The organism is Enterobacter sp. 2VL (genome assembly GCF_005503595.1).
Lineage (GTDB): Bacteria > Pseudomonadota > Gammaproteobacteria > Enterobacterales > Enterobacteriaceae > Enterobacter > Enterobacter cancerogenus.
Map to the genome: position 1 here is coordinate 1 of NZ_SCNE01000011.1, position 57,671 is coordinate 57,671.

The 57,671-nt window shown below is 56.2% G+C and carries 47 protein-coding genes and 1 rRNA gene (1 of these 48 running past the window's edge); 18 read left to right on the forward strand and 30 right to left on the reverse strand.

Going from position 1 to position 57,671, the window contains the following annotated elements; all coding sequences use genetic code 11:
* A 5S ribosomal RNA gene (gene rrf, locus FFS28_RS19310) occupies positions 1–108 on the forward strand; the annotation flags it as partial.
* 97 nt (positions 109–205) lie between these two features.
* On the opposite strand, the gene mobB is transcribed toward rrf, so the two are convergent.
* Together mobB and mobA are read right to left on the reverse strand one after the other, a co-directional pair.
* A complete protein-coding gene (mobB, locus tag FFS28_RS19315) occupies positions 206–709 on the reverse strand; it encodes a molybdopterin-guanine dinucleotide biosynthesis protein MobB (RefSeq protein ID WP_137903736.1) in 504 nt (167 codons plus the stop codon).
* The gene (gene mobA, locus FFS28_RS19320; RefSeq protein ID WP_137903737.1) at positions 706–1,290 is read right to left on the reverse strand and encodes a molybdenum cofactor guanylyltransferase MobA; all 585 of its coding nucleotides are present in this window, start codon (positions 1,288–1,290) and stop codon (positions 706–708) included. The genes mobB and mobA overlap by 4 nt, the downstream gene beginning before the upstream one ends.
* Before the next feature lie 68 nt (positions 1,291–1,358).
* Here mobA and FFS28_RS19325 point away from each other — a divergent pair, with 68 nt between their 5' ends.
* The 3 genes from FFS28_RS19325 (at position 1,359) to dsbA (ending at position 3,341) form a co-directional block, all read left to right on the forward strand.
* Positions 1,359–1,628, forward strand: a complete 270-nt coding sequence (locus tag FFS28_RS19325) for a YihD family protein (RefSeq protein WP_003861904.1) — start codon at positions 1,359–1,361, stop codon at positions 1,626–1,628.
* A gap of 75 nt (positions 1,629–1,703) precedes the next feature.
* The gene (locus tag FFS28_RS19330) at positions 1,704–2,690 is read left to right on the forward strand and encodes a serine/threonine protein kinase (protein WP_137903738.1); all 987 of its coding nucleotides are present in this window, start codon (positions 1,704–1,706) and stop codon (positions 2,688–2,690) included.
* A 27-nt stretch (positions 2,691–2,717) separates the two neighbouring features.
* Complete coding sequence (gene dsbA, locus FFS28_RS19335; protein ID WP_006179098.1) at positions 2,718–3,341, forward strand: thiol:disulfide interchange protein DsbA; 624 nt, start codon at positions 2,718–2,720, stop codon at positions 3,339–3,341.
* Between the two features lie 16 nt (positions 3,342–3,357).
* Here the strand turns inward: dsbA and yihG are convergent, their stop codons facing one another.
* Positions 3,358–4,266 carry a 1-acylglycerol-3-phosphate O-acyltransferase, YihG family gene (gene yihG / locus FFS28_RS19340; RefSeq protein ID WP_137903739.1) on the reverse strand — a complete coding sequence of 303 codons (909 nt, stop codon included), beginning with the start codon at positions 4,264–4,266 and terminating at the stop codon, positions 3,358–3,360.
* A gap of 437 nt (positions 4,267–4,703) precedes the next feature.
* On the opposite strand from yihG, the gene polA reads away from it, so the two are divergent.
* Positions 4,704–7,496: a DNA polymerase I gene (gene polA, locus FFS28_RS19345; RefSeq protein WP_137903740.1), complete on the forward strand. Its 2,793-nt coding sequence runs from the start codon at positions 4,704–4,706 to the stop codon at positions 7,494–7,496.
* Positions 7,497–7,662: 166 nt separating this feature from the next.
* Positions 7,663–7,710, forward strand: coding sequence for a small protein SpfP (gene spfP / locus FFS28_RS21990; RefSeq protein ID WP_071892919.1), 48 nt, complete (start codon positions 7,663–7,665; stop codon positions 7,708–7,710).
* Between the two features lie 98 nt (positions 7,711–7,808).
* On the opposite strand, the gene yihA is transcribed toward spfP, so the two are convergent.
* The gene (gene yihA, locus FFS28_RS19350) at positions 7,809–8,438 is read right to left on the reverse strand and encodes a ribosome biogenesis GTP-binding protein YihA/YsxC (RefSeq protein WP_006179101.1); all 630 of its coding nucleotides are present in this window, start codon (positions 8,436–8,438) and stop codon (positions 7,809–7,811) included.
* Positions 8,439–9,016: 578 nt separating this feature from the next.
* Between yihA and yihI the strand changes: the two genes are divergently transcribed.
* Both yihI and hemN read left to right on the forward strand, forming a co-directional pair.
* The gene (gene yihI, locus FFS28_RS19360; protein WP_137903741.1) at positions 9,017–9,532 is read left to right on the forward strand and encodes a Der GTPase-activating protein YihI; all 516 of its coding nucleotides are present in this window, start codon (positions 9,017–9,019) and stop codon (positions 9,530–9,532) included.
* Positions 9,533–9,720: 188 nt separating this feature from the next.
* Complete coding sequence (hemN, locus tag FFS28_RS19370; protein WP_137903742.1) at positions 9,721–11,094, forward strand: oxygen-independent coproporphyrinogen III oxidase; 1,374 nt, start codon at positions 9,721–9,723, stop codon at positions 11,092–11,094.
* 100 nt (positions 11,095–11,194) lie between these two features.
* Here the strand turns inward: hemN and FFS28_RS19375 are convergent, their stop codons facing one another.
* The 4 genes from FFS28_RS19375 to glnA all read right to left on the reverse strand — a co-directional run bounded on the left by FFS28_RS19375 (position 11,195) and on the right by glnA (position 15,597).
* On the reverse strand, positions 11,195–11,305 hold the full coding sequence (locus FFS28_RS19375; protein WP_137903743.1) for a YshB family small membrane protein: 111 nt from the start codon (positions 11,303–11,305) through the stop codon (positions 11,195–11,197).
* A gap of 110 nt (positions 11,306–11,415) precedes the next feature.
* Positions 11,416–12,828: a nitrogen regulation protein NR(I) gene (glnG, locus tag FFS28_RS19380; RefSeq protein WP_006179104.1), complete on the reverse strand. Its 1,413-nt coding sequence runs from the start codon at positions 12,826–12,828 to the stop codon at positions 11,416–11,418.
* 11 nt (positions 12,829–12,839) lie between these two features.
* Positions 12,840–13,889 carry a nitrogen regulation protein NR(II) gene (glnL, locus tag FFS28_RS19385; protein WP_088209358.1) on the reverse strand — a complete coding sequence of 350 codons (1,050 nt, stop codon included), beginning with the start codon at positions 13,887–13,889 and terminating at the stop codon, positions 12,840–12,842.
* 298 nt (positions 13,890–14,187) lie between these two features.
* Positions 14,188–15,597, reverse strand: coding sequence for a glutamate--ammonia ligase (glnA, locus tag FFS28_RS19390; RefSeq protein WP_137903744.1), 1,410 nt, complete (start codon positions 15,595–15,597; stop codon positions 14,188–14,190).
* Positions 15,598–15,985: 388 nt separating this feature from the next.
* Here glnA and typA point away from each other — a divergent pair, with 388 nt between their 5' ends.
* Positions 15,986–17,809: a ribosome-dependent GTPase TypA gene (gene typA / locus FFS28_RS19395; protein WP_006179110.1), complete on the forward strand. Its 1,824-nt coding sequence runs from the start codon at positions 15,986–15,988 to the stop codon at positions 17,807–17,809.
* Between the two features lie 82 nt (positions 17,810–17,891).
* Here the strand turns inward: typA and FFS28_RS19400 are convergent, their stop codons facing one another.
* From FFS28_RS19400 to yihU, 6 genes are read right to left on the reverse strand one after another with little or no spacing between them, the layout of a single operon-like run.
* Positions 17,892–19,316: an MFS transporter gene (locus FFS28_RS19400; RefSeq protein WP_101738524.1), complete on the reverse strand. Its 1,425-nt coding sequence runs from the start codon at positions 19,314–19,316 to the stop codon at positions 17,892–17,894.
* Positions 19,317–19,359: 43 nt separating this feature from the next.
* Positions 19,360–20,742, reverse strand: a complete 1,383-nt coding sequence (locus tag FFS28_RS19405) for an MFS transporter (RefSeq protein ID WP_006179112.1) — start codon at positions 20,740–20,742, stop codon at positions 19,360–19,362.
* Positions 20,743–20,787: 45 nt separating this feature from the next.
* Positions 20,788–22,812: an alpha-glucosidase gene (locus FFS28_RS19410; protein ID WP_137903745.1), complete on the reverse strand. Its 2,025-nt coding sequence runs from the start codon at positions 22,810–22,812 to the stop codon at positions 20,788–20,790.
* A 16-nt stretch (positions 22,813–22,828) separates the two neighbouring features.
* On the reverse strand, positions 22,829–24,070 hold the full coding sequence (yihS, locus tag FFS28_RS19415) for a sulfoquinovose isomerase (protein ID WP_058610705.1): 1,242 nt from the start codon (positions 24,068–24,070) through the stop codon (positions 22,829–22,831).
* Positions 24,071–24,084: 14 nt separating this feature from the next.
* Positions 24,085–24,960 carry a sulfofructosephosphate aldolase gene (gene yihT, locus FFS28_RS19420; RefSeq protein ID WP_137903746.1) on the reverse strand — a complete coding sequence of 292 codons (876 nt, stop codon included), beginning with the start codon at positions 24,958–24,960 and terminating at the stop codon, positions 24,085–24,087.
* A 17-nt stretch (positions 24,961–24,977) separates the two neighbouring features.
* A complete protein-coding gene (yihU, locus tag FFS28_RS19425; protein ID WP_137903747.1) occupies positions 24,978–25,868 on the reverse strand; it encodes a sulfolactaldehyde 3-reductase in 891 nt (296 codons plus the stop codon).
* Positions 25,869–26,022: 154 nt separating this feature from the next.
* On the opposite strand from yihU, the gene FFS28_RS19430 reads away from it, so the two are divergent.
* From FFS28_RS19430 to fabY, 6 genes are all read left to right on the forward strand, one after another.
* On the forward strand, positions 26,023–26,919 hold the full coding sequence (locus tag FFS28_RS19430; protein WP_137903748.1) for a sugar kinase: 897 nt from the start codon (positions 26,023–26,025) through the stop codon (positions 26,917–26,919).
* A gap of 34 nt (positions 26,920–26,953) precedes the next feature.
* Positions 26,954–27,745, forward strand: a complete 792-nt coding sequence (locus tag FFS28_RS19435; protein ID WP_137903749.1) for a DeoR/GlpR family DNA-binding transcription regulator — start codon at positions 26,954–26,956, stop codon at positions 27,743–27,745.
* Positions 27,746–27,864: 119 nt separating this feature from the next.
* Positions 27,865–28,464 (forward strand): glucose-1-phosphatase, encoded by a 600-nt coding sequence (gene yihX / locus FFS28_RS19440; protein WP_042322647.1) that lies wholly within the window; start codon positions 27,865–27,867, stop codon positions 28,462–28,464.
* Entirely contained in the window at positions 28,458–29,339 is an 882-nt protein-coding gene (locus tag FFS28_RS19445) for a virulence factor BrkB family protein (RefSeq protein ID WP_137903750.1), read from the forward strand. Before yihX ends, FFS28_RS19445 begins: the two co-directional genes overlap by 7 nt.
* The gene (gene dtd / locus FFS28_RS19450) at positions 29,336–29,773 is read left to right on the forward strand and encodes a D-aminoacyl-tRNA deacylase (RefSeq protein ID WP_137903751.1); all 438 of its coding nucleotides are present in this window, start codon (positions 29,336–29,338) and stop codon (positions 29,771–29,773) included. Before FFS28_RS19445 ends, dtd begins: the two co-directional genes overlap by 4 nt.
* A gap of 44 nt (positions 29,774–29,817) precedes the next feature.
* Entirely contained in the window at positions 29,818–30,759 is a 942-nt protein-coding gene (fabY, locus tag FFS28_RS19455) for a fatty acid biosynthesis protein FabY (RefSeq protein WP_042322650.1), read from the forward strand.
* Positions 30,760–30,807: 48 nt separating this feature from the next.
* On the opposite strand, the gene FFS28_RS19460 is transcribed toward fabY, so the two are convergent.
* The 9 genes from FFS28_RS19460 to fdnG form a co-directional block, all read right to left on the reverse strand.
* The gene (locus FFS28_RS19460) at positions 30,808–31,368 is read right to left on the reverse strand and encodes an Ail/Lom family outer membrane beta-barrel protein (RefSeq protein ID WP_137903752.1); all 561 of its coding nucleotides are present in this window, start codon (positions 31,366–31,368) and stop codon (positions 30,808–30,810) included.
* A gap of 828 nt (positions 31,369–32,196) precedes the next feature.
* Positions 32,197–32,739, reverse strand: coding sequence for an immunity 42 family protein (locus FFS28_RS19470; protein ID WP_171007423.1), 543 nt, complete (start codon positions 32,737–32,739; stop codon positions 32,197–32,199).
* Positions 32,740–32,741: 2 nt separating this feature from the next.
* The gene (locus tag FFS28_RS19475; RefSeq protein ID WP_171007424.1) at positions 32,742–41,552 is read right to left on the reverse strand and encodes a hemagglutinin repeat-containing protein; all 8,811 of its coding nucleotides are present in this window, start codon (positions 41,550–41,552) and stop codon (positions 32,742–32,744) included.
* 18 nt (positions 41,553–41,570) lie between these two features.
* Positions 41,571–42,083, reverse strand: coding sequence for a toxin-activating lysine-acyltransferase (locus FFS28_RS19480; RefSeq protein ID WP_137903755.1), 513 nt, complete (start codon positions 42,081–42,083; stop codon positions 41,571–41,573).
* Between the two features lie 2 nt (positions 42,084–42,085).
* Positions 42,086–43,771 carry a ShlB/FhaC/HecB family hemolysin secretion/activation protein gene (locus FFS28_RS19485; RefSeq protein WP_137903756.1) on the reverse strand — a complete coding sequence of 562 codons (1,686 nt, stop codon included), beginning with the start codon at positions 43,769–43,771 and terminating at the stop codon, positions 42,086–42,088.
* Between the two features lie 174 nt (positions 43,772–43,945).
* On the reverse strand, positions 43,946–44,875 hold the full coding sequence (gene fdhE / locus FFS28_RS19490; protein ID WP_137903757.1) for a formate dehydrogenase accessory protein FdhE: 930 nt from the start codon (positions 44,873–44,875) through the stop codon (positions 43,946–43,948).
* Complete coding sequence (gene fdoI, locus FFS28_RS19495; RefSeq protein WP_006179126.1) at positions 44,872–45,507, reverse strand: formate dehydrogenase cytochrome b556 subunit; 636 nt, start codon at positions 45,505–45,507, stop codon at positions 44,872–44,874. The genes fdhE and fdoI overlap by 4 nt, the downstream gene beginning before the upstream one ends.
* On the reverse strand, positions 45,504–46,406 hold the full coding sequence (gene fdxH / locus FFS28_RS19500; protein WP_006179127.1) for a formate dehydrogenase subunit beta: 903 nt from the start codon (positions 46,404–46,406) through the stop codon (positions 45,504–45,506). Before fdxH ends, fdoI begins: the two co-directional genes overlap by 4 nt.
* A gap of 12 nt (positions 46,407–46,418) precedes the next feature.
* Positions 46,419–49,469 carry a formate dehydrogenase-N subunit alpha gene (fdnG, locus tag FFS28_RS19505; RefSeq protein WP_088209362.1) on the reverse strand — a complete coding sequence of 1,017 codons (3,051 nt, stop codon included), beginning with the start codon at positions 49,467–49,469 and terminating at the stop codon, positions 46,419–46,421.
* A gap of 381 nt (positions 49,470–49,850) precedes the next feature.
* On the opposite strand from fdnG, the gene fdhD reads away from it, so the two are divergent.
* On the forward strand, positions 49,851–50,687 hold the full coding sequence (fdhD, locus tag FFS28_RS19510; RefSeq protein WP_042322655.1) for a formate dehydrogenase accessory sulfurtransferase FdhD: 837 nt from the start codon (positions 49,851–49,853) through the stop codon (positions 50,685–50,687).
* A 115-nt stretch (positions 50,688–50,802) separates the two neighbouring features.
* The gene (locus tag FFS28_RS19515) at positions 50,803–51,015 is read left to right on the forward strand and encodes a YdgH/BhsA/McbA family protein (protein WP_102892110.1); all 213 of its coding nucleotides are present in this window, start codon (positions 50,803–50,805) and stop codon (positions 51,013–51,015) included.
* A gap of 51 nt (positions 51,016–51,066) precedes the next feature.
* On the opposite strand, the gene FFS28_RS19520 is transcribed toward FFS28_RS19515, so the two are convergent.
* From FFS28_RS19520 to FFS28_RS19545, 6 genes are all read right to left on the reverse strand, one after another.
* Positions 51,067–52,809: a putative frv operon regulatory protein gene (locus tag FFS28_RS19520; RefSeq protein WP_137903758.1), complete on the reverse strand. Its 1,743-nt coding sequence runs from the start codon at positions 52,807–52,809 to the stop codon at positions 51,067–51,069.
* Positions 52,810–52,818: 9 nt separating this feature from the next.
* Positions 52,819–53,880 carry an aminopeptidase gene (locus tag FFS28_RS19525; protein WP_137903759.1) on the reverse strand — a complete coding sequence of 354 codons (1,062 nt, stop codon included), beginning with the start codon at positions 53,878–53,880 and terminating at the stop codon, positions 52,819–52,821.
* A complete protein-coding gene (locus tag FFS28_RS19530; protein ID WP_137903760.1) occupies positions 53,870–55,315 on the reverse strand; it encodes a PTS fructose-like transporter subunit IIBC in 1,446 nt (481 codons plus the stop codon). Before FFS28_RS19530 ends, FFS28_RS19525 begins: the two co-directional genes overlap by 11 nt.
* 9 nt (positions 55,316–55,324) lie before the next feature.
* Complete coding sequence (locus FFS28_RS19535) at positions 55,325–55,771, reverse strand: PTS fructose transporter subunit IIA (RefSeq protein ID WP_137903761.1); 447 nt, start codon at positions 55,769–55,771, stop codon at positions 55,325–55,327.
* A gap of 186 nt (positions 55,772–55,957) precedes the next feature.
* Positions 55,958–56,281 carry an AzlD domain-containing protein gene (locus FFS28_RS19540; protein WP_006179137.1) on the reverse strand — a complete coding sequence of 108 codons (324 nt, stop codon included), beginning with the start codon at positions 56,279–56,281 and terminating at the stop codon, positions 55,958–55,960.
* Positions 56,281–56,940 (reverse strand): AzlC family ABC transporter permease, encoded by a 660-nt coding sequence (locus tag FFS28_RS19545; RefSeq protein ID WP_006179138.1) that lies wholly within the window; start codon positions 56,938–56,940, stop codon positions 56,281–56,283. Before FFS28_RS19545 ends, FFS28_RS19540 begins: the two co-directional genes overlap by 1 nt.
* 102 nt (positions 56,941–57,042) lie before the next feature.
* On the opposite strand from FFS28_RS19545, the gene FFS28_RS19550 reads away from it, so the two are divergent.
* Positions 57,043–57,591 carry a helix-turn-helix domain-containing protein gene (locus tag FFS28_RS19550; protein WP_137903762.1) on the forward strand — a complete coding sequence of 183 codons (549 nt, stop codon included), beginning with the start codon at positions 57,043–57,045 and terminating at the stop codon, positions 57,589–57,591.
* A 79-nt stretch (positions 57,592–57,670) separates the two neighbouring features.
* Here the strand turns inward: FFS28_RS19550 and FFS28_RS19555 are convergent, their stop codons facing one another.
* Position 57,671, reverse strand: a 1-nt sliver of a protein-coding gene (locus tag FFS28_RS19555; RefSeq protein ID WP_042322658.1) for an Hcp family type VI secretion system effector. The gene runs 491 nt beyond the window's last position; just 1 of its 492 coding nucleotides falls inside the window; its start codon lies beyond the right edge, outside the window — the gene reads right to left on this strand; the stop codon is cut by the window's right edge — 1 of its three bases falls inside, at position 57,671.

Sequence of the window (57,671 nt, forward strand, 5' to 3'; positions counted from 1 at the left end):
CTTTAGCGCGGTGGTCCCACCTGACCCCATGCCGAACTCAGAAGTGAAACGCCGTAGCGCCGATGGTAGTGTGGGGTCTCCCCATGTGAGAGTAGGGAACTGCCAGGCATCAATTAAGTAAAGAGGCCATCCGGAAGGATGGCCTTTTTGCGTTTATACGATGCATAAAATTCAGTTCGGCTAAGGCAAATTCGCTATCCGGCAATCAGACCGCACACCACCCCACAATAAACGCCGCAATCTCATCGATATTGTTCAAATCCAAAACCGGCACGTCCAGCGACAACGCAATATCACTGGCCACCGCAATCACATGCTCGTCCAGCGTCAGTTCGGCAATATCATGCCCGGCATCGCGTCTGAACAGCAGGATCTTTGCAACAGCCTCATGCTTAAACCCCTCAACCAGCACCAGATCCAGCGTGGTATGGTCCATCCTGCTCACCAGATAAGCGAGATCCAGCGGCGCTTCGTCAGGGGTTTCCGACATTAACGCCCAACGTTGCTGACTCGCCACCATCGTTTGTGCTGCACCTGCCTTACGCAACTCATAACTGTCTTTCCCCGGTTTATCGACATCCATATTATGGTGCGTGTGCTTAATCAGCCCGGGGCGTAAACCTCTGGCGCACAGGGCAGGTATAAGTTGTTTCAGCAGCGTGGTTTTTCCGGTGCCGCTCCAGGCTGAGATAGCTAAAACAGGCGTCATTTTTTCTCCTGCATTGTCTGTAAATCTTCCAGCGTATTGACGTTCACAAACGCAGATTTCAGATCGCTAAAATCAACGGAATGGCCGCCTGACTGGCGCATAAAGACCATTACCCTGCGTTCGCCTGCCGCCAGATAATCCTGCAACGCTGGGATTAACGTTCTGTGTATCAACGCAATCGTCGGGTGGTCGCGCTCGCCGTCATGCGCCCAGACCACGGGGGAATCACCGCGCTGCTGAACCATCCGCTCAACCAGACACGCGGGAATAAATGGCGTATCGCATGAACAGAAGACAAACCATTCCCCCCGATCCTGCTGCATGACTGAGAGCATTCCAGCCAGCGGCCCGGGATAATCAGCTAGCGTATCCTGATAGACAGGCAGCCCGCTACGCTGATAAATATCGATATGGCGGTTAGCACTCAGTACCCTTGCAGATACCTGGCCCGCAAGCGCATCCGCAACGTGCTGCCATAAGGGTTTTCCATTAAGAAGCTGGAGGCCCTTATCTTTTCCGCCCATACGCGTCGCTCTCCCCCCGGCCAGAACGACCCCAATAATTTCCTGGCTCTGATTCACTAATATCGCCTCTTTTATTGTGGGTTTGACCCTGTTAACGTATCTCTCTAAATGAAAGGAGCACGACCATGAAATGTAAACGTCTGAATGAAGTTATTGAACTCCTTCAGCCAGCCTGGCAAAAAGAGCCGGAGCTGAATCTGATGCAATTTTTACAGAAACTGGCGAAAGAGTCAGGTTTTGACGGTGAACTGGCAGACCTTTCTGACGACATCCTGATCTACCACCTTAAAATGCGTGATTCTGCGAAAGATGCTGTTATTCCTGGTATTCAGAAAGATTATGAGGAAGATTTTAAAACCGCATTGCTGCGCGCACGTGGCGTAATTAAAGAGTAAAAGCTTGTAAGCGGCCCCACCGAAATCGCCACAAGATGATATCCTGAATCATTCGTATAATTTCCGGATGATCGGATGAACGACCAGGCTTTTACTTTCCAGACACTACACCCGGATACCATTATGGATGCCCTCTTTGAGCAGGGAATTCGGGTGGATTCTGGGCTTACTCCGTTAAATAGCTATGAAAACCGCGTTTACCAATTTCAGGACGAAGATCGTCAGCGCTTTGTCGTAAAGTTTTATCGCCCTGAGCGTTGGTCTGCAGAACAAATCCAGGAAGAACATCAGTTCGCCCACGATCTGCTGAATGACGATGTTCCCGTTGCCGCGCCGCTGATGTTCGATAATCAAACGCTGCTCACGCACCAGGGGTTTTACTACGCCGTATTTCCAAGCCTGGGTGGACGGCAGTTTGAAGCCGATAATATCGATCAGATGGAGTGGGTTGCGCGCTACCTTGGCCGCATTCATCAAACGGGACGCAAAACGCCGTTTATTGCACGCCCGACAATCGGTATTCAGGAATACCTTCTTGAACCCCGCCAGGTATTTGCTACCTCAACCCTTATTCCTAAAGCATTAAAAGATGATTTTCTTAATGCGACCGATAAACTGATTGATGCGGTGACAGCCTGCTGGCGGGATGATATTCCCACCTTGCGGCTGCATGGTGATTGCCACGCCGGGAATATCCTCTGGCGCGATGGTCCGCTGTTTGTCGATCTCGATGATGCCCGTATGGGGCCAGCGGTTCAGGATCTGTGGATGCTGCTTAACGGCGATAAAGCCGAGCAGCGAATGCAGCTTGAAACCATCATTGAAGCTTACGAAGAATTCAGCCCGTTCGATTCAGACGAAATTGCCTTGATTGAACCTTTACGTGCGATGCGTTTTGTTTATTATCTCGCATGGTTAATCAGGCGTTGGGATGACCCCGCATTTCCCCGGAATTTCCCATGGCTTACCGGGGAGGATTACTGGCGTAACCAGATATCCACATTTACTGAGCAGGTTAAGGTTTTACAGGAACCCCCTTTGCAATTAACGCCGATGTATTAATAGGACACACCCAGGAGAGAGTTGATCATGAAAAAAATTTGGCTGGCGCTGGCAGGTATGATTCTGGCATTTAGCGCTTCTGCTGCGCAGTTTACCGACGGCAAGCAGTACATCACGCTGGACAAGCCCGTTGCTGGCGAGCCTCAGGTGCTGGAGTTCTTCTCATTCTATTGCCCGCACTGCTATCAGTTCGAGGAAGTTCTTCATGTTTCTGACAACGTGAAGAAAAAGCTGCCGGAAGGCACCAAAATGACTAAATACCACGTTGAGTTCCTTGGCCCACTGGGCAAAGACCTGACTCAGGCGTGGGCGGTTGCGATTGCACTGGGTGTAGAAGATAAAGTTACTGCGCCACTGTTTGAAGCCGTACAGAAAACCCAAACCGTCCAAAACACCGCGGATATTCGCAAAGTATTCGTAGATGCGGGCGTAAAAGGTGAAGATTACGATGCGGCCTGGAACAGCTTTGTCGTGAAATCCCTGGTTGCTCAGCAGGAAAAAGCCGCTGCCGATCTGCAGCTGCAGGGCGTTCCGGCGATGTTTGTTAACGGTAAATACCAGCTGAATATGCAGGGTATGGATACCAGCAGCATGGATATCTTCGTACAGCAGTACGCCGATACCGTGAAATACCTGGTCGAGAAGAAGTAATAAAACAAAACGCCGGTCAATGACCGGCGTTTTTGTATGAATCTTTGATGTTGTCTATCTGCTCGACTTTCTCTTTCCAGAGCGTATTAAGCCACTGCTGGAAACGACGTTTGAAGTTCTTGTCATTCACGTAATCGCCGTGTAGCCCGGTATCAATGGGAACCAGGTCAACGCGAACCACAATGCGCGTCAGTTTCCCGCTGAGCATATCGTAAAACGGCGTCTTGTCATTTTCCGGATAGCAAAGCGTAACGTTAAGTAGCTTGTCGAACTGCTCACCCAGAACGTTAAGCGCCATCGCAATACCGGCAGCCTTCGGTGGCAGCAAATTTCGAAAGGGGGAACGCGTCTGCAAATGCTTCTCGTGGGTAAAACGAGAGCCTTCGACAAAATTCACAATGGTTGTCGGGTGCGCGCGAAACTTCTCGCAGGAGAGACGCGTGGTTTCCACATCCTTGCCGCGCCGCTCAGGGTGACGAATCAAATAGCTGCGTGAATAGCGTTTCATAAACGGCATATCCAGCGCCCAGCAGGCCAGGCCGATAAAAGGCACCCATGCCAGCTGCTGCTTGAGAAAATATTTATTCATGGGAATGTGATTGCGAAACAGCACGCATAAAATCACGATATCCGCCCAGCTGCGATGATTGCAGATAAGCAGGTACCAGTTCTTTTTGTTCAGGCTTTCCAGACCTTGCACATCCCATTTCAAATGCGGATTCAAACGCAGCAGGATCGCCAGCCCTTCGCACCAGCAATACATCATAAAATTGCAAAACGTAGAAACTGCTCGCCAGACCCCAGGCAGGGGGAGCAACAGTTTAATTATTCCGGCGACGATAATGGGCACAGAACAGGCGACAGTAACCAGAATAGTTAAAATGACGCTTATCAGCAGTGTTAATGCAGCGAGTAATCTCGACATGGTGAGCTTTTTCAAATAGTTAGCTTAATTTGGCAGCCGGCTACCCGGTGCTGGGCGCTGATTCTATCAGAAATTAGCCAGATAAATGGTGCTTTCACGCGGCAAGCTTGCCGCTTTTAACGGGCAGGCCCGAATTTCCAAACGCAATTCAGCGAACGGTTCTTATATCCACATAGCCTAAAAAGGCAGCAATAAGACATATTATTTAAGATCGCCGTTTATATTTATGATTTTAAAGATGAAATTTTAAATTGAGTAACGATCGTTGCGCTCGTTTTTAAAATGAATTGAAAGTATTCACAAACTTATCCACAGTTTGATCTTTGCGAGCGATCTCCACGATCGCAAAATCTTTTGCTGTATCAGGCGCTAATAACTGATGTTTTCATCCTTATGTGGCATCCTTTACCCATAAATTGATTAAAGGCACGCACACTATGGTTCAGATCCCAGAAAACCCGCTTATTCTCGTCGACGGCTCTTCATACCTGTATCGGGCGTATCATGCGTTTCCTCCTCTGACCAATAGCGCAGGGGAACCAACCGGCGCGATGTACGGCGTGCTTAACATGCTGCGCAGTTTGATTCTCCAGTATCAGCCAACCCATGCGGCCGTCGTTTTTGATGCGAAAGGCAAAACGTTCCGCGACGAGCTGTTCGAGCATTACAAATCTCATCGCCCGCCAATGCCAGACGATCTGCGTGCGCAGATCGAACCGCTGCATATCATGGTAAAAGCGATGGGCCTTCCGCTACTGGCGGTTTCAGGCGTCGAAGCGGATGACGTGATCGGCACGCTGGCGCGCGAAGCTGAAAAAATGGGCCGCCCCGTTCTGATCAGCACCGGCGATAAAGACATGGCGCAGCTGGTGACGCCGGGGATCACCCTGATTAACACCATGACCAACACCATTCTGGGGCCAGAAGAGGTGGTGGCTAAATATGGTGTGCCGCCAGAGCTGATCATCGACTTCCTCGCTCTGATGGGCGACTCGTCGGATAACATCCCTGGTGTACCGGGTGTTGGTGAAAAAACCGCTCAGGCGCTGCTGCAGGGCCTCGGTGGATTAGACACGCTATACGCTGAGTCTGACAAAATCGCCGGTCTCACCTTCCGTGGCGCAAAAACCATGGCGACGAAACTGCAAGATAACAAAGAGGTTGCCTACCTCTCCTATCAGCTGGCAACCATTAAAACAGACGTGGAGCTGGAACTGACCTGCGAGCAGCTTCATGTTCAGGAGCCTGCTGCTGAAGAGCTGCTCGGCCTGTTTAAGAAATACGAATTCAAGCGCTGGACCGCCGATGTCGAAGCCGGCAAATGGCTTCAGGCTAAAGGGTCTAAACCGGCGGCGAAGGTGAAAGAGACCATTGCGGTGGATGCCGAAGAACCAGAAGACGAAGAGGCCGTCACGCTCTCGTTTGAACACTATGAAACCATTCTCGACGAATCACAGCTGGTTGAATGGATTGAAAAGCTGAAAAAAGCGCCGGTATTTGCCTTTGATACAGAAACCGACAGCCTCGATAACATCTCTGCCAATATGGTAGGTCTCTCCTTTGCCACAGCGCCGGGCGTGGCCGCCTATGTACCTGTCGCGCACGACTACCTTGATGCACCCGATCAGATCCCGCGCGACCGCGTGCTGGAGCTGATGAAGCCTGTTCTGGAAGATGACAAGGCGCTTAAGGTGGGGCAAAACCTGAAATTTGACCGCGGCATTCTGCAAAACTACGGCATTGAGCTGCGCGGGATCGCCTTCGACACCATGCTGGAATCCTACATTCTGGACAGCGTGGCTGGCCGTCATGATATGGATTCACTCTCCGATCGCTGGCTGAAGCACAAAACCATCACCTTTGAAGAGATTGCGGGGAAAGGCAAAAATCAGCTGACCTTTAACCAGATCGCCCTCGAAGAAGCGGGCCGTTACGCGGCGGAAGATGCTGACGTAACGCTGCAGCTGCACTTGAAAATGTGGCCGAAACTGCAGAAGCACGAAGGTCCGCTGAATGTGTTCCAGCATATTGAAATGCCGCTGGTACCGGTGCTGTCTCGCATTGAGCGTAACGGCGTGAAGATCGATCCAACCGTACTGCATAACCACTCTGGCGAGCTGGCGCAGCGCCTGACCGAGCTTGAGCAAAAAGCCCATGAGCTGGCGGGCGAGCCGTTTAACCTCTCGTCACCGAAACAGCTGCAAACGATTCTGTTTGAAAAACAGGGGATCAAGCCGCTGAAGAAAACACCTGGCGGCGCGCCGTCGACCTCTGAAGAGGTGCTTGAGGAGCTGGCGCTGGATTATCCGCTGCCAAAAGTGATCCTTCAGTATCGCGGGCTGGCGAAGCTGAAATCGACCTACACCGACAAGCTGCCGCTGATGATCAACCCGAAAACGGGCCGCGTGCACACCTCTTATCATCAGGCGGTTGCGGCAACCGGGCGTCTCTCATCGACCGATCCGAACCTGCAAAATATCCCGGTGCGCAACGAGGAAGGGCGTCGTATTCGTCAGGCCTTTATTGCGCCGGACGATTATCTGATTGTTTCTGCAGACTACTCGCAAATCGAGCTGCGCATTATGGCGCATCTGTCCCGTGATAAAGGCCTGCTCACCGCCTTCGCGGAAGGTCAGGACATTCACCGGGCAACGGCTGCCGAAGTCTTTGGCCTGCCGCTGGAGAGCGTGACCAACGAACAGCGCCGTAGCGCGAAGGCGATCAACTTCGGTCTGATTTACGGGATGAGCGCCTTTGGTCTTTCTCGTCAGCTCAACATCCCGCGCAAAGAGTCGCAGAAGTATATGGATCTCTACTTCGAGCGCTACCCGGGCGTGCTTGAATATATGGAACGTACGCGCGCGCAGGCGAAAGAGAAGGGCTACGTCGAGACGCTGGACGGCCGCCGTCTCTACCTGCCGGACATCAAATCCAGCAACGCCGCACGCCGCGCGGGTGCTGAACGCGCCGCGATCAACGCCCCAATGCAGGGCACCGCAGCGGATATCATTAAACGCGCGATGATCGCCGTGGATGCCTGGCTGGAAAACGAGAAGCCGCGCGTAAAAATGATTATGCAGGTACACGATGAACTGGTGTTCGAAGTGCACAAAGACGATCTGGAAGCGGTCTCCCGGAAGATTCACGAACTGATGGAAAACAGCATGACGCTGGACGTGCCGTTGCTGGTGGAAGTTGGAAGCGGTGAAAACTGGGATCAGGCTCACTAAGCGTTCACGGAATAACGCGCGTTTTATGTAAGTAAGCAACATAATGACGCGCGTTTTGTGACGATCATTAGAATTACCTATGTAAAGAATGAAAAAAAACTACGAAAAGTGCTTTTTCTACAGATAAAAAAGGGGTAGAGTTAACGACGTAGGGTACAGAGGTAAGATGTTCTATCTTTCAGACCTTTTACTTCACGTAATCGGATTTGGCTGAATATTTTAGCCGCCCCAGTCAGTAATGACTGGGGCGTTTTTTATTGCGGCAAAGAAAATGCCGGGCAAAAAAAAGCGCGGACTGTGCCGCGCCTGAAATTACTCTTCTTCCGCTTCGGTTGCGGGTTCCAGGTCGTTAAACCAGCTGTCGAGCTTCTGACGCAGCTTATCCACGCCCTGTTTTTTCAGCGAAGAGAACGGCTCAACCTGCACGTCGCCGTTGAAAGCCAGCACCGCTTCGCGAACCATATTCACCTGCGCTTTACGCGCGCCGCTTGCCAGCTTATCTGCTTTTGTCAGCAGCACCAGTACGGCAATATCACTCTCTACCGCCCAGGCGATCATTTGCTGATCGAGATCTTTAAGCGGGTGACGAATATCCATCAGCACTACCAGACCTTTCAGGCACAGGCGTTTCTCCAGGTATTCACCCAGCGCGCGCTGCCATTTGATCTTCATCTCTTCCGGGACCTGGGCATAACCGTAGCCCGGCAAGTCGACCAGGCGTTTGCCTTCTGCCACTTCAAACAGGTTAATCAGCTGAGTACGGCCAGGTGTTTTTGAGGTACGGGCCAGGCTCTTCTGATTTGTCAGCGTATTCAGAGCGCTGGATTTCCCCGCATTGGAGCGGCCAGCAAATGCCACCTCAATACCGGTATCGGAAGGCAGGTGGCGGATATCGGGCGCACTGGTGACAAAATGCGTCTGTTGGTAGTTCCAGGTAGTCACGTGGTCGTCTCCAAAATTCGTAATCTGGGGGGATTATACCTGAATGCGGGCAAAAGGCTTTTCCCATCGTAACAAGCCTGTAAGCTAAAACCATGAGGTTTGTAAGAGATCTGCCATCCATACTATGGGAGATTTAAGAGAAATCGCAGAGCCGAAAAAAGGCAATCCATTTAAAATCAGATCGTTAGTAATTAGTAATTATCTGAAAATCCGTTTTTGTACTCTTTTGATGCTTGTTAGTTTAAGTGAACAAGGTAAAGTGTGCGTCAAGGCGAGGACGCCAACAGGATAACGACTTAAGGATAAGGGTCAGGAGCGCCAGGAGGCGAAGACTCAGGATTGTCAGGATGACCAGCGCCTGGAGGCGTTTTAACAGGAAACGGAACCGTATCACGGACGGTATCAGCCAACGGATAAACAGGGTTTGTTGTAGGCAAACACGGAATGTGTAACCCGTTAAGGGTTGTGAGTCAGGAAAAAAGGCGACAGATTGCTCTGTCGCCTTTTTTCTTTGCTTGCTTTCTGCTAGATTTCGCCGCAATTCTATACTGAATAAAACGACGTTAAGATAAAACATCATGAAAAAACCGACATCCGCAGCGGGTGCTAAGCGCCCTGCAAAAGCACGCCGCAAAACGCGCGAAGAACTCAACCTGGAAGCGCGCGATCGCAAACGCGATAAAAAACATCGTGGTCATGCAGCGGGTAGCCGTACAAGCGGTGACGGTGCAGCAGGCGCTTCTGCTAAAAACAAACAGCAGAAAGATCCGCGTATTGGCAGCAAAACGCCCATTCCTCTGGGCGTGACAGACACCCCGGTCATTAAGCAGCACAAACCAAAGAGCGAGAAACCTATGCTTTCACCGCAGGCTGAGCTGGATATGCTGGAGAACGACGAGCGCCTGGACGCGCTGCTGGAACGTCTTGAAGAAGGTGAAACCCTGACCGCAGAAGAGCAGTCCTGGGTGGATGCCAAACTGGACCGCATCGACGAGCTGATGCAGAAGCTTGGTCTGTCTTACGATGATGAAGACGACGAAGAGGAAGAAGAAAAGCAGGAAGACATGATGCGTCTCCTGAAGGGTGGAAACTAACATTTGCACCCGGCAGGTACAGTCGTCCTGCTTATAACCCTTCCGGTTATATGTTATCTGGTGTGGTTATTCGTTAAACTACGGCGGTTGTCGCGGCGACAGACGTGGCTGCGCACCCGAATGATGGCCCGCAATGGGGCCAGAACGGGCCGCCGTATACGAACGCGACACCAACGGAAGGAGTGAGCATGTCTGTACCATCAATCGACTGGGATTTGGCCCTGATCCAGAAATATAACTATTCCGGGCCTCGCTATACCTCATACCCCACGGCGCTGGAGTTTTCCGACGCCTTCGGCGAGGCTGATTTTCAGCAGGCCGTCGCGCGCTACCCCGAGCGTCCGCTGTCGCTCTACGTCCACATTCCGTTCTGCCACAAGCTCTGCTACTTCTGCGGCTGCAATAAAATCGTGACCCGCCAGCAGCATAAGGCCGACCAGTATCTCGATGCGCTTGAGCAGGAAATCCTGCATCGCGCACCGCTGTTTGCTGGCCGTCAGGTTAGCCAGCTGCACTGGGGCGGCGGCACGCCAACCTATCTCAATAAAGCACAAATCAGCCGTTTGATGACGCTGCTGCGCGGCAACTTCAGGTTTAACGACGATGCCGAAATCTCGATCGAAGTCGATCCGCGCGAAATTGAGCTGGATGTGCTGGATCACTTACGCGCAGAAGGTTTCAACCGCCTGAGCATGGGCGTGCAGGACTTCAATAAAGAGGTGCAGCGTCTGGTGAACCGTGAGCAGGACGAAGAATTTATCTTTGCCTTGCTCAACCACGCCCGCGATATCGGCTTTACCTCGACCAATATTGACCTGATCTACGGCCTGCCGAAGCAGACGCCGGAGAGCTTTGCCTTTACGCTCAGGCGCGTGGCCGAACTGAATCCGGATCGCCTGAGCGTGTTTAACTACGCGCATCTCCCGACGCTGTTTGCCGCTCAGCGCAAAATTAAAGATGCCGATCTGCCTTCTGCCCAGCATAAGCTGGATATCCTGCAGGAAACCATCGCGTCGCTGACCGAAGCCGGCTATCAGTTTATCGGTATGGACCACTTTGCCCGTCCGGATGACGAACTGGCGATCGCCCAGCGTGAAGGGGTCTTGCACCGCAATTTCCAGGGTTACACCACCCAGGGCGATACCGATCTGCTCGGGATGGGCGTTTCCGCCATCAGCATGATTGGCGACTGCTACGCGCAAAACCAGAAAGAGCTGAAGCTGTACTATCAGCAGGTGGATGACACCGGCAACGCGCTGTGGCGCGGCATCGCGTTGACGCGCGACGACTGTATTCGTCGGGATGTGATTAAAGCGCTTATCTGCAACTTCCGCCTCGATTTCAGCGAGATTGAAGCGCTGTGGGATCTGCAGTTCAGCGATTACTTTGCGGATGATCTGAAGCTGATTGCGCCGCTGGCAAAAGATGGGCTGGTGGACGTCACGGACAGCGCGATTGTGGTTACGCCAAAAGGGCGTCTGCTGATCCGTAATATCTGCATGTGCTTTGACGCCTATCTGCGGCAAAAGGCGCGTTTACAGCAGTTCTCGCGGGTGATTTAAGCGGCAATGCCGGGTGGCGCTTCGCTTACCCGGCCTACGTTTCGCGCTTTTGTAGGCCGGGTAAGGCGAAGCCGTCACCCGGCTTTTCATTGACAGATCGCTAGCTAAACAGCCCCACCAGCGCTGCACACAGCACGGCAGCAACGGCGGTTTGCGGCGTGTGGCTTTCAGCGGCTCCGCTTGAGAGCAGAGTGATTAATGATTCCAGCATGATGGTCCCCCCAAATTTCCGGGCACGATCATACAAAACTCATCGGAACAGTAAAGCGCAAAATAACGGCAATTTGCGCTCAATTAATAATCTTTACACAGCGGTAAAGATCACTCCATTCCCAGCTCTTTCAGCTTACGCGTCAGGGTATTACGGCCCCATCCCAGCAGGCGTGCCGCCTCCTGTTTATGTCCCTGCGTATGGCGCAGCGCGGTGGTTAACAGTGTGCGCTCCATCTCAGGCTGCGCCTCGGAAAGCAGGTTTTGATGACCGGAACGCAACGCGCGGTCGGCCCACTGTGCCAGAAGTGTCGCCCAGCTGTCCGAAATCGTAGAGCCGGTGTTGCTTTCTGGGGCGGTGGCCTCAAAGAGTTCTGCCGGTAAATCCTGAATCAAGACTTCCTGGCCCGCCGCCATCACCGTAAGCCAGCGGCAGGTATTTTCCAGCTGACGCACGTTACCCGGCCATGCCAGCCGGGTGAGGGCCGCATCGGTCTCCGGATGCAGCAGTTTGGCTTCCACACCGAGTTCACGCGCGGCGACCTGCAGGAAGTGACGCGCCAGGCGGGGAATATCCTCACGACGCTCACGCAGCGGCGGGAGATGAACGCGGATGACGTTCAGGCGATGGAACAAATCCTCGCGGAATTTGCCCTCCTGCACGCGCAGCTCCAGGTTCTGGTGGGTGGCGGCAATAATGCGCACGTCCACTTTTACCGGAGCGTAGCCGCCCACGCGATAAAACTGTCCGTCAGCCAGCACGCGCAGCAGGCGGGTCTGAACATCCAGCGGCATATCGCCGATTTCATCCAGGAACAGTGTTCCCCCGTCGGCCTGTTCGAAACGCCCCTGACGAATGGTATTCGCCCCGGTAAACGCCCCTTTTTCATGGCCGAACAGCTCGGATTCAATCAAATCTTTTGGAATGGCCGCCATGTTCAGGGCGATGAAAGGCGATTTTGCGCGCGGGCTATGGCGATGCAGCGCATGCGCGACCAGCTCTTTACCCGTTCCCGATTCACCGTTAATCAGAACGCTGATGGACGAACGCGACAGGCGGCCAATAATGCGAAACACATCCTGCATGGCAGGCGCTTCACCGATAATATCCGCCGTCGGGCCAAAAACGGGCGCGTTGCGGGGCTGCTGCTGCTCCTGATAGTGGCTGATGGCGCGCTCAACCAGCGCAACCGCTTCGTCAATATCAAACGGCTTAGGCAGATAATCAAATGCCCCTTGCTGGTAGGCGCTGACGGCCGCATCCAGATCGGAGTGCGCCGTCATTATGATGACCGGAAGCATAGGATGGCGCTGCTTGATCTGCTTTAACAGCGCCAGACCGTCCATACCCGGCATGCGAATATCGGAGAGCAGCACGTCCGGCGTTTTTGTGGTCAGGGCATCAAGCACGTCGCTGCCGCTTTCAAACGTCGTACAGGTTAATCCCGCCCCCGTGAGTGCGCGTTCAAGCACCCAACGGATGGAGCTATCGTCATCGACTACCCAGACTATCCCTCGTTGCATAAACGTCACCTTTATTTTTTAATCGGCAGGAAAACCGAAAACTCGGTATGTCCCGGCCAACTGGTAAATTCAATTTTGCCGGAGTGTTGGTCGATCAGATTACGGGCAATGGATAACCCTAAACCGGTGCCGCCCTCGCGGCCGCTGACCATCGGGTAGAACAGGGTGTCCTGCAAATGCGGTGGAATACCCGGCCCGTTATCTTCAACGTCGATACGCGCCGCCAGACGATAGCGTTCGCCGTGAAGCGTCAGCTGGAACGCGGTGCGGGTGCGCAGAATGATTTCGCCGCCCTCCGGGCCTAACGCCTGGAGCGCGTTGCGTACAATGTTCAGCAGAACCTGTTCAATCTGGTCCGGATCGTGCGCCAGTTCCGGCAGGCTTGGGTCGTAATCACGCACCAGCGTGACGTTCTTCGGCAGCTCCATCGAGACCAGCTTCACGACGCGCTCAGCCACTTTGTGGATGCTTTCAGAGATGTGCATGCCAGGCTGTTGCGGCCCGAGCAGGCGGTCAACCAGATTACGCAGGCGGTCTGCCTGCTCAATGATGACGTTGGTGTACTCGGCAAGCTCCGGGTCCGGCAGCGCTTTGGTTAACAGCTGCGCTGCGCCCCGTAATCCGCCCAGCGGGTTTTTGATTTCATGTGCCAGGCCGCGCACCAGATCGCGGGCGGCAATCTGCTGAGCGTGCTGGAGCTGCTCCTGACTCAGGCGTCGTTGGTTATCCATCGGGGCCATTTCCAGCAGGATAAGGCCGTCAGGCAGGCGCTGCGCCGTCAGCGAAAGAATATGCGACCGCCCGTCGATCACCAGCGTCACTTCGTTATCGGTAAACCCCTGGCCCGCCAGCAAGCTTTCCTGCATCAGTGCGATGTTCAGCGAAAAATAGCTCAGCAGTTCAGGAAGCGGGGTACCAAACAGTTTGCGCGCGCTTTGGGCGAGCAGTTGCTGCGCCGCCGGGTTGGCGTAATGCACCGCCAGCTCGTCGTCGACCAGCAAAATACTGTTAATCAAAGAATTGAGGATCTGCCCAGCATCGGGCAGCGTGCCAGTTGCCATTCAGCAGTCTCCTGGAGTTGGCTGCACTAATTTAGTGCAGTATAGCGTTTTAGACGAAAAAAGCGCGTGAGATCAGTTTGTTGGTGGAGAAAAAAGCCCATCCGAAGATGGGCTGAAAGTTTCCACGGCAACTAAAACCTGCGTCTTTCTCGCTAGAGCTGCGTTGGGCTCTTTCGTTCACCCCGATCACTTACTGATGTAAGCTCCCGGGGACTCACTCAATTGCCGCCTTGCTGTAGCAAGAAATCCATTGGTTTTTAAACTCTCACGACACATCGTGCAGAGTTTTCATTCTTCATTAAACGCTGTAGTACAGTTCGAACTCAACCGGGTGCGGCGTCATGCGTACGCGGTCGTTTTCTTCGGTGCGCAGCGCGATATAAGCGTCGATAGCTTCATCGGTGAACACGCCACCTGCGGTCAGGAACTCACGGTCTGCGTCCAGCGCCTGCAGGGCTTCTTCCAGAGAGCCAGCAACCTGTGGGATCTCTTTCGCTTCTTCTGGCGGCAGGTCATACAGGTTTTTGTCCATGGCTTCGCCAGGGTGGATTTTATTCTTGATACCGTCCAGGCCGGCCATCAGCAGCGCGGCGAAGCACAGGTACGGGTTAGCCGCTGGATCCGGGAAGCGCACTTCGATACGACGCGCTTTCGGAGACGCAACAACCGGGATACGGATAGACGCAGAACGGTTACGGGCAGAGTAGGCCAGCATGACCGGCGCTTCGTAGCCTGGGACCAGACGCTTGTAGGAGTTCGTGGTTGGGTTCGCCAGGGCGTTGATGGCTTTAGCGTGTTTGATCACACCGCCAATGTAGTGCAGCGCCTGCTCGGACAGACCGGCATACTTGTCGCCAGAGAACAGGTTGGTACCGTTCTTGGACAGAGACATGTGGCAGTGCATACCGGAACCGTTATCGCCAAACATCGGTTTTGGCATGAAGGTCGCGGTTTTACCGAAACGGTGCGCTACGTTGTGAACAACGTATTTGTAGATCTGAATCTCGTCCGCTTTTTTGGTCATGGTGTTGAAGCGGGTCGCGATTTCGTTCTGGCCAGCGGTCGCCACTTCGTGGTGATGCGCTTCAACGACCAGGCCCATCTCTTCCATGATCAGACACATGGTAGAGCGGATGTCCTGTGAAGAATCGACCGGAGGAACCGGGAAGTAACCGCCTTTCACGCCAGGACGGTGACCTTTGTTACCACCTTCGTATTTGGTGGAAGAGTTCCATGCGCCTTCGATGTCATCGATAGCCACGTGGGAACCCGAAATGGTCGCGCCGAAACGAATGTCGTCAAACAGGAAGAACTCTGGCTCTGGCCCAAACAGAACGGTGTCTGCAATACCGGTAGAACGCAGGTACTCTTCAGCACGTTTCGCGATGGAACGCGGGTCGCGGTCATAGCCCTGCAGCGTGCCTGGCTCAAGGATATCGCAACGGATGATCAGCGTAGACTCTTCGAAGAACGGGTCAATGAGCGCAGTCGTGGCATCTGGCATCAGAACCATGTCGGATTCGTTAATACCTTTCCAGCCACCAATGGAGGAGCCGTCAAACATTTTGCCTTCTTCAAAGAATTCGGCGTTTACCTGATGAGCAGGAATTGTGACGTGCTGTTCTTTACCTTTGGTATCGGTGAAGCGCAGATCAACAAACTTCACTTCATGTTCGTTCAGCATCGTCAAAACGTGTTCAGCGGACATACTTAACTCTCCAGATTGGTCATTGTCGTCGTGGTAACGAGGTCTTCAAATTCTGCTTTGGCCTGGCTGCGAGCCATTTTTTTGGCGTATTTTTGTAAAGCGAAATCTGTGCCAACTTTTAAAACACCCCCAAAAGGCGTTATCATGCGCACCATAGTGCAAAAGACCTGCACTACAATGGATTTGTTGCACCAGTATAGTGCTTCAATGTGAACATTGAGCACCATATTGGTGCAATTTACGTTAAAGTGCCCTGTTACCGCTCCGTGAAAGCGATCACAAAGCATCTCTGCAATACTTGTTTGCGGGGGATGTTTGTGATCCTGTTTTGTAGTGCGATTAATCCGTGTACAATAACGCGCTATTTCTAAATGCCTGAGGCAAAGTTGTGATCGAAAAATTGCGTAACATCGCCATCATCGCGCACGTTGACCATGGTAAAACTACCCTGGTTGATAAGCTGCTGCAGCAGTCCGGTACGTTTGATGCTCGTGCCGAAACTCAAGAGCGTGTGATGGACTCCAACGATTTGGAGAAAGAGCGTGGGATTACCATCCTCGCCAAAAACACCGCCATCAAATGGAATGACTACCGTATCAACATCGTTGATACCCCAGGCCACGCCGACTTCGGTGGTGAAGTTGAACGTGTAATGTCCATGGTAGACTCCGTTCTGCTGGTCGTTGACGCAATGGATGGCCCAATGCCGCAGACGCGCTTTGTGACCAAAAAGGCGTTTGCCCATGGTCTGAAGCCAATCGTCGTTATCAACAAAGTTGACCGTCCGGGCGCGCGTCCTGACTGGGTTGTAGACCAGGTATTCGACCTGTTCGTTAACCTCGACGCGACCGACGAGCAGCTCGACTTCCCTATCGTTTACGCGTCTGCGCTGAACGGTATCGCAGGTCTGGACCACGAAGATATGGCGGAAGACATGACCCCGCTGTATCAGACGATTGTTGACCGTGTTCCTGCACCAAACGTTGATCTCGACGGCACCCTGCAGATGCAGATCTCTCAGCTCGACTACAACAACTACGTTGGTGTAATCGGCATTGGTCGTATCAAGCGCGGTAAAGTTAAGCCTAACCAGCAGGTCACTATCATCGATAGCGAAGGCAAAACCCGTAACGGTAAAGTGGGCAAAGTGCTGACTCACCTGGGTCTTGAGCGTATCGATAGCGACATCGCTGAAGCGGGCGACATCATTGCCATCACCGGTCTGGGTGAGCTGAACATCTCCGACACGATCTGCGATCCGCAGAATGTTGAAGCGCTGCCAGCCCTGTCCGTTGATGAACCAACCGTATCCATGTTCTTCAACGTCAACACCTCTCCGTTCTGTGGTAAAGAAGGTAAGTTCGTTACCTCTCGTCAGATCCTTGACCGCCTGAACAAAGAGCTGGTGCACAACGTTGCGCTGCGCGTTGAAGAAACCCCAGATGCGGACGCTTTCCGCGTTTCCGGTCGTGGTGAGCTGCACCTGTCAGTTCTGATCGAAAACATGCGTCGTGAAGGTTTCGAGATGGCGGTTTCCCGTCCGAAAGTTATCTTCCGCGAAATCGATGGCCGTAAACAAGAGCCGTTCGAGAACGTAACGCTGGACGTTGAAGAGCAGCATCAGGGTTCTGTCATGCAGGCTCTGGGTGAGCGTAAAGGCGACCTGAAAAACATGAATCCAGATGGCAAAGGCCGCGTACGTCTCGACTACGTGATCCCAAGCCGTGGCCTGATCGGCTTCCGTTCTGAGTTCATGACCATGACCTCTGGTACCGGTCTGCTGTACTCCACCTTCAGCCACTACGACGACGTTCGTCCAGGCGAAGTTGGTCAGCGTAACAACGGCGTTCTGATCTCCAACGGTCAGGGTAAAGCGGTTGCGTTCGCCCTGTTCAGCCTGCAGGACCGCGGTAAGCTGTTCCTGGGTCACGGTGCAGAAGTTTACGAAGGCCAGATCATCGGTATTCACAGTCGTTCTAACGACCTGACTGTAAACTGCCTGACCGGTAAGAAACTGACCAACATGCGTGCGTCCGGTACTGACGAAGCGACGGTTCTGGTTCCACCGATCAAGATGACGCTGGAGCAAGCTCTGGAATTCATCGATGACGACGAACTGGTAGAAGTGACTCCACTGTCTATCCGTATCCGTAAACGTCACCTGACCGAGAACGATCGTAAACGTGCTATGCGCGGTGCGAAAGAAGAGTAATACGGTCTTCCGTAGGCCGGGTTAAGCGTACGCGCCACCCGGCAAGTAAAAAGCCGCTGATCCCTCAGCGGCTTTTTTATGGCTAAACGCTGGTGGCGGAAACCCGCTTTTCCGGACCGTACGCGGCCATAACTTCCGCTGTTTTTTTCCGTTTGCCGATCTCCTCGATAATAAACGCGAAGCGCGCTTCGTTGAGTTTATAGAAGAGTCCCATGGTCACGGCGGCGATAATCGCCAGGCCGCACGGCCAGAGGAAAATTAGCTGGCGCAAGCCGAGCAGCGTACTGGCGCTCTGCACGGCATGAGGAATATACCCAATCTGCGTCAGCATTATGCCCGGCAGGAATCCGGCGAGGGCGGCGGAGATTTTGCGCGAGAAGGTATAGCCGGTATACACCGACCCTTCGGCGCGAATGCCCGTTTTCCATTCGCCGTAATCTACCGTATCCGGCACCAGCGCCCAGTTCAGGCTGTTCACAAACGCCGTGCCGAAAAAGGCCATACAGGAAAAGAGCACGAACAGCAGCGAGCTGGTCCCCCAGAAGAAGTTCAGCACATCGCCTATCGCCCACAGCGCCAGCCCACCCAGATAGACCGGCTTCTTGCCAAAACGCTTCACCGCACCGGGCACCAGAAACACGCCAATCAGAATGCAGCCCATGCTGAAAAAACCCATCCACGACAGCAAATGCAGATCGTTGAGCACGTACTGGGTGTAATAGACCTGAATCGCCAGCTTGATGTTAAACGCCGCCAGGGTGCAGAGGTTCGCGATGCACAGCACCAGCAGCGGTGGGTTGCGGAAGATAGCGCAGAATGACTTCAGGATGCCGGGCTTATGGTGATCGGGCGAGATTTCGACATACCGCTCTTTTACGCCGCTGTAGCACCACCACATGCAGAATAAGCCGCCGGTGACAAACACCAGCGCGGCCACCAGATAGCCGAGGGAGGGCTGGCTGACGAACAGCGCCTGAATGGGCATAAAGCCGACGGTGCAGAGTAACAGCCCCACCGTCGCGCCGCCCTGACGCCAGGCCGCAAGCTGCGCCCGCTCATTCGGGTTTTTGGTGATAGCCGGCACCATCGCACCGTAAGAGCAGTTCATCAGGCTATAGCACAGGCCGAACATCATAAAGAGCACGGTGGCGAGGGCCGTTTTCACCGTCAGGCTAAAATCGTTGGCCATAAACTGCGCCGTGGCAACCAGCGCCACCGGTACGGAGGCATACAGAATGAATGGCCGGAACTTTCCCCTCGCGCCGATATGACGCCGGGAGTCCAGCAGCACCCCGGTCAGCATGTCGGTAAAGGCGGTAAAAAACTTCGCAACCAGAAAAATAATGCCGCCGTAAAAGGCGGGCATACCCAGCTCGTCGGTATAAAACTTCAGCAGATACAGCGTGCCGATACAGAGCATCAGGTTCGAGCCAAAATCGCCCATCCCATAGGCGCACTTCTCGCGCAGGCTCAGCTTCAGGGTTAACGGATCAGGAGTGTGTGTCATGGTCGATCCTCAACGCGCCCCGCAGGGCGCGCGCTCAAGTCATTCAGGCTGTACGTTTGCGCAGTTCAATTTCTTCCACGATGCGCACATACATCTTCTCGTTGAGGTTGTAGAAGCAGCCCATCGCCACGATGGTGATGACCGCCAGCAGGCTCGGGTAGATAAATATCAGCTGCCGTAGCCCTTCAACCGTTCCGTCAGACTGCACCACGTTGGGCACATAGCCGATTTGCGTCAGCATAATCCCCGGGAAAAAGCCCGCCAGCGCCTGGGAAACCTTACGGAAGAAGGTAAACCCGGTATAGACCGTCCCTTCGGAGCGTACGCCGGTGCGCCACTCGCCGTACTCCACGGTATCGGACACCAGCGCCCAGTTCAGGCTGTTCACAAACGCGGAGCCGAAGAACGCCAGGCATGAGAACGCCACAAAGCTCACCGAGCCGCCGCCGAAGAAGTAGTTGAGCAGATCGCCGGCCACCCAAATCATCAGCCCGCTGATGTAGACCTTTTTCTTACCGAAGCGACGCACCGCGCCGGGCATCATAAACACGCCGATAAAAATACAGCCCATGCTGAAAAAGCCCATGTACGACAGCAGGATCGGGTCGTTCAAAACGTACTGCGTGTAGTAGACCTGGATGGCGAGTTTGACGTTAAAGGCCCCCAGCGTGCAGAGGTTTGCAATGCAGAGGATAAACAGCGGGCGGTTGCCGGCGATGGCGCGAAACGACTGCAGCAGGCCCGGTTTTTGAGCGGGGTTAGCGGGCTGCGCCTCGACGTAGCGCTCGGTCACGCCCTTATAGCACCACCACATAAAGAACAGCCCGAACAGCGAGAACAGGGTGGCGGCAAAGATATAGCCCAGCTGATCATTGCCTTCAATCAGGTTCATCACCGGGACAAAGCCGACGGTACACAGCAGCAGGCCCAGCGTCGCGCCACCCTGACGCCAGGCCGCCAGCGCGGCGCGCTCGTCCGGGTTTTTGGTAATGGCGGGCACCATAGCGCCGTAAGAGCAGTTCATCATGCTGAAGAACAGGCCGTACAGCATGAACAGCACCGTCGCCATCACCGTTTTGCCGGTCATCTCAAACGGTGTGCCGACGAAGTTTGCAATCGCCAGCAGCGTGACCGGAAACGCCGCATACAGCACGAACGGGCGGAATTTGCCCTTCGGCCCAATCTTGCGCCGGGAATCAAGCATGATCCCGGTACCCATATCGGTAAAGGCGGTAAAGAACTTGGCGATCAGGAAGATAATGCCGCCGTAGGTGCCCGGCAGGCCCAGCACGTCGGTGTAAAATTTCAGCAGGTACAGCGTGCCGATATCCAGCAGGATGTTAGAGCCGAGATCGCCCATCCCGTAGGCGAGTTTTTCTTTAAACGGCAGGCGTAGGGTTGCCGGATCAGAAGTATGTTGACTCATTATTGTTCTCCGTCTGCCCGCAGGTCTCCCTGCGGGCGAGCCTTATCAGATATGACGTAAGGTGCTAAACAGATCTGCCCATTCGCTTTGCTGGCGATAGAACACCGGCGGTTTGCCGAGCGGGGCTTCAACGGTCACGTCACCGCCCTGACAGGTTTCTCCCGTCCAGGCATTCACCCAGGTGTCCTGTGGCAGGTACAGGGGCCAGTCGGTGCGGCCCTCTTCGTGAACGGGTGCCACCAGCAGATCGCGGCCAAACAGGTATTGATACTTCAGCGTGTAGGCGCGCGCGTCGTCTTCGTAGTGCAGGAACAGCGGGCGCATCACCGGCAGGCCCGTTTTAGCGTTCTGCGCAACCGCGGCTTTGATATACGGCTTGAGCGTGGTGAAGACCCTGGTCATCCGCGCGAAGTGGGCGATGGTTTCGGCATCGGCGTCGAACTGCCAGTTATCGCCAGGGCGGTTGCCTTCGTGGGTACGCATCATCGGCGTGAAGGCGCTGAAATCGCACCAGCGCAGCAGCAGCTCTTTGCTGCGCTTCATCCCGAACAGCGTGGTATAACCGCCGATATCGCTGTGGTGCAGGCCGTGGCCGGTCATCGCCAGCGAGAGCGCCGCGGGAACAACCGAGGCCAGGCCGTCGTCGAGGCTCCAGTCGACGTTTTGATCGCCAGCCCACATCATCACCGAGTGCTTCTGGCTGCCGGTATAGCCCGCGCGCATAAAGAACAGGATCTCACCGAGTTTGCCGGTCTCCTCCAGCGCCTCGTAGTTACATTTCGCCCACAGTGCAGGCCAGGCGTTATGCATAATTTCCGCGCTTACGCCGTTATGCAGGAAGGTGTCGGTCGGCAGATACTCGCCGAAATCGGCCATCCAGCCGCCGCAGCCCAGTTCGATCAGGTTCTTTTTGATGACCTCTTTGTACCAGTCATAGGCTTCGGGGTTGGTCAGGTCGATAACGCCCGCGTAAAACTCGCCGAATTCGACGTGATAATCCTTACCCTCGGCGTTTTTGGTCAGATAGCCGCGTTTCGCTGCTTCTTCGCACAGGTCGCGATCGCTGGCGACGTACGGGTTGATGTAGGAGAGGAACTGCACGCCCTCCTGCTTCCATTGCGGAATGCGGGTATCCAGCTGCGGATAAAGCTCGCTGTTCCACTTCCAGTTCCACATCACGCGTTTGCCGAAGGAGGTCATGCGAATGCCGGACCAGTCCTGCGCCCAGATACCGTTCACCTTCACGCCGCCGTTACGCATGGCATCGAGCTTCTGCTGACACACGTCGGTGCCGCCCTGAATGCCGAGCGTCACGCCATCATAAACCCAGTCCGGCAGTTCCGGCTGACGGCCCAGCAGGGCGGTGAGTTTTTCCAGCAGATCGACGTAGGTTTCTGCACATTCGAAGCGCAGCGTGGCGTTATCTTCCCAGAAGGCCAGCTCATGGTAGCCCGGCGCGCTGAAGTCGAAATTCATGTAGCAGCTGTTATCGACGTGGCAGTAGTACTTTTGGGTGCTCACAAAGGTGGGCTGCGGGAAGAAGGTCCAGTAGTAGTCGCCGCCGGCGTTCTCTTTACAGTCGGCCTGCCAGGTCACGTAAGTTTGCTTGTTACGGCCCACGCCCTGCTCGCTGGTCCACAGCGGGAACGGCTTGCCGCGCAGGTCAAAGTAGGAGAACTGCTCCCCGCAGCCGTAGATATGATCCTCCGGCTGCGCTGCCAGCCGCAGCCAGATGCGGTTATGGCTGGTGGCGTCGTTTTGCAGCTTGAGTTCCAGGCGACCTTCTGCATCCACACCGATCCGCAGCGTGGCGCTCACCGCGTCGCCGCGGGTGAAGCGGATCGCCCAGCCCGCGTCTTGCTGCGTAACCGTAGCCTCGGTCAGCGCGATCTTCTCATTGAGATTATCTTTGATGCTGAAGTTGCCGCGAAACATCTCAATGTCCGCCTCACCCGCACCGATCCACAGGCAGGGCGCATCGGCGGAGTGGGACACAATCAGGCGATCCTGCCAGCGCAGGGTGAAACCTGTTTCAGTATTCTTTAAATCAATATCATGTAGGGTACGCATATAAACTCCGTTTTTATTATTTAGCCAGGCTGTCCAGCAAACCGGCGGCTACGGCAGGGGCTAAGCCCGGTGCCAGCGGCAGGCGGGGGATCACCAGGCAGTGCAGCAGATGATAGATATCCTGCTTGCCGTCCCAGACTTTGGTGGTCACTTCGTTATGGATGTCCAGCTCCTGCCACCACGACCCGTTTTCGTAATCCATCAGGTATTTGATGCAGTAATCCCACCACGTCTGATACCACGTCTCGTACTGCGCCTCACCGGTGACCGTATAGAGCGCATAGGCCGTGCCCATCGCCTCGACGATCGGCCAGCGCACGCGTTCGCGCACGATAGGCTTGCCGTCCCAGCCCACGGAGTAGACAAAACCATCGGCCCCGTCGGGCGCCCAGGCGTCGCGGATGGTGGCGTGGAACAAGCCTTTCGCATCTTCCAGCAGCCACGCTGGCGGTGTTTCAAAGCGCGCTTCCAGCGCGGCGCGCAGGTGCAGCATCAGGCGGCCCCACTCGATCCAGTGGCCCGGCGTGCCGCCGTAGGCGCGGAAGCGGTGGGCGGGGTTATCGATGTTGTAATCGCGGATCGGGTTCCAGTGAGTGTCGAAATGCTCGTTAACGCGATAATCTCCCTTGCGCGCCACGTCGTGAATAATCACCGAGGCAATGCGCAAGGCGCGGTCGAGCCATTTACGATCGTGCGTCACGTCATAGACGATCAGGAAGGCTTCCACGGCGTGCATATTGGCGTTACCGCCGCGGTAATCTTCGGTCTTGCTGAATGCTTCATCCCAGGATTCGAGGCACATCTGCTCCTCTTCGCTCCAGAAATAGCGCTCGATCACCGCAATCGCCTCGTCGAGAAGCGGGCGCGCCTGCGGGTGGCCGGTGGTTACGGCGCTTGCCGCACCCAACAGCACGAAGAAGTGCTGATAACCCTGCTTGGAGGCGTCGACCACGCCCTCGTCGTTAACGCAGGCGTACCAGCCGCCGTGCTGGCTGTCGCGCAGCGGGCCGTTAAGGGCGTTGATGCCGTGCTCAACCAGCGCATACGCGCCGGGACGCCCCATGTTGGCGGCAACGGCGTAAACGTGCAGCATGCGGGCGGTGATCCACAGGTGGGTGCCCATATCGCTACGCACCTGGCCGTTATTGCCCAGCCAGCCGAAGCCGGTCGGCACGGCGGCGTTTTTACCGAAATCGAGAATGCGGTCAGTCTCTTGCTCAAGCCAGCGGTTGTGGCTCAGGGTGTTAAACCATTTCATGTTCAGGTCCTTTCTTAACGGCGTGCCATCATTTCGTCGACGATCTCACCTAAACGCTGCAATTTCGGTACAGAAATATCGCGAAGCATCATTTCGGTGTCCGGCAGACCCACCACCGATGACCAGACGGCCCGACCAGCGAGGAAACCGGATGCGCCCGCCTGCATGGCAACCTGTACCGCGCGGGGGAAGAGTTTGTCGTCCACGCCGGAAGAGAGGATCACCCACGGCATGGCGATGTTCTCGTTCAGCTTCTGCGAGGCGGTCAGCAGCGCCTGCTGAGAACCTTTGCCGAACAGCGGCATCTCCACCTTGTAGAGATCGGCACCGCTGTCGCCGAGCTCTTTTGCCGCCTCAATAATCGCCTGTTCGCGATTAAAGGTGGCCCCGCGACGCGGCGGGCGAACAACGGGCTCGATAATGCTCAGCAATCCGTTGTCGTGACACAGCTGGTTAAACGCCTTCACCATCTCCAGACGCTGCTGCGGATCTTCATCGCTGCGCCAGAGCACCAGCAGTTTCAGCGCCTTGCCGCCGTCGCGTTTAACCGCCTGTGTGTCGATATTTTTATCAATCACCACGCTGTCGACCGGAATACCGTTCCCCGGAATAAACTCGTCGGCGGCCACAATCATTGCGCAGCTTTTGGCCACCGCCTGCTGCTCGACAATCTGGCGATAGCAAAACTGCTGGTCGACCAGGATCGCAGAGGCATACGGCGAGAGAATTTTGGCCGCGTTGACCTTAAAATCGGTCAGGTGTTGGTCGCTGACCGGCACCGGGGCACCCGCCGCGGCAAACATCAGGCGCATCGCCTCGCGCTGGTCAACGGCCAGCATTGCAAAACCGCCGGAAGGCCGGGTGATATCGTTCAGGGTGTACGTCGTCATTTCTCAATCCTTTCCTGTCAGTGTGATTTTTTCAGCCCGGCGGATGTACGAACCTGTTCAAGAATGGCCGTCCAGTCTTCGCGCCCGCGTCCGGCGGCGCGCGCCTGGTTATAGACCTCACGCGAGGCGGCACCCAGCGGCATCGGGACGTGCAGCTGGTTTGCGACATCCAGGGCGATCCCCAGATCTTTATGCGCCAGGTCGATCATGAACGCGGGCGTAAGATCGCCTTTCAGCACCTTGTTCGGCCAGGAGGTGGTGAAGTGGCCTTTACCCGCTGGCGTACCGCTCATCACCTTCAGCGCGACATCGAAGGAGAGGCCGAGTGCTTCACACAGCACGGCTGCCTCGGCGGAAAGCGCGTTGAGGGCGATGCTCATGTAGTTGTTGATAAGCTTCACGCGGATCCCCATGCCCGGGCCGCCCGCGTTGACCAGTTCGTTGCCCATCGCCATCAGCACCGGGGTGGCGCGCTCAACCTGCTGCGCTGTGCCGCCCGCCAGCAGGAGTAATGTCCCGGCGATGGCATGGTCGGAGGTGCGTCCGACGGGAACGTCCATCATGCTGAAACCTAACTCAGCCATTTCGCCGATCAGGGCGTCGGTTTGCAGCGGGTGAATAGTGGACATATCAATGACCAGCGCGTCGCGGGATAATCCTTCACACACGCCCAGCTCGCCAAACAGCACCGAGCGCACCAGGTCGCCATTTGGCAGCATGGTGATGACAAACTCGGCCCCTCTTGCTGCCTGTTCAGGCGTTTCTGCTGCCTGCGCGCCGCAGTCCACCAGCGCCTGTACGGCCTGCGGGTTCACGTCGAAGACGCGAAGCGAATGGTCGTGCTTCAGCAGATTCTTCGCCATTGGCGCGCCCATCTGCCCTAAACCGATAAATGCGATTGCTGACATCTCTCTCTCCTGTCACATCGTGTCAAGTATTGCGCGTTTTTGTTGTCTGTTTTTGATCGTATTTGTAATTTATGGTCAAAAAATTGACACGGGTCACTTTTTAAACATTTGGTGAAATTAAAATGAGAGCATCAAAAACGCATAAGGATTGACCATGACTCGCATCGTTTGTGTCGGCATTACCGTGCTGGATCGCATCTGGTATCTCGATGATTTGCCGAAAGAAGGGGGGAAATATGTCGCTCAAAACTATACGGAAGTGGGCGGTGGTCCGGCGGCTACGGCGGCGGTGGCGGCAGCGAAACTCGGGGCAAGCGTGGACTTTATTGGCCGGGTGGGTGATGACGATACCGGCAACCGACTGCTCGCGGAGCTGGAGTCCCTGGGGGTGAAGACGCGTTTTACCCGCGTAGTGAAGGGGGCGCGTTCTTCGCAATCGGCGGTTCTGGTGGATGCGAAAGGGGAGCGGATTATCGCTAACTACCCCAGCCCTGACCTTCCGCCAGACGCAGACTGGCTTGCGGATATCGATTTTTCACAGTGGGATATAGTGCTGGCGGACGTGCGCTGGCACGACGGCGCAAAGCAGGCGTTCACCCTTGCGCGCCAGCAGGGGGTGCAAACCCTGCTTGATGCGGATGTCACGCCGCAGGACATTGCTGAGCTAATTGCGCTAAGCGACCATGCGGCCTTTTCCGCACCGGGCCTGTGGCGTTTAGCGCAGCGGGAGGAGACGGAGGAGGCGCTCAATAAAGCGCAAACGCTCACAAACGGTCACGTCTACGTTACGCAGGGCAGTGAAGGGTGCTACTGGCTGGAGAACGGACAGCTTTGCCATCAGCCGGGATTCAGCGTGGACGTTGTGGATACCACGGGCGCGGGGGATGTTTTTCACGGTGCGCTGGCGGTCAGCCTGGCGCAGCGCGCGCCTGCACGGGACGCCGTGCGCTTTGCCAGCGCGGTCGCGGCGCTGAAGTGTACCCGCCCCGGCGGACGTGCGGGGATCCCTGACTGTGATCAAACCCGCTCTTTCTTGTCACTTTTTGTATAAAATGCTCAATGTGATGGTTTTCAAAGGACAACCCATGAGCCTTACCGAATTGACCGGTAACCCGCGTCACGATCGGCTGCTTACGCTTATCGCCGAACGTGGCTATATGAACATCGATGAACTGGCGCAGCTACTGGATGTCTCGACGCAGACGATACGACGGGATATTCGTAAGCTGAGCGAGCAGGGGCTGATCACGCGTCATCACGGTGGCGCGGGGCGGGCGTCAAGCGTGGTCAACACGGCCTTTGAACAGCGCGAAGTCTCCCTGACGGAAGAGAAGCGGGCCATTGCCGAAGCCATAGCTGATTACATTCCCGATGGGTCGACCGTGTTTATCACCATTGGTACAACGGTGGAGCACGTTGCGCGGGCGTTGTTAAACCATAACCACCTGCGCATCATCACCAACAGCCTGCGGGTGGCGCACATTCTCTACAAAAATCCGCGCTTTGAGGTGATGGTGCCGGGCGGGACGTTACGCCCGCATAACGGGGGCATCATCGGCGCTGCCGCCACGGCGTTCGTCTCGGGCTTTCGGGCGGATTACCTGGTCACCAGCGTCGGGGCGATTGAGCAGGACGGTGCGATGATGGAGTTTGATGTCAACGAGGCCAGCGTGGTGAAAACGATGATGACCCACGCCCGACACATTTTGCTGGCGGCCGATCACACCAAGTACCACGCCTCGGCTGCGGTCGAGATCGGTAACGTGGCGCAGGCGACGGCGCTCTTCACCGACGAAGGTCCGGGTGCCACGCTGCAAAACTATCTCAAATCCAGCAAAGTCGAGGTGGTGGTCGTTAACGACCACGTGCCGGGTTAATTCCTATCACGGCCCGACGGTGTGGTCGGGCTATGCCTTTCCCGAAGCTGAATCTGGCGCATAGCCAAACCTTATCTTTCCCGCTACAGTTACTTTTCCACGGCGAAAAGGAGATAAACATGCTTTATATCTTTGACTTAGGAAATGTAATCGTCGATATCGATTTTAATCGAGTGCTGGGCGCATGGAGCGATTTTAGCCGTGTACCGCTGGCGACGATAAAACAGAATTTTAAGATGGGTGAGACTTTCCATCAGCACGAGCGCGGTGAAATCAGCGACGAAGAGTTCGCAGAGCGTCTCAGCCATGAAATGGATCTGCCGTTAAGCTATGAGCAGTTTTCTCACGGCTGGCAGGCGGTATTTGTGGCGATCCGCCCGGAAGTGATCGCGATCATGCAAAAACTGCGCGAGCAGGGGCACCGTGTGGTGGTCCTGTCGAACACCAACCGCCTGCATACCACATTCTGGCCTGATGAATACCCTGAGATCCAGACGGCTGCAGACAAAATCTACCTGTCTCAGGAGATGGGCATGCGCAAACCGGAAGCGCGGATCTATCAGGCCGTGCTCCAATCGGAAGGTTTCACTGCCGCCGATGCGGTCTTTTTCGACGACAATGCCGATAATATAGAAGGCGCTAACCAGCTAGGCATCACCTCTATTCTGGTGACCGGAAAAGAGACGATACCGGACTACTTTGCGAAGCAGTTATGCTAAAAACCGTTCATCAAAAAGCCACGCACCATACGCGTCCGCTGCGTGCGTGGCTGAAACTCCTCTGGCACCGCATTGATGAGGACAACATGACCACGCTGGCGGGTAATCTCGCCTATGTGTCGTTGCTTTCGCTCGTGCCGCTGGTGGCCGTTATTTTTGCGCTGTTTTCCGCCTTCCCCATGTTTTCGGACGTCAGCCTGCAGCTTCGCCATTTCGTGTTTGCGAACTTCATTCCGGCAACGGGCGATGTGATTCAGAACTACATCGAGCAGTTCGTTGCCAACTCCAGCAAAATGACCGCCGTCGGCGCATGCGGGCTAATCGTCACGGCGCTGCTGCTGATGTACTCCATTGATAGCGCGCTTAACGCGATCTGGCGCAGCAAAAAGGTTCGCCCCAAGGTTTACTCGTTTGCCGTGTACTGGATGATTTTGACGCTGGGTCCGCTGCTGGCGGGGGCCAGTCTGGCCATCAGCTCGTATCTCCTTTCACTGCGCTGGGCGAGCGATCTCAACACCGTGATTGATAACGTTTTGCGCATCTTCCCGCTGTTTTTGTCGTGGCTGTCGTTCTGGCTGCTTTACAGTGTCGTTCCCACGACGCGCGTGCCAAACCGCGATGCGGTTGTTGGGGCGCTGGTGGCGGCTGTGCTCTTTGAATTGGGCAAAAAAGGCTTTGCCCTTTACATCACGATGTTCCCGTCTTACCAGCTGATTTACGGCGTGCTGGCGGTGATCCCCATTTTGTTTGTCTGGGTTTACTGGACCTGGTGTATCGTCTTGCTAGGCGCCGAAATAACTGTCACTCTCGGGGTCTACCGCGAACTCAAACAAGAAGCACTGGCTGAAAAACAACGAGAAGCAGACCAACCATGATTGCATTGATTCAACGCGTAACCCGTGCCAGCGTCACCGTGGAGGATGAGGTGACGGGTGAAATTGGCCCGGGACTTTTGGTGTTGTTAGGTGTCGAAAAGGATGACGACGAACAAAAGGCTAATCGCCTGTGCGAGCGCGTGCTGGGCTACCGCATCTTCAGCGATGCCGAAGGTAAGATGAACCTGAACGTTCAGCAGGCGGGTGGCAGCGTACTGGTCGTTTCCCAGTTCACGCTGGCAGCTGATACCGAACGCGGCATGCGTCCGGGCTTTTCCAGAGGCGCTGCGCCCGATCGCGCTGAAGCGCTTTATGAATACTTTGTTGAACGTTGTCGCCAACAGGACATGCATACGCAAACCGGACGATTCGCTGCAGATATGCAGGTCTCGCTGGTGAACGATGGCCCCGTCACCTTCTGGCTGCAGGTATGAGCCAGCTGGCGGCGTGGCCGCGGTTAACAAGAGAGAGTACACCTATGTATCACCTTCGAGTACCGCAAACGGAAGAAGAGTTAGAGGTTTACTACCAGTTCCGCTGGGAAATGCTGCGCAAGCCGTTACATCAACCGAAAGGTTCAGAGCGCGACGCCTGGGACGCCATGGCGCACCATCAGATGGTGGTCGATGAAGAGGGCAACCTGGTCGCTGTCGGACGTTTGTATATCAATGCTGATAACGAGGCCTCCATCCGGTTTATGGCAGTACATCCCTCCGTTCAGGACAAGGGGCTGGGAACGCTGATGGCGATGACCCTGGAGTCCGTTGCGCGTCAGGAAGGGGTAAAGCGCGTGACCTGTAGCGCCCGCGAAGACGCCGTGGAGTTCTTCGCCAAGCTCGGTTTTGTTAATCAGGGCGAAATCGCCGCGCCGCAAACCACGCCAATCCGCCACTTTCTGATGATCAAACCTATCGCCACCCTGGACGATATTCTGCACCGTGCCGACTGGTGCGGACAGCTGCAGCAGGCCTGGTATCAGCACATTCCGCTCAGCGAAAAGATGGGCGTGCGTATCCAGCAGTACACCGGACAAAAATTCATCACCACCATGCCGGAAACCGGCAACCAGAACCCACACCACACCTTGTTTGCCGGCAGCTTGTTCTCGCTGGCGACGCTCACCGGCTGGGGGCTGATCTGGCTGATGCTGCGCGAGCGTCATCTCGGCGGCACCATCATCCTGGCGGATGCCCATATTCGCTACAGCGCCCCTATCAGCGGTAAGCCAGGCGCGGTGGCCGACCTGGGTGCCCTCGGCGGCGATCTCGACCGCCTGGCGCGAGGCCGCAAGGCGCGCGTGCAGATGCAGGTCGAGCTATTCGGCGATGATACCCCGGGAGCGGTGTTTGAAGGGACGTATATCGTTCTGCCCGCCAGGCCCTACGGCGCGTTTGAAGAGGGCGGGAACGAGGAAGAATAGTGATAGTGAAAGAGAGTTATCTCTTTAGAAGATAACTCTCACGTTGTATTAGAAGCGGTAGCCGATGCCAAAAATAAATCCATTGATGGCATAATTACCATCCAGATCGGCTTTCGTTCCTTCATATCCGAGCGTCATCGAAACATTTTCGACAGGATTAATCATCAGGCCTGCAGCATAGGCAAAAGAGGTCGATTTTTCAGAAAGACTTTCATGGCCCGTATAATCGACATAAGCGTCAACCCAGGTTGTTTCTCCCGTTGCCTTAATATAAGAGATGCCACCCAGAGCATACAGGGAAATATAATCGTTAATACGGTATGCCGGACCTGCAAGCACGGAATAATATTTCACATCGACTTCATTTTTCACGAAGTCGTTAGCCACATAATACTGATTGGAACCATCAGCTTGCATATAGGTGAAAGAGCCAACAATGCTCAACGGTGATTGAAACTCGTAGCGATATTGCAGGTTAACGCCGCTCATGCTGTTGAAGTTTTGCACATCAGCGTGGGCATAGCCAATGGATAAGGTTTGTTCGTTAGCAAAGGTTGAACCACTTGCCACTGCGGTTGCCAGTAGGATCGCCAGCGATATTTTATTCACTTATTTATTCCATTTATATTTTTTATCAGGGAAGCTGATTTTAAATTAGCAGTGGTAATAAAAATAGAGCGCAAGGGGTTAATAAGGTTTATTTAGGAATAAATTTAGAGTTGTATTTCGAATGTACAAATGCATTCCCAGAACGATGATACTCGTTCGAGTAATAGTTGTATCCTGAAGGCTGTCTGGAAGGGCTAAGTATCACGCCAATCAATGAATTGCAGGTGCAGAAATGTCGAAGGACGTTCCTTGGCAGAGTGATATGGGGGATTTACTAATAATTCAGAGGGATAGTTAACAGTAAAAGAAAGATCCCGGCTAAGGCCGGGATCGGTTATATAGTTATATTAGTGGATGTTAAATCGATATTTTATCCATAAGCCAATCACTATTACACTGCTAACAAATGAGCCCATTTTAACACCTAAAAATAAAGTGTTAATAACGGATATATTAGCTTGTCCTGTTTCAAGATAAAAAATAACAGGATTAATAAGAAGCGCAAAAAATGAGCTCAGACTCATGATTATCATCAGGACGCTGAATACAGTGATCCAACGGTAGAAATTATTTTTCATTTTCCGTACTCCACTGTAAATTATTCATGGTTTTGGAACCACCTTGTGCTATGGATTCTGTAAAGAGTGTTGATATAGAATTACCTGTTATTCCAGGTATTGCTGACAAAGGTAATGATTTACTTATACCCATTCCCATATCTGTCCATTCATAGTTCCCGAAACTGATCGAGGCGATCGTCAAGCCGCGGCGGTAAGGTTCTAACAGGCTGTTTTGTAAATCAAAAGCCCGGCCAGATGGCCGGGATATTTAACTTAGAAGAGAATCTGCATATTCTTTTACATTGGACATGATTTTAATTATTTCTTGCTTTGATATGGTGACGTCCTCTAACAACGGTTTAGCAATGTACTCCCATATATTTCTTTCTTCACTTTCATCTTTAATAATGTGTTGTATTGTGCCGCCAATTATTCTCAATGATGTATCGTTTGCGACGGCAAAAAAACATCCGCCAAATGCACTGACGTTTGATGATGTAATACAATAGTCAAATACTTGTTCAGGATACTCATCCTCTTCTGTAGGCTCAGGGTAGGTTAAGTAAAACAAACGATTAAAAGCATCCTCTGTAGGTAAAGAAAAAATCTCTTTATTTTGAGGATGTGATATCAAAGCACAATCGTTAGCAATAACCTCATAGAGATCAGCGAGCAACGTCGAAGTCCTAACATCACCTGGATATAAAGTTCCATTTATGACTAAATAAAACAATCCATTTTTGATGGTTTCTCCCCATTGAGGGATATATTCTGTCCAAATAGCAAAACGATATGGATCACCAAAAATCATATTTATCTCCATTTTCCTGGTAAACCGAGTTCTTTTTTAACACTATTTGGAACATCGCTTTTCTTTAACGGAACAGTTTTATCTCCTGTACTACCAGACCAGTGCCATGTTCCATCATTTGCGTTGGTAAATTGATGAACATTTCCTTCTGCATCAATTGCATATCGTTTTTTTCCACCTACAACTGATGTTCCAAATAGGTCTATAGAATTTTTGGGTTCAGTCCCAGCATTAAAGCTATAACCTTGTTGTCCCGGTGTATGTTTCGGGTTGGATTGATAATTCAAGCCATTTTTTGCAGAGGTCGCAGTAGGTGTAGGTAATGGACTACCTCTACCCGCCTTACTTACCCCACCAAATGCCGAAGCCGCAGTACTTGCTAAAATACCTGCCTGAACTTCATCCAGACCATATTCTTTCTGGAGTGCTTCAGATACTTTTTGAGTGGCAACAACACCTTCAGCCTGCATTTGCTGCGCAAACGTAGCCGTCAGATTGTAAACCATCTTGAGCGGGATATCCTCTCCCAGAGCACGATCTATTGCCTGTTTCACCGCCAGGCTGTCGGTCAGCACATCACCATATTTCTGCTGGCAGGTCGTTGGATTGGCCGCACAGTCACTGATAAGCTGCTGTTGTTGAGAGGTACTCAGTTCCTCATACTTTTTGATAATGCTTTTACAGTCCCCGCCGTTAGCCTGACAGGACTTCATTTCAGCTGACCAGGCATATATTTGCTTGCTGTTCAGATAGTTATTCTCAACCACCGTCTTCCCGGCCTGAGCCCCGTCAATGGCGCTGGCCGTGCCGTCTCCCGCGACACCACCCGCAATCCCTGCAGCCAGGGTTGCCAGGGCGCTGATGGTCTGTTTTTCACTTTCGCTCAACGCAGTAACATCCTTGCCGTACATCTCCAGCGCAATACTGCCTGCCAGCTCCCCGGCGGCGGCTCCCGCCGTACCCGCAAGCGTGTCTTTCCCCTGCATCGCCGCCAGCACGGCATTCGCCACTGCGTGGGCAGCGGCTTTTTCCATCGTTTCGTCCAGCCCGGAACGGTGTCCGATAATTTCCGCCACATACGGTGCGGCTGCCCCGGCCAGTGCGGCGCTGATGTCACCTCCCGACAGCCCCTGAGCGGCGGCGGTGGCTGCCTGAATGGCACGCTGCATGTCGCTGCCCGTGCCGTATTCTGCCTGCGCGTCACGGTAGGCCTGGGTTTCTTTCAGCTGCCCGGTGGTCATCTCAGGATGCACCCTGCGCGCCTCCTCCAGCGCGTTCAGCTCACCCTGCGTCCGGGTAATATCCGCCACCTGGCTGCCGATGTCCCCGACAAGCTGCGCTTCCTCCATCCTGCGCTGTTCTTTCTCCCTGTCGAAGATGGCGTCGATGCTGCCGTTTGCATGAGCCGTGTCGCGGCTCAGGTCCGCCACGTCCTGCGCCTGATGCGCCTTATCGCGAACCACCAGCGTGCCGCTTTCAATGGCCGCGCGCGTCGTGCCCTCCGCGCTGTCGCCGCTGTCCGCCCCGACCAGCAGGTTACTCGCCATATTACCCGTGAACTGTCCGGGGAGGCTGCCCCCGGAGCTGATGCCCGCGCTCTGGTGCTCCACGTCGTATTCAGCGGTGTTGTGGATTTCGCGCCAGCCGAGCGTCCCGGTGTCGAGGCGGTTTTTATCCGCGGTGGCGGTGGAGGCGATAATCGCGCCGTCGAGCTGCGTGTGGCTGCCCACGGAGATATCGAACCCGCCGTTGCCTGCAAAGATGCCGGTCTGCTCCTTCACGGAGGCATAGTCACTGGACATTTTATCCCGGCTGTAATTAACACTGGCGGAGCCGCTCATGGAGCCGAACGTGAAGCTGCCCCCGGCGCTGGCGTTCTGCTGTGTGCTGTCGTAGCGGTCGGTGTCCTGCTCGCTGGCAAGGGTCAGGTTGCGGCCGATGTCTGCCACAACGGTATTGCCGCTGACCTGTGCCCCGGCGAGCGTGGCGTCACGCCCGCTGACGATGCTGAGCGTCTCCCCGGCCTTCACGGTGGTTTCGGTGTGGGTGGTGCCGTTCCCGCTCTCCTTGCCTTTGCCGCCGTTCACGCTGGCAGAGGCGGTGATACCCCAGCCGCCGGAGCCAGTGCCGATACCGACGCCCGCGCTGCCGCCGTGGCTTTCGTTTTTGCCGTCCAGCCCGGCGGTGTTCAGCGCCGATATCAGGTTCACGTCCTGGCTTGCCTGCAGCAGCAGGTCGTTTTTCGCGTCAAGCTGGCTGCCGTGGACAAGCACGTCGCCGTCCGTCGCCACCACCGTGAGGTTATTCCCGGCGGTGAGGCTGCTGCCTTTCGCCGTGGTCTGCGTGCTGGTCTGGGTGGATGTTGACGACTGGCTGCCGTAAGAGAGGCTGATGCCGACGGTGTTGTCATTGCCTTTCTGGTTGCCGGTGGCCTGGTCGAGCAGGACGGACTGCGCGCCCTGTCCGAGGGTCAGCGCGCCTTTCACAGCCTGCAGTGCGGCCAGCCGGTCGTTATCGGTCTCACCGGCCTGCTTCAGGGTGTGGACGCTGCTGTCGAGCGCACCGCCCGCCGCGCCGGACAGCGCAAGCGTCAGGCCGGAGGATTTCTGCTCCACGGTGTGGGTCTGCGTGCCGCTCTCCGTGGCGGCGGTGATGCTGACGTTTTTGCCAGCCAGCGTCATGTCGTGCCCGGCAATCAGGTCGGTGCCGTGGACGTTCAGATCACTGCCTGCGCTCAGGGTGACGTTGCCGTCAACAGAGCCGACGGTGCTTCCGCGCAGGGTGGTGTCCTGCGCGGTATCGGTGACCTTCAGGCTCTGGCTACCGTAGCTGAAACCGATGCCGCCCGTGCCGGACAGGCCCGATTTTTTCTCCTGCCGCTGATGGCTCTCCTGACTGTGCTCTTCCGCCGTGGTCAGGGTCAGGTTGTTGCCCGCGGCCAACCGGACATCATTATCGCCAACGATATCACTGCCCTGAACAAGCAGATTATTACCCGCCTGCAGGGTGACGGTGTCGCCGCTGAACAGGGCGCCCTGTGCGGTCTCGCGGTTAACTACATCGTGGGTCGTCACGGTCTTTTTCGACAGTGCGCCGCTGCTGCCGCTGGATTTATGGTGCGACTCAAATTCACTGCTGTCAGTCGCGGCCGTGATGGAAAGATCATGCCCGGCACTCACGATGAGGCGATCGCCCGCGTCGACGGAGGCCGCCTGCGCATTCACGTCGCGTCCGGCCATCATCAGAACATCGCCCGCGCCAGCGACCTCGCTTCCCACCTGCTGCGTGGCGGATTGCTTCAGCCAGTTGTCTTTATCCCAGGTCAGGTTATCGCTGGCCGAGGTGGTGACGGTCGACAGGTTTAGAGCCCGCCCGGCGTTGAGCACCGACTGACTGTCGCTGCCGCTGTTCACCACCTGCGCACCGGTCAGGCTGAGATCGCGCCCGGCGTTCAACACCAGCTTACCGCCATCGCCCTGAACGTATATCCCCGCCACACGCTCAACGGTGGTTCGTTCAAAGCTGTTTTCCCCGGCGGTGCTCTCTGCACTACGGGTGGTGGTGGTGATGTTGATGTCCCGTCCGGCAGAGGCCAGAACGGAATGGTTGCCGGAAATCGTGCCGCCAATGTTGCTGATGTCCGTGCGGGCGAGCAGGCTGACGTCTGCCCCCTGAATCGACCCGGCCTTGTTGGTGATGTTGTCGGCGCTAAGCTGGACCGCTTCGCGCCCATGAAGGGTGCCGCTGTTGACCAGGTCGCGGTTCAGGTTCATCACCAGATTTTGGCCGCCCATCAGTGCGCCGCTGCCGTCAATGTCGCCAGGCTGTACGCGAACATATACCTGCGGCACCGTGACCGTTTGCCAGCTTCCGTCTGCAAGCTGCACCCGGGTGTTGACCAGCCAGACCATGTCCTCTGTCAGCAGGCTCATCTGTTCAGCGGTGAGTGCCACGCCAGGAATCAGCTGATGCGCTTGCCCGAAAGCAATACCCGCATCCATCAGTGCCCTGAACTGGGTCTCATCATCACGGTAGTCACCCAGATAACGCCCGCCAGTGAGGGCGATGATCTGCTCGCGCACCAGTCGCTGCTCGTAATAGCCGTCGCCAAGCCGCTTGTGCACGTTGTTGGGATCCGTCGTGAACGCATTCTGCATGTAATCACTGCCGAGCCATGTTTTGTCGTTGGTGAAGCGTGGGTCGGTTTCGATCAGATAATGCGCATTCGGGTCCGGTAACGTATTAAACAGGCTGCTGTCCGGCAGGCGGGTGTCTGGCCCTGCCGCACGGATTACCACGTCCTGCGCATCGCTGGCGGGCGTTTCGATCCATTTGCCTGGAGCCATTCCGGCAGGCAGTTCAGGGGACGAGGTATCCTGTCCGGGTGAGCGGGTCTCCACGCTAACCGTCAGGCTGCCCGCCTCATTGAGCGTGGCGTCCGTTCCGCGTGCGGTGGCAGGGGAGAGGGTAATATCGCTGCCTTCAGCCTGGCTGTTGCCCTCCATGCGTCCGGGATTCAGGGAGATGGACTGGATCACCACTGGCGGCACATAGTCTGAGGTGCTCTTGCCCTGAGAGTCGCCGCCCTTTTTAGATTTGCGGCTGTAGTGCGTCACCGAGCCTGCATCGGTGATCCAGCGGCTGCCTTCCGGCATCACGTTATCTACCGAATCGGCGAAGATACCGAGCGTTCCTCCCGCCACAATCTGGCTTTTATCGTTCAGTACCTGGTCTGCCGCGATCAGCATGTTCCCACCGGAAAGGATTTTGCCCGGGTCACTCTCGGCAATGACCTCTTCTTCGATGGTGCGGGTGTAGTTGTACTCGTAAAAGTTATCATTGTTGGCCCCGGTATCGTCCGGGGTATTGAGGTTCAGCAGGCTGTCGGCAGAGTTATGATCGACAAACACCCCTTCGGCATCGGCATCCCAGCGGTCAGGCGATCCCTTGTGCTGATACTCGTGTATCTCTTCCGTGGAGATCAACGCCACTTCGGTGCTGAAGCGATCGTTAACGTTGTTGATCTGGCCGACGGACAGCGCCATATCACCTGCGGATTCAATGGTCGCGCTGTGGTTGTTCAGCGTCTTTGCCTGACCGGTGGCAAAGCCACTGGCATCGACCTGTCCGCCGATAGCCAGCGCACCGTCGCTGTAGATCAGCGCATGATCGCGGTTGTTAATGGTGTTAGCGCCAATATCCACGCGCTGACGCCCGGCGATGGTCGCCGCTTTTCCGCCCTGAGCCAGGTTATTCAGCGTTGTCGCCTGAAGTGAAAGATGGTCACCGTAAATGCGGCCAGTACCCGCGTTCGTTATGGTTCCGGCACGCAGCCACGTCTGGCTACCATCGATAAGACCATTGTTGTCGAGCGAATCGGCAACCGACAGCCAGGTCGCACCCGCAGCTATTTCACCGGAGGCCGTGTTGATGAGGCTTCTGGCAGAAAAGTCGAGTGTTGTACCAGCCAGCAGGTTACCGGAGTTGGTCACGCGGCCTGGGGTGGTAAAGGTCATGCTGCCGTTGGCAATGACATCACCCGTATTGTTGAAGGCCTGGCGTGTTCGAAGGGTCATGTCGCCAAGTGACAGCAGCTGGCCGTCACCGGTGATGTCGTGCGCGTCGATATCCGTGTTTTCACCACCGATGACCACGCCGTCGGTGTTGATGAGGCGCATGGCTGCCCCACTCAGCGACAGTGCGCCAGCGGCGGACAGCTCACCCTCGGTGTTATCCAGGGTTTCGGCACTGGTGATGGTTAACGTATTGCCTGCCAGCGCCGTTCCCTGAGCATTATCAAACTGCTGGCTGTTGATAGTCACATCCAGCCCTTCAATGCCCTTTTCTTCGGCCTGAGTATTGCGGTTAATCAGAGAGGCGGCGTTCAGCGTCACCGTTGCGCCACTGCGTATCAGGCCCAGCGTGTTATCGATTGCGCCCGATACGGCGTTCACCACCAGGTTGCTCAGAGCCTGGATCTGCCCGTCCTGGTTATCAAGACGATCGAGGGTGAGGGCAATCTCTTGCTCGCCAACCAGACGCCCGCCGGAACGGTTATCCAGCGAGGTTGCCCGCAGCGTAAAATCACCCTTTGCCCCCAGCGTACCGGCCTGGTTGTTCAACCCGGCGGTCGCCAGCTGCATAGCCGCCAGACTGTAGAGTGTCCCCTCGCGGTTATCCAACTGATAGCCATGTGTATCCAGGACAATCCCGCTCCCCTGAATGATCCCCTGACGGTTATCGGTATCGCTGTGTGTGGCGAGCGTTAGCGTATCCAGGGCAAACAGCGTTCCGGCGATATTGCTAAAGCGTGTGGCGTCCAGTGTGGCCTGTTTTTCGGCGAGCAGTACGCCTGCATCATTTTGCAGATCGGTCGTCGTCATCGTCAGGTTTCCCTGGCTCACGATGCCGCCCGCATCGCCGCTGTCGCGGTTGCTGATATGTTCAACGGCCAGGGTGAGATTGCCCCCGCTTTGTACCAGCCCGCCGCTGTCGTTATTCAGACGTTGCCCGGTGATGGCGAGATCGCGCTGGGCGGCAATCCTCCCTCTCTGGTTGGTTATCCGGGCCGTGTCTATACGCGCATCTTTACCGGATACCAGAGTGCCTTGGGTGTTATCCAGCGACCCGGCATGAATATTCAGCGAGCCAGTCGCGCTAAGGGTACCGTCGCGGTTATCCAGGTTATCAACCAGCGCCAGCGACAGGTTGTTGCTCGCGCTGAGCGTACCGCGCTGGTTGTCAACGGCGTGCACATCCAGTTGCAGGGTAGAATCAGAGGCCAGCGTACCGTCGCGGTTATCTACGTCTTTGGCCCAAATGGCAGTCTCTTTCGCCCCGGCAAGCATGCCGTGCTGGTTGTTAATGCTACCAGCGTTTACATGCAGTGTGCCAAAGCTGACGATGCCGCCCGTCGTCAGGTTATCTTTGTTTGAAATGCTGGAGCCGTGCGTGTCGACGAACATGTCCGCGCCGGACTGAATCAAACCTTCGTCGTTATTCAAACCGATGCTGTCGAGTGTCAATGCCTCATGGGCGGCGATGGTCCCGCCGATGTTAGTCAGCGCTTTGCTGCTGGTCAGCCCGATGCGGCCTTTTTCAGCGCTGATAAAGCCCCCGCTATTGTCCAGCCCATCGGCGGCCACGCTGATGCTGCCTGCCGCAGCCAGTTCGCCCTTACGGTTATCCGTCAGGCCCGCCGTTTTTATCGTCAACGTGCCGGTATCAGCGGCGATAATCTGGCCCTGGCGGTTATCCAGCGATGCGGCGTTGACAGTCACCGTGGCGTTGGCGGCAATGCTGCCTTCGCGGTTATCAATACCGTCCTGATGGTTCAGCGTCAGTTCACGTGTGCCGCTCTGGCTAATCTGACCTTTCTGGTTTTGCAGGCGTTTAGCGGTGAGCGTGAGTTGATCGGCTGCGAGCAGGCCACCCTTGTTGTTGAGTGTGCCAGCGGTCGTCGCGCGAAGCGTGTCCCGGGCAACGATCTGCGCGCTGTGGGTGCTGAGATCGCCTTGTCCGGCGTTAAGGGTGATGGTATTACCCTGCGTCACGCTGCCTGATGCATCCAGCCCCCGGCCTGTTGCTGTGATATTACCTCCCGCTGCATTCACGCCGTGCATCTCCAGCTTGCCGCTGGCGCTTAGCGTCAGGTCACCGCTGCTGCCCGTTCTGCCGTCTGGTTGCACCCCGGATGCCAGCGTTCCGGTGCTGGCGATGTCCGTACCGGTCAGGCTGACGTTATGTTCAGCGGCAATCGAACCGCTGTTTTGCACGGAGGCCGTGCTGGAAAGCGTCGTGTCCGCGGAAGCCCAGACGGCGCCGCTGTTTTCAATACGTCCGTCGGCGGAGAGGGTGACTGTCCCGGCTTGTGCACCGATACTGCCTGCATTGCGCACCCCGACGCCTTTCTCCGTTCCCAGCAGGCGGATTTTCCCGGCGTACATGCCGCCGACCTGTGAGACATCCAGCGCCAGCACGGGTTTCGCCGCGTCGTTACCGGCGAGGGCTGTGACCTGTTCGTGGGCCACATCCACCGCGTTGCGCCCGGTGGTGACGCGTAAATCCTGAGCGTGAATGGCGGCATTCACCTGTACCGCCCGGGCGATGATATCGGTGTGCTCCTGGCCGGTGGAGTCCAGCCCGCTGCCGTTCACGGTAACGTCGCCGCGCTCCACCTGATATCCGGTTATCCGGCCATCATGCATCTGCGCGGTGCCTGTCGTCAGCGTGGCGCGCCCGGCATTGATAAAGCCGCAGCCGTTGCAGGTGATGCCCGACGGGCTGGCGATCACCACGTCAGACTTCTGTCCAGCCACCTCAATGTAGCCGTTGAGCTGGCTCGGGTTGCGCGCGTTCACCTCGTTGAGGATGACTTTAGCCTCGCCTTTCGCCAGCCACGGGTTGGCGGTCACCATCCCGCCGAGCTGGGTTGACGTGTTTTTATGGGAGTTGTTCAGAATGGCCCCGTCCTGGCCGACGTCAAACCGGCTGAAGGTGTTGCGGGATACACCCCCTGCCGATGGGGTCTGGATATTCACCTGCGTCGTGCCGTTAGCGGTGCTGATGACGGTGGGCTGTTGTTTACCGGGGGCGGAGGCGTCCGCCACAATCCCGGCAGCCTGCACCGTTATCGCACCAGAGGCCAGCCACAGAGCAAGGCTGAGGGTACCCACGCGGCAGACAAGGCGCTGAAGGCTCCGCCCGATGCCGCAGGAGGATGCGCTGCCCGAACAGCTCCGGGCAAGCTCAGAGACGACCATCAGCATGCCGCGGGCTTTATTAAAGACGATGCGGTACAAACGTTTATTCATGGTGAAGTCCTTTTATTTTTATCCGTGCAGGGGATGCATCTTTTTCCAGTTCAGCAGCGCATCGCGCGTGACCCGTTTGCCATAAAACGTGTTGATGCGACGGCCTTTCTCCGCGCCCCGGTGCCAGAGTCCGCGGGCAATTTGATGAGGGAAAATCTCCTCGCGCAGAAGGTGGAACATGGCTTCAGCGTGGCCAAACGGCGCGATAAAATCGCGAAACCACATCCGATCGCCGTTACACCAGTCCTCTTCCGGGAGAACAACCGGCGATTGGGTGAGATAGCGGTGTTCGGCTTCTTCACTCATCCATGCCCAGCTCATGAAAAAGACCGGGCGGCCTTTCTCCTCGACCAGCACGTACTGCTGGCGTTTAATAATGGGCAGCAGTACCACGGGCAGGACGTGCAGCGGCGCGTCACGGTGGTTGAGTGAATGCATCCAGAGCCAGACCGACGCGCCAAGCACTTCTGCTTCATTCAGCGTCACGGCGTGGAGTAGCGGACAATGAACCGTCAAATCGCCATAGCGCATGGTTAAAAATCCATATTCAGGTTGAAGCCGAAGGTCGCCGGGCTGGTTTTAAAGCCGTCAGGACGGGAGAACGGCACGCCGGCGAAGGCGTCGTATCCCACCTTCCAGAGCGCACCGCGCAGGCCGGCTGCGCCACCGGCCAGATGATTGCCCGTGAGGTACTCTGTTCCCTTGCCTGCAACCTCGCCGTAGTCGGCAGCCAGATAAAATTCACTTCCCGCAAGCGGGGTCTGCCAGGAGAGATCGTTTCGCACCAGCCAGCCGCAGTCGGCGTTAAGCGTGCGTTCGCCGTCAAAGCCGCGCACCGTCCAGCGCCCGCCAATGGAGAACTGATCCTGTGAGGTGAGCGGCGTGTTGCTGGTCTGACGCTGCCAGGCCACGTCGTAGCGGAAGTGCTGTGTACTCAGTTCAAACGGCAGGCTCAGGCGTGCATCGGTGCGAAGAATGCGGCTTAGCGCCGTGGCTTCTTCGAACACCTCCTCGGGGGCGGGCTGGGCGCCAAACCACCGCGTGCCGCGCTGATAGCTGATACCCGCATCGAGCGTGGCTGGGCCAATGTAGTGACGATGCTGAAGCCCGGCCTTCCAGGAGGATACGTGACGGCGCTGAACCTCAACCTCGGTGTCATTGATGTAGTTCTGCGTTGTCCGGCTCTCTACGTCCCAGGTGAACGTGGTTTTCTGCGCGCTGCTGCGGTGCAGAACGCGGCTGGCCTGCGCCACCAGGCTCTGACTTTTACCGCTGTAACGAATATCGCCGTTTAGCCCCGCCACGGTCTGGTGATAGTGGTAATCGCTGCCTGTGACTGAAAATGCCCACCAGCCCACGGGGACAGACCAGTGGGCGCTAAGGTTCTGGTTGCCTTTTTCCGGCCCGGTCTGGAGGTCATGATTAATGGAAAACCAGAAGAGATCGCTCAGCGCCAGCGGGTTATCCAGCGAGAGCGTTAGCCCACCCTGATAGCGGCCTGTTGATGAGGTGCCTGAATCATCAAGCGACAGACCCAGCCGCCAGAACTTGCTCTGCTGGCGGGTGATCACAATATCACTCTCGCCCGGCTGTTCCGCCGGAACGATATCCATCTCGACCTGAACGGTGGGCAGACGCTGGAGGTTCTCCAGCCCCTGTTCGATATCCCGTAAATCCAGCAGATTACCGTCATGCGCCGGAAAGGCGCTGTAAAGCCACAGCCAGCGGCTGCTGTTGTCGGTTAATGAGACGTGGCGGATTTTCCCTGGGATGACGGTCAGCGCTAAATGCCCGCTTTTTACATCCTGCGCGGGTGCCAGCACGCGTGCTGTCGTCCAGCCATGGGCGATAAGCCGGTTTTGCAGCAGGCTCATGACGTGGTTAATACCCTGTGCGCCCAGGCATTTACCCACGGCCTGATTGGCAATGCGCTGTAGCGGCACCCAGTGCGGGAGCGTGTCATGTCCAGCCAACGTGACATCATGGATCGTAAAGCAGGGCGTTTCGGCGGCGAACTCCCCGCTATCGTCACGTTTCGCAGAGGTTTGCAGACGAACGTCGGGTGTTTGTGGCGTCAGCTGGGTTTCCAGCGCCTGTTGACGATGCTGTTGCAGGATAAATTGCTCGTCGCCCGGTGCGGCGGCGGCGGCGGAAGAGAGGCAGAGAAAAACGCAGCTAAACGAAAAGCGCGTGAGGGGCGCTAAGAATCGAAATTCCATTTCGACATATTCCCTTGCAGTTTGTCATGTTTTGTTAAGGCGGGAATAGTGGCGAAGAAAGGTCGATTTATCTACGTAAGGAGGGGTAAACGAAATCCGAAAATGGAGCGAAATGGCTGGGAATTAGTGCGGAAACGGAACGTGGCTCGCAAAAGTACGAGCCACTACAGGAGATTACTCCCCTTCGCCCGGGAACAGGAACGGGTTGATAGAGCTACGGGCAAAGCCCTCCTGCTCCATTTTGGCGTCCAGGATCAGCGAGGCGAGATCGTCCGCCACGGCTTCGACTTTCGGGTCTTTTTCCTGATACAGAATCTTCAGGTACGTCCCGCAGTCGCCGCAGCTTTCGGCTTTCACCGCCGCGTCTTCATTTTCCAGCGACCAGTAGTTGAGATCGCGGGTCTGCTCGCAGTTGCTGCATTTGATGCGTACCACGTGCCACTCGGTTTCACACAGGTTGCAATGCAGGTAGCGCAGCCCCTGGGTGGTACCGATCTGCACCATGCTGGTGACCGGCATTGAGCCGCACACCGGGCAGAACTGACGCGCTTCGCCGTATTCGGCGCGGGCTTTGCCTGGGATCAGGCTTGCCATTTGTGCCCAGTAGAGCGACAGCGCAGCCCAGATAAACGGCGCTTTGTCGCTGCTGACCTGCGAGAAGTCGGAAGCAAACAGCGCGCTCGCCATCTCTTCCAGCTCCATGTCAGAGGCTTTTTCCAGGTTTTCAATCACCGCCAGCGCGGTGCCGCTCATCTCCGGCTTCAGCTCGGCAATCAGCGAATGCAGCAGCCTGTGCCAGTGTTTATCACGCGGCAGCACGTGAATATCCAGCGGCGGTTTGCCCTGCGCATTGGCTTCTTTAATGCGCGCGGTCAGGTCGATTTGCAGCGGGTGGTCGTACAGCACCACTTCCTGCGCGTGCGCGATGAGCGCGGCAAAACGCAGAAAATCGCCCAGCGGGTTATTCTCTGCCAGCTCGCGCAGACGCTCTGCGCGGCGGTTATAGAGGTTCTTGAGTCTGGGGAATAACAACGGCGGAATGTAATCCGCCGTGCGTTTCTCGCTCGAACCCAGCTCATCTTGCGGGATTATGCGAATACTCATTCAGATGACTTTTCCTGTTTCTGGCGGACTTCACGGTACCAGCGCGGGTGATGTTTCTTCGCCCACGTCTTTGTAACCCATCCTTCCACCATCGCGGTAATGGTGCCTTTAACCCAAAGGGCGGCGTAAATATGCACCATGATAACCACAATTAACGCCACTGCGGCAAATGAATGCAACATCAGCGCGAATCGGATCACCGGGATTGAGAAAGCAGGCGCAAAATACGGACGCCAGATGATCACGCCGCTGACCAGCAACAGGACCAGGAAGATAATCGCCGCCCAGAATACGCATTTCTGGCCGAAGTTATAACGCCCGGTGTCACCCACTTCCTCGTTGACGACGATCTTACGAATATTCTTCGCCCAAAAGATATCATCCCGATTGATTAGATTATGGTGCCAGTATCGGAAAAACATGATGATGAACGACGCGAACATGATGACGCCAACAAACGGGTGCAGTATACGCGCCAGCTGCGGTGTCCCCATGATCTGCATCAGCCAGTTGAAGGACGGGAAGAAGAATCCCAGCCCGCTTATCGCCGCCAGCATGAAGCAGAAGGCGGTGACCCAGTGGTTGATGCGTTCCGGCGCGGTATAGCGCACGATGGTGTCACGTCTTTTCATTTGCGCACCTCGTCTTTCTCTTCATGCAGGTTATCGTCTTCCTCTTCCGCACGGTTCGGACCGACACCGACATAGTGGAAGATGCTCGCGGCGAAGGTAGCAGCAAAACCGACCGCTGCCAGCGGTTTCCAGATGCCTTTCCAGAACTTCACGGTAGCGCTGATTTCCGGATTCTCCGGCAGGCCGTGATACAGATTCGGCTTGTCGGCGTGGTGCAGTACGTACATGACGTGCGTCCCACCCACTCCGGACGGATCGTACAGGCCTGCGTTATCGTAACCACGGGTTTTCAGCTCGCCCACGCGTTCTGCCGCCAGTGTTTTCATATCCTCTTTGGAGCCAAAGTGGATTGCACCGGTCGGGCAGGTCTTCACGCATGCCGGTTCCTGGCCGACGTTCACGCGGTCAACGCACAGCGTACATTTATAGACGCGGTTGTCTTCCGGGTTCAGACGCGGCACGTCGAACGGACAGCCCGCAATGCAGTAGCCGCAGCCAATGCACTGCTCGGACTGGAAGTCGACGATGCCGTTAGCATACTGAATGATCGCCCCTTCCGACGGGCACGCCTTCAGGCAGCCCGGGTCCGCGCAGTGCATACAGCCGTCTTTGCGGATCAGCCATTCCAGCTTGTCGTTCTGCTCCACTTCCGAGAAACGCATCACCGTCCAGGACTTGGCGGTCAGATCCGCCGGGTTATCGTACACCCCGACGTTGTGACCCACTTCGTCACGGATGTCGTTCCACTCGGAACAGGCCACCTGACAGGCTTTACAGCCGATACAGGTGGTCACGTCGATAAGCTTCGCCACTTCCTGCTGGTGGTCCCGCGCCTGAGGCGCGGGCGTGAAACTGTTAGTCGCGGAACGACGGATAATGTCTTGAGATTGATAAGCCATAGGTCGTCTCCGTTACACCTTTTCCACGTTCACGAGGAAGGCCTTAAACTCCGGCGTCTGCGTGTTCGCATCACCGACGAACGGCGTCAGGGTGTTCGCAATAAACCCTTTCTTCGCCACGCCCTCGTAACCCCAGTGAATCGGGATGCCGATGGTATCCACTTCCTGACCGTGAACGTTCAGCGTGCGAATACGCTTGGTCACCACCGCCTTGGCCTTGATATAGCCGCGGTTGGAGGAGACTTTCACGGTGTCGCCATGGGTGATGCCGAGCTTGTTCGCCAGCTTCTCGCCGATCTCCACAAACTGCTCCGGCTGCGCAATGGCGTTCAGCAGCGCGTGCTTGGTCCAGTAGTGGAAGTGCTCGGTCAGACGGTAAGTGGTGCCCACGTACGGGAACTTGTCTTTTTTACCCAGCGCTTCAAAGTCGCCTTTGAAGATACGCGCGGCCGGGTTAGAGACCACGTTCGGGTGCAGCGGGTTGGTGCCCAGCGGCGTTTCAAACGGCTCGTAGTGTTCCGGGAACGGACCTTCCGCCATCTTATCGATAGCGAACAGACGCCCCATCCCTTCAGGCTGCATGATAAACGGCCCGACATCGCTGCCTGGTGCTGCGGTGCTGTAGTCCGGTATATCCACGCCGCCCCACTTCGCGCCGTCCCACTTCAGCAACTGACGCTTCGGATCCCACGGATTACCCTGCGGGTCTGCGGAGGCACGGTTATAGAGGATGCGGCGGTTCAACGGCCACGACCAGGCCCAGCCCAGCGTATTGCCGAGGCCCGACGGGTCGGCGTTATCGCGGTTGGCCATCTGGTTGCCTTTTGGCGTCCAGCTCCCGGCAAAGATCCAGCAGCCGCTGGACGTCGTGCCGTCGTCGCGCAGGTGCGCGAAGGTACTGAGCTGATCGCCTTTCTTCGCCAGCACGGCGCCGGTCGCCGGGTCGATAACGTCTGCCAGCGCCTTACCGTTGCTCTCCATCGCCACTTCTTCCGGCGACGGGTTCTCCGGCGTCGAGTAGTTCCAGGTCATGTTCAGCACCGGTTCCGGGTTCGCACCGCCTTCAGCAGCGTACATCTTACGCATGCGCAAGAAGATACCGGCCAGGATCTCGCCGTCGTTCATGGCGATGCCCGGGGCGTCCGCGCCTTTCCAGTGCCACTGCAGCCAGCGTCCGGAGTTGACGATAGAACCGTTCTCTTCCGCAAAACAGGTAGACGGCAGGCGGAACACTTCGGTCTGGATCTTCGACGGATCGACGTCGTTCGATTCACCGTGGTTTTGCCAGAAGGTTGACGTCTCGGTGTTGAGCGGGTCAATCGTCACCAGGAATTTCAGCTTCGACAGCGACTCAACAACCTTGTTTTTGTTCGGGAACGAGGCGACCGGGTTAAAGCCCTGGCATAAGTAGCCGTTGACCTTGCCCTGGTGCATCATCTCGAAGTACTGAAGGACGTCGTAGCCTTTGTCCCACTTCGGCAGCCAGTCAAAGCCCCAGCTGTTTTCCGCCGTCGCTTTATCGCCGAAGAACGCCTTCATCATCGAGACGAAGAACTTCGGATAGTTGCCCCAGTAGTTCACCTGTCCTTCGAGCAGCGGTTTTGGCGTGCTGGCCGTCAGGTAGGTTTGCAGATCCGTCTGTTTTTCGCTTGGCAGGTTCATATAACCGGTCAGGCTCTGCGACAGCAGGCCGAGGTCGGTCAGGCCCTGAATGTTGGAGTGACCGCGCAGGGCGTTCACGCCGCCGCCTGCCATTCCCATATTGCCGAGCAGGAGCTGAACCATCGCCATGGTACGGATGTTCTGCGCGCCGATGGAGTGCTGCGTCCAGCCGAGTGCGTACAGGAACGACGCGGTTTTGTCTTTCGCGCTGGTTTCGGCGATCAGCTCGCACACCTTCAGGAAGTCCGCTTTCGGCGTTCCGCAGATGTTTTCGACCACCTCTGGCGTATAGCGGGAGACGTGCTCTTTCAGCAGGTTCCACACGCAACGCGGGTGTTGCAGGGTCTTATCGCGCTTGGCAAAGCCGTTCTCATCAAGCTCGTAGTTCCAGCTGGTTTTGTCGTATTTGCGTTTTTCGGCGTCGTAACCGCTGAACAGGCCATCTTCGAAGTGGTAATCCTCACGCACGATCAGGCTGGCGTTGGTATAGGCTTCGGTGTACTCGCGGTTATATTTTTCGTTGGTCATCAGGTACAGCAATACGCCTGACAGGAAAGTGATGTCAGTACCTGAACGAATAGGGGTGTAGAAATCCGCCACTGACGCTGTACGCGTAAAGCGGGGATCGATCACAATCAATTTCGCGCCGTTATGGATTTTGGCTTCCATCGCCCAGCGGAACCCGACAGGGTGCGCTTCAGCGGCGTTACCGCCCATCACCACGACAAGGTTGGCGTTCTTGATGTCGACCCAGTGGTTGGTCATCGCACCGCGACCAAATGTTGGAGCAAGACTTGCTACCGTTGGTCCGTGTCAGACACGCGCCTGGTTGTCGACCGCGAGCATACCGAGTGCGCGCGTGAATTTCTGGGTTAAATAGCCGGTTTCGTTGCTGGAGGCAGATGCGCACAGCATACCGGTAGAGAGCCAGCGGTTAACCGTTACGCCCTCGGCGTTCTGAGGAATAAAGTTGGCATCGCGATCTTCTTTCATCAGTTTTGCGATGCGGTCAAACGCCTCTTCCCAGCTGATTTGCTGCCATTTGTCGGAGCCGGGCGCGCGATATTCTGGGTATTTGAGGCGGCTTTCTGAATGGATAAAGTCCACCAGACCGGCCCCTTTCGGGCATAACGCACCACGGTTGACCGGGTGATCCGGGTCGCCTTCGATGTGGAAGATAGATGCTTTGGCGTTTTTTGCACCGTCGCCGAGGCTATACATCAACAGCCCACAGCCGACGGAGCAATACGTGCAGGTGTTACGGGTTTCGCGGGTGCGCAGCAGTTTGTACTGCCGTGTTTCCGCCAGCGCTACGCCCGGGGCAAAGCCCAGCGCCGCTGCCGTAGTGCCTGCCATACCGCCAGCGCAGATCTTAAAGAACTGCCTTCTGCTGACCTGCATGGGTCACTCCTTCGTTAATTTCGACATTGCTTTATTGTTTTGCTTTGCGGTCAAAAAATCGCCGCAAAGGTGAAAATTTGCGTTAATCCCGCAGTTCCACGAGGGATATCGTCAGAATACCACAATGTCGGTAAGCCTGTTTCAATAGCGTTAAAACAAAGTGAGCGTATTATCACTGTATTGATTATAAATTGTGATATATGTCACATGGCACCCGATTTATGTTAAAGAGGTGTAGCCGCGCCTGCATTGCGCCTCTCCCTAATGAGTAGGTAAACTGACGGGCAATGGGTGATGAAAAGTTGATCCATACTATGCGTAAGGCCTGCCGTTTGTGATGCAATAGCAGGCTCACTTCTGTGGTTGTTCAGGAATACCGTTGTGTTTAAACAAAACCGTGCTGCCCACGCGTTACCACTGCCTGCTGGCACTGTGGAACGGTCGGTACACAGACCGCCCCACATAACCCATGCCACGCCCGATTATCTGGCGGAAGAAGTACCCGTTGCCCTGGTGTACAACGGAATTTCGCATGTGGTGATGATGGCCTCCCCGAAAGATCTCGAGCTGTTCGCCATTGGGTTTTCCCTGTCGGAAGGCATTATTGCGCGTCCGCAGGATATCTATGGCATGGACGTGGTGCAGGCCTGTAACGGGCTGGAAGTCCAGATCGAGCTTTCCAGCCGCCGCTTTATGGGGCTGAAAGAGCGCCGTCGCGCGCTGGCCGGGCGCACCGGTTGCGGGGTGTGTGGCGTTGAACAACTCAACGATATCGGCAAGCCCATCGCGCCGCTGCCGTTCACCCAAACGTTCGATTTGGCGCACCTTGATAGGGCGCTGGAGCAACTGAACACAGTCCAGCCCATCGGGCAACTGAGCGGCTGTACGCATGCGGCGGCCTGGGTGTTGCCGTGCGGAACAATTGCGGGTGGACATGAAGACGTGGGCCGCCACGTGGCGCTGGACAAGCTGTTGGGCCGTCGGGCGCGCGAAAGCGACGTCTGGCAGCAGGGCGCCGCGCTGGTCTCAAGCCGGGCAAGCTATGAGATGGTGCAGAAAGCGGCGATGTGCGGCGTGGAAATTCTGTTTGCCGTATCGGCGGCCACTACGCTGGCAGTGGAAGTGGCGGAGCGCTGCAACCTGACGCTGGTGGGGTTCTGCAAGCCGGGAAGAGCCACAATCTATACCCATGAACAGCGACTACTTGTTAATCAATAAATTTGAATAATGTGAGCAAATCCTTCCGCTTTTAGTTGGTCGGGATGAGGTCTATTATTTATCTCATCAAGGCACGGTGCCTTACCTAAACAACTTAATGAAAGGGTTTAAACACATGAACAGCATCAAAACTTTTGTCGCAGTTATCGCTCTGGCTACCTCTTTTGGTTCATTCGCAGCACAATCCGTGACGGCTACCGCCTCTACGCTTGATGGTGCAGAAGCTAAAATCGCCGCACAGGCTCAGGAAGCGGGCGCGTCCTCTTACAAAATCACCCAGGCGTTCACCGGTAACCGCGTACACATGACGGCAGAACTGAACAAATAAGCCGTACAGCCGCTGTCCCAGGCTCTTCGGAGCCGGGACAGGTTCCCTCTCTCAGTGCAGTAACGCAATAAATCCCTCGTAATGCCCCACGCTCTCAATCCGCTGCGACGAATGGCGGCTTAACACGCTCGCTAAAAAGCTAAAAATTTTCAGCTCTTGTCGATTCTCCGCGCTGGCACAGGCGATAAGCACATGCATAACGCTTTCACCGTTCACCCGAATCGCGCGTTCAAGCGTAATAAAATATCCCCGAAAGGGGCGTTGCACCTCGCTCCAGCAGTGGGGGATCGCCACATGATTCACCACCAGATTCTCGCCTTCCCGCTCGCGCTGACAGATGCGCAGGGCTTCATCCTGCGTAATAGCGGTTTTCACAAACAGCTGCGTGGTGACGGCGGCGATGACCTCGTCCCAGCTTTCGTCCGGGCCGTTCGTATAATGAAATGAACCTTCAGGTGGGAAAAAACGGTCGGGCTGCTGGCGGATAAACGCCGACGCGAGAAAATCTTTAATCTGCTCGATACCCGCCGCGGTAATGATATTGCGGATAGGCAGCACGTCTCGCTGGCTGTCATCCAGCAAATAGTGGCTGTTATTCACAATCAGGGCTGGCTGGCATTCGTCCTGAACTGCCGCCAGCGCCTCGGGCGTGAGCACCACCACCACCCGGCAGTTCATCACCTCCCGTTCTATGGCCATTTTATTGATGGTCGCAATGGCGTTTTGATCGGCAAGTAAAACGATTGGCGTCCATTCGCTATGGTGCCGCTCAAGCGCGCAGGCAAAATAGAGGCCAGGGAGATCGCTGTCGATAAGCGGTATATCCATTACCTTTCGCAGCTGATTGATAAATTTCACGCTCATATCAAACGCCGCAGGCCAGGCCGCTTTGAGATGATTCATCGAGCCAGGCCGGCTTTCGGGAAACCAGTTTGGCATGGCAACGCATCTTTTCAGATGCGCGGTCAGTTCGTCCGTGAGCTGCGCATCAATCGCCTGCGGCTGGACGGGGGAGGCCAGGGTGGTGAGGTGGTCCGCGACGTACTGCGGGGTTATCGCATTTGCACTGTGCTGTAAGCGGTCCAGCCTGCGGGACAACACGCTCAGGACGTCAGGCCCCGGCCAAAGCCCCGCCTGTTCACAGCACGCTTCAAGCGCGTCCGTGTCAGGGCAACCGGCCGAAAGAATCGGGTGCTGGCGCAGCGCGTAAACGGCCAGGAGGACGCTGACCAGATAGTCGCCATGAATATCCGGCCACGCCGTGAGCATCTGGCAGCGTGCGTGCAGCCTGCCCAGGACCGCCGGGTTTATGCCCGGCAGCGGGTAGACCAGCGGATCTTTTTTGAAGAGGTTCGCCAGCAGGATAATGCGTTTGTCCTGATCGACGTCGACGAAGTACCCGGCGCCTGGCCTGCTGGCAAGGGTAAAGGCGCGCGCGTATCGCTGGCGGAGTCGCGGCAGGCGTTCCGCAATCCAGGCATCGGGAAGATTAAGCGCATCCGCCAGCTGCGCCCGGGTCGTGACCGGGCGGATCAGCAGCAACGCCAGCAACCGGTCATCATTATCATGACGCTGTAAAAGCTGGAAATACTGTTTCCTGTCAATGATATCCAGCTGATACACCGCGCTGCCGGAGGCGCTGATCCGCGCCTTGCCGCCGAGGGTAAAATTGATGTAGTCGATATCCCGCAGGATGGTGCGGGCGGAAACGCCGGTTTGCTGCGCCAGCGTGCCCGGCGCGGCGGGCTGTGACTCCAGCGCATTGAGTAAGGCCAACTGGCGTTCGTTGAGCATGACCGATCCTTAGCGAAAATCCGTGAGCGCGGCGACCTGCCTGTCATCCAGCGACATCAGCAGGTTATGCACCATCTTCAGCGCCGCGTCATAATCCTTTTCAGCGATCATACCGCTGTTGGCGTGCAGATAACGTGTCGGCAAGCAAAGTGCGACGACTGGCCGGCCGCCGCCCATCACGTTATAACGCCCGCCATCGGTCGCGCCGGTTTTCATGGTGCTGAACTGCAGCGGTGCTTGCGCGTTTTCCGCGCTCTGTTTGAGTAAAGCAAGCAGCTTCTGATTAGCAAAATAGCGTTTATCGAACAGCATCACGCCGGGGCCGTGGCCGACTTTCAGCGGATATTTCACGCCGTCGATGCCGGGAACATCGCCCGCGACGGCGGTATCAAGCACGATCACCACGTCGGGTTTGACGCACTCTGCGGAGGTTTGCGCCCCGCGTAAACCAACCTCCTCCTCGACGCTGCCCACGCCGTACAGGCGGATGTTAGGGTTATTGACGCCGATCAGCAATTCGGCCATCAGGGCGCAGCCCACGCGGTTATCCAGCGCTTTGGCGACGATTTTGTCCTCTCCCCAGCGGGCAAAGTTGGCCTCGGGGCTGACAAAATCACCCATCCGAATGCCGAGTTTTTCCACCTCTTCGCGGCTGTTCGCGCCAATATCGATAAACATATCCTCAATATTCATCGGCTGCTGCTTTTGCTTTTCGCTCAGCGCATGGGGCGCAACGGACCCGATAATGCCCGGGATTTTCTTGCCTTCGCGGGTGCGGAGGGTGACCCGATGGTTAAGCATTGACTGGCTCCACCAGCCGCCGACGGTGTCAAACCGAATAAACCCCGCCTCGGTGATGTGGGTGACCATAAAGCCCACTTCGTCCATATGCCCGACGATAGCCACTTTGGGCCCGCGTGAACCTTTGCGGGCGATGACGCTGCCCAGCCCGTCGAAGGTGATTTCGTCGGCATGGTGGTGCAGGGCGTCGATCAGAATGGTGCGGACTTCCTGCTCATCGCCGCTGACCGCGCTGGCATCGCAGAGCGATTTCAGTAACTCAATGTTCATGTGCAACCTCCGGACGGGCGGCTTTACGCTTCAGCCACCAGCCCTTTAACACGATTATTAACGTAATGTTTATTGCCAGACCGATGCCCAGCACCAGATAGAACGCGCCCGCCGGAGACATCAGGCCAATCAGCGGGTCAAACACGCCCAGCCCCGGTGCGAGACGCTGGAGGCCAAACGAGAGGGTCAGCATGCCCGCAATGCCGCCGCTGAGGGTATTCGCGGTAAGCATCGGCAGCGGCGCCGCCAGCGCGTAGGGGATTGCCGGTTCGGTGGCTACGGTTGCACCCACCACGATGGCGCTGCTGGCTGCCGCTTTCTCCTGCTGGGTGAAAAGCCCGGGAGCAAGATAGGTTGCGATGCCCGCCGCGACGGGCGGCATCAGCGCGACCACGCCGACGATGGCGTACCAGTCGTAGATGTGTTTTTCCAGTAGCGAGAAGCAGAAAAACCACGCGGTTTTATTGACCGGGCCGCCCATGTCAAACGCCAGCATCGCGCCCACGAGGAACGCTGCGCCAAGCTTCATCGACGGCGGAATGGTATTGAGGAGGTGCAGCAGGCCGCCCATCAGATCGGACATCAACGGGCCGATCGCGTAGTAAGTCAGCACACCGAAGACGAGAAGCGTCACAAACGGGATCAGCATAGAGCCGAGCAGCGGCTGCAGCGCCTTGCCGAGCCTGAGCTTGCGAAACCACAGCACGAAATAGCCGATAGCCAGTCCCAGCACGACCGCCCCGAGGAAACCCGCCCCGGACTGCGTGCCGAGCAGCCCTTTATCGTTCGCCAGATAACACACCAGAAAAGCCGGAGCGAACGCCGGTTTATCGCCAATCGACAGGGCGATGTACGCGCCCATAATCGGGATCATAAAGGTAAAGCCGAGATAACCGATGGACTCCACCACCCAGGCAAACGAAGGCGTACCTTTCGCCATATCGGTATAGGGCAGGCCAAGCTGGACAAGCATATTAGCGAGTGCCACCAGAATACCGCCGCCAATCACAAACGGCAGCGCGGCTGAGACGCCCGCCATCAGGTGGCTCATCACGCTGCCTTTCTGCACATCCTGTTTGCCCAGCTTTACGGCGCTATCGGCAGTGAACCGCTGCGATTGCGTGGATAAGTTGTTAAAAATAGCGTCGATATTCTTCAGCGCGTGTGAAATCGGGATCTGGAAAACCTGTTTCCCGGCAAAACGGGCGCGATCGTCGGCGCTAAGCCCACGACCGGTTGCCAGAATCACGTAGTCCGCTTCACGGATCGCCTCATCGCTCAGATGATTTTCCACCCCGCTGGAACCCTGGGTCTCAACCTGAATGGTATGCCCTAAAGCACGCGCCTTTCGCTCCAGCGCCTCGGCCACCATATAGGTGTGCGCAATGCCTGCCGGACAGTTAGTAATGGCGACAAGCCGTAACGTCGTTTCCATCGCTCGCTCCTATTCGCCCAATGTCTGGTTGAGCAGCGCCAGGATCTGGTGCCGATCGCCCTGCTTGAGCTGTGAAATAAACGCCGGATGAATGATCTTCCGGCACAGGGTGCCAATCATTTTCACCTGCCCGTCTTCCCCCTGTTGCGGCACGCCAAGGCAGATCCAGCAGGTTACCGCTTCGCCGTCGCTGGCTTTCCAGTCGACGCCCGAGGCGTTACGCGCAAACAGCACGAAGGGCTGCTTCACCGCAGGGCTTTTGCCGTGGGGTACGGCGACACCCGAGCCAAAACCGGTGGAGTGCAGCTTTTCGCGCAACAGAAGCGTTTGTAAGAACGCGCCGCGGTCGCTGACGAAGCCATTTTGCCAGGCCATGTCCGCCAGCGTTTTGAGGATGGAATAGGGGGTGTTGCCATGGATATTGAGGTCGATACAGTCGGCTGTCAGGTGCGCCATCGTGTCACTCCGTTGAGAATTGCGTGACCTGATTCTACGGGGGCGGCGGCAGGAGGCTGAGCGTGAAAATGTCAGCCGGGCGTGACAAGACAGCACCGAACGGAAGCGAAAAAATGTGGGCGAGGCCACATACCGGAGAGGATTGATTTTCCTGACGAATATGACATCGTCAGGAAGGGAGGGGGATTAATGAATACCGGCCAGCCGCAGCAGTGCCGTCACGATTGCCGCCGCGATAATCACCACGATCAGCGGCATTTTTCGCCAGGCTAAAAACACCGCAAAGGCCACGCCGAGCACGCGAGCCATGCCGGCGAAATGCTCCCCTTCATAGAAGGTGGTCGCCAGCGCCACGGAAAAAAGCAGCACCGTCGCCGCATCCGACAGCAGCGCCTGAGAGCGTTCGGACAATGCCAGCCGACTGCCAAGCTTCGCCCCGCCAAGGCGCATGAGGTAGGTTCCCGCCGAGAGAATGGCGATGCCAAGAATAAATAGCGTCATGTTTTCCATTATTTTTTCCTCGCGGCGAGGCCCAGTAACGAGAGCAGTACCGGCAAGCCGACCGGGGCAAACGGCACGGCGGCCAGCGACAGCACCGCGCCGCTACAGGCGCGGATAAGCGTGGTGCGGTTTTTAAACGCCGGTACCACTAACGCCAGCAAAATGGCGGGGAAAACCGCGTCCAGGCCGATGGTTTCCGGGTCCGGCAGCAGTTTGCCGACCATCGCCCCCAGCAACGCGCCAAGCGGCCAGATGATGGCCACGCCCAGGCCGCACAGCCAGTAGGCGGCTTTACGCTGCTCGGGCGTGTTTTGCGACAGCCCAAACACCACGCTTTCGTCATTCATGATGTGGCAGCCCAGGAAGCTCAGGCCGCGTTTGCCGACCAGCTCGCGCACCGTGACGCCAAACGGAACGTGGCGGGCGTTAACCAGTAATCCCGCCGCCGCGGCCGCCAGCGGGTTACCGCCGCTCGCCACAATGCCGATAAACATAAACTCGGATGCACCCGCCAGCACGGTGAGTGACAGGACAAAGGGCACCCAGAGCGGAAACCCGTACGCCATCGCCAGCGATCCATAAGACATGCCGACGACGCCAACCGCCAGGCAGACCAGAACGATCGCTTTTATCGTGTCGCCTTTGAGGCAGGAGAGAGGATGCGTCATACAATTTTAGCCATATCGAACGTATTTCCATTATAATGAACGGATCAACGATGTTTTACAAGATGAACGAATCGTTCGTTTTAACAGAGTATAGGGCCGTTTATGACGCAGCCAATCAGCGTGATCGCCAAAAGTCTGGTGCGAGAACGCCTGCGAACCGGGCACTCACTGGCGGAAATTGCCCGCCGTGCCGGGATCGCGAAATCCACGCTTTCGCAGCTTGAGTCCGGCAACGGCAACCCGAGCCTGGAAACGCTCTGGTCGCTTTGCGTGGCGCTGGATATTCCCTTTGCCCGTCTGCTGGAGCCGCAGCTGCCCACGACGCAGGTGATCCGTCGGGGAGAAGGAACCAAGGTGATTGCCGGGCAGGCCAACTATGAAGCCATATTGCTGGCGGCATGCCCGCCGGGGGCGCGGCGTGATATCTATTTGCTGCTCACCCAGCCTGGCGCAGACCGCATTTCCCAGCCGCATCCGCCGGGATCGGTAGAGCACATTATCGTGACCCAGGGTCGCGCGAAAGTGGGGCTACTGGATAACCCGGAGGAGTTGGGGGAAGGGGACTACATCTGTTACCCGGCAGACCTGCCGCATATCTTTAAGGCGCTGGAGCCGGACACGCACGCGCTGCTGGTGGCGGAACAAAATTAACGATCACGTCGTTAAAAGCCATGGACAAATCGCCTGGGCTGTTTGCCACCACCGCCAGCAGCCCCGTGCCGCCTCATCTT

Excerpts from the sequence above, each read along its gene's own strand:
- FFS28_RS19325 (WP_003861904.1), top strand. The coding sequence starts at position 1,359 with ATGAAATGTAAACGTCTGAATGAAGTTATTGAACTCCTTCAGCCAGCC.
- dtd (WP_137903751.1), top strand. The coding sequence starts at position 29,336 with ATGATTGCATTGATTCAACGCGTAACCCGTGCCAGCGTCACCGTGGAG.
- glnG (WP_006179104.1), bottom strand. The coding sequence starts at position 12,828 with ATGCAACGAGGGATAGTCTGGGTAGTCGATGACGATAGCTCCATCCGT.
- FFS28_RS19530 (WP_137903760.1), bottom strand. The coding sequence starts at position 55,315 with ATGGAAACGACGTTACGGCTTGTCGCCATTACTAACTGTCCGGCAGGC.
- FFS28_RS19550 (WP_137903762.1), top strand. The coding sequence starts at position 57,043 with ATGACGCAGCCAATCAGCGTGATCGCCAAAAGTCTGGTGCGAGAACGC.
- FFS28_RS19525 (WP_137903759.1), bottom strand. The coding sequence starts at position 53,880 with ATGAACATTGAGTTACTGAAATCGCTCTGCGATGCCAGCGCGGTCAGC.
- yihU (WP_137903747.1), bottom strand. The coding sequence starts at position 25,868 with ATGTCAGCAATCGCATTTATCGGTTTAGGGCAGATGGGCGCGCCAATG.
- FFS28_RS19445 (WP_137903750.1), top strand. The coding sequence starts at position 28,458 with ATGCTAAAAACCGTTCATCAAAAAGCCACGCACCATACGCGTCCGCTG.
- hemN (WP_137903742.1), top strand. The coding sequence starts at position 9,721 with ATGTCTGTACCATCAATCGACTGGGATTTGGCCCTGATCCAGAAATAT.
- glnA (WP_137903744.1), bottom strand. The coding sequence starts at position 15,597 with ATGTCCGCTGAACACGTTTTGACGATGCTGAACGAACATGAAGTGAAG.
- FFS28_RS19520 (WP_137903758.1), bottom strand. The coding sequence starts at position 52,809 with ATGCTCAACGAACGCCAGTTGGCCTTACTCAATGCGCTGGAGTCACAG.
- FFS28_RS19400 (WP_101738524.1), bottom strand. The coding sequence starts at position 19,316 with ATGACACACACTCCTGATCCGTTAACCCTGAAGCTGAGCCTGCGCGAG.
- FFS28_RS19485 (WP_137903756.1), bottom strand. The coding sequence starts at position 43,771 with ATGGAATTTCGATTCTTAGCGCCCCTCACGCGCTTTTCGTTTAGCTGC.
- dsbA (WP_006179098.1), top strand. The coding sequence starts at position 2,718 with ATGAAAAAAATTTGGCTGGCGCTGGCAGGTATGATTCTGGCATTTAGC.
- yihS (WP_058610705.1), bottom strand. The coding sequence starts at position 24,070 with ATGAAATGGTTTAACACCCTGAGCCACAACCGCTGGCTTGAGCAAGAG.
- fdhE (WP_137903757.1), bottom strand. The coding sequence starts at position 44,875 with ATGAGTATTCGCATAATCCCGCAAGATGAGCTGGGTTCGAGCGAGAAA.
- FFS28_RS19480 (WP_137903755.1), bottom strand. The coding sequence starts at position 42,083 with ATGCGCTATGGCGATTTGACGGTTCATTGTCCGCTACTCCACGCCGTG.
- FFS28_RS19330 (WP_137903738.1), top strand. The coding sequence starts at position 1,704 with ATGAACGACCAGGCTTTTACTTTCCAGACACTACACCCGGATACCATT.
- FFS28_RS19475 (WP_171007424.1), bottom strand. The coding sequence starts at position 41,552 with ATGAATAAACGTTTGTACCGCATCGTCTTTAATAAAGCCCGCGGCATG.
- FFS28_RS19515 (WP_102892110.1), top strand. The coding sequence starts at position 50,803 with ATGAACAGCATCAAAACTTTTGTCGCAGTTATCGCTCTGGCTACCTCT.
- fabY (WP_042322650.1), top strand. The coding sequence starts at position 29,818 with ATGTATCACCTTCGAGTACCGCAAACGGAAGAAGAGTTAGAGGTTTAC.
- FFS28_RS19545 (WP_006179138.1), bottom strand. The coding sequence starts at position 56,940 with ATGACGCATCCTCTCTCCTGCCTCAAAGGCGACACGATAAAAGCGATC.
- yihT (WP_137903746.1), bottom strand. The coding sequence starts at position 24,960 with ATGACGACGTACACCCTGAACGATATCACCCGGCCTTCCGGCGGTTTT.
- fdxH (WP_006179127.1), bottom strand. The coding sequence starts at position 46,406 with ATGGCTTATCAATCTCAAGACATTATCCGTCGTTCCGCGACTAACAGT.
- yihX (WP_042322647.1), top strand. The coding sequence starts at position 27,865 with ATGCTTTATATCTTTGACTTAGGAAATGTAATCGTCGATATCGATTTT.
- fdoI (WP_006179126.1), bottom strand. The coding sequence starts at position 45,507 with ATGAAAAGACGTGACACCATCGTGCGCTATACCGCGCCGGAACGCATC.
- FFS28_RS19410 (WP_137903745.1), bottom strand. The coding sequence starts at position 22,812 with ATGCGTACCCTACATGATATTGATTTAAAGAATACTGAAACAGGTTTC.
- yihG (WP_137903739.1), bottom strand. The coding sequence starts at position 4,266 with ATGTCGAGATTACTCGCTGCATTAACACTGCTGATAAGCGTCATTTTA.
- FFS28_RS19435 (WP_137903749.1), top strand. The coding sequence starts at position 26,954 with ATGAGCCTTACCGAATTGACCGGTAACCCGCGTCACGATCGGCTGCTT.
- FFS28_RS19430 (WP_137903748.1), top strand. The coding sequence starts at position 26,023 with ATGACTCGCATCGTTTGTGTCGGCATTACCGTGCTGGATCGCATCTGG.
- FFS28_RS19405 (WP_006179112.1), bottom strand. The coding sequence starts at position 20,742 with ATGAGTCAACATACTTCTGATCCGGCAACCCTACGCCTGCCGTTTAAA.
- yihI (WP_137903741.1), top strand. The coding sequence starts at position 9,017 with ATGAAAAAACCGACATCCGCAGCGGGTGCTAAGCGCCCTGCAAAAGCA.
- glnL (WP_088209358.1), bottom strand. The coding sequence starts at position 13,889 with ATGGCAACTGGCACGCTGCCCGATGCTGGGCAGATCCTCAATTCTTTG.
- mobB (WP_137903736.1), bottom strand. The coding sequence starts at position 709 with ATGACGCCTGTTTTAGCTATCTCAGCCTGGAGCGGCACCGGAAAAACC.
- FFS28_RS19540 (WP_006179137.1), bottom strand. The coding sequence starts at position 56,281 with ATGGAAAACATGACGCTATTTATTCTTGGCATCGCCATTCTCTCGGCG.
- FFS28_RS19375 (WP_137903743.1), bottom strand. The coding sequence starts at position 11,305 with ATGCTGGAATCATTAATCACTCTGCTCTCAAGCGGAGCCGCTGAAAGC.
- FFS28_RS19470 (WP_171007423.1), bottom strand. The coding sequence starts at position 32,739 with ATGATTTTTGGTGATCCATATCGTTTTGCTATTTGGACAGAATATATC.
- FFS28_RS19535 (WP_137903761.1), bottom strand. The coding sequence starts at position 55,771 with ATGGCGCACCTGACAGCCGACTGTATCGACCTCAATATCCATGGCAAC.
- polA (WP_137903740.1), top strand. The coding sequence starts at position 4,704 with ATGGTTCAGATCCCAGAAAACCCGCTTATTCTCGTCGACGGCTCTTCA.